The organism is Aeromonas sp. R1-2, assembly GCF_040908505.1.
In the GTDB taxonomy this organism is placed as follows: Bacteria; Pseudomonadota; Gammaproteobacteria; order Enterobacterales; family Aeromonadaceae; genus Aeromonas; species Aeromonas veronii.
The window spans coordinates 113189-159790 of record NZ_JBFODU010000009.1; the positions used below are offsets into that span (position 1 = coordinate 113189).

37 protein-coding genes and 3 pseudogenes are annotated in these 46602 nt (G+C 48.9%); 30 read left to right on the top strand and 10 right to left on the bottom strand.

The genetic code is table 11. From position 1 onward, the window contains the following. Positions 1-84: 84 nt before the first annotated feature. On the top strand, positions 85-1209 hold the full coding sequence (locus AB5Y76_RS02105) for an HD-GYP domain-containing protein (protein WP_021231198.1): 1125 nt from the start codon (positions 85-87) through the stop codon (positions 1207-1209). Between the two features lie 165 nt (positions 1210-1374). Here AB5Y76_RS02105 and AB5Y76_RS02110 read toward each other — a convergent pair whose 3' ends face one another. The 6 genes from AB5Y76_RS02110 to AB5Y76_RS02135 form a co-directional block, all read right to left on the bottom strand. Next, complete coding sequence (locus AB5Y76_RS02110; RefSeq protein ID WP_005338109.1) at positions 1375-1560, bottom strand: hypothetical protein; 186 nt, start codon at positions 1558-1560, stop codon at positions 1375-1377. A gap of 42 nt (positions 1561-1602) precedes the next feature. After that, positions 1603-2184: a NifB/NifX family molybdenum-iron cluster-binding protein gene (locus AB5Y76_RS02115; RefSeq protein ID WP_263718735.1), complete on the bottom strand. Its 582-nt coding sequence runs from the start codon at positions 2182-2184 to the stop codon at positions 1603-1605. Then, positions 2181-2495 carry a DUF134 domain-containing protein gene (locus tag AB5Y76_RS02120; RefSeq protein ID WP_005338107.1) on the bottom strand — a complete coding sequence of 105 codons (315 nt, stop codon included), beginning with the start codon at positions 2493-2495 and terminating at the stop codon, positions 2181-2183. The genes AB5Y76_RS02115 and AB5Y76_RS02120 overlap by 4 nt, the downstream gene beginning before the upstream one ends. Positions 2496-2719: 224 nt before the next feature. Then, positions 2720-3901: a dicarboxylate/amino acid:cation symporter gene (locus tag AB5Y76_RS02125; RefSeq protein ID WP_005359180.1), complete on the bottom strand. Its 1182-nt coding sequence runs from the start codon at positions 3899-3901 to the stop codon at positions 2720-2722. Between the two features lie 192 nt (positions 3902-4093). Beyond that, a complete protein-coding gene (locus tag AB5Y76_RS02130) occupies positions 4094-4645 on the bottom strand; it encodes a hypothetical protein (RefSeq protein ID WP_139733902.1) in 552 nt (183 codons plus the stop codon). Between the two features lie 105 nt (positions 4646-4750). Further along, on the bottom strand, positions 4751-5389 hold the full coding sequence (locus AB5Y76_RS02135) for a TetR family transcriptional regulator (RefSeq protein ID WP_263718743.1): 639 nt from the start codon (positions 5387-5389) through the stop codon (positions 4751-4753). 140 nt (positions 5390-5529) lie between these two features. Here AB5Y76_RS02135 and AB5Y76_RS02140 point away from each other — a divergent pair, with 140 nt between their 5' ends. From AB5Y76_RS02140 to AB5Y76_RS02280, 29 genes and pseudogenes are all read left to right on the top strand, one after another. Continuing rightward, positions 5530-6711 carry an efflux RND transporter periplasmic adaptor subunit gene (locus AB5Y76_RS02140; protein ID WP_263718745.1) on the top strand — a complete coding sequence of 394 codons (1182 nt, stop codon included), beginning with the start codon at positions 5530-5532 and terminating at the stop codon, positions 6709-6711. Between the two features lie 17 nt (positions 6712-6728). Continuing rightward, positions 6729-9878, top strand: a complete 3150-nt coding sequence (locus AB5Y76_RS02145; RefSeq protein ID WP_263718747.1) for an efflux RND transporter permease subunit — start codon at positions 6729-6731, stop codon at positions 9876-9878. A 616-nt stretch (positions 9879-10494) separates the two neighbouring features. Continuing rightward, positions 10495-11601 (top strand): dTDP-glucose 4,6-dehydratase, encoded by a 1107-nt coding sequence (gene rfbB / locus AB5Y76_RS02150; protein ID WP_263718749.1) that lies wholly within the window; start codon positions 10495-10497, stop codon positions 11599-11601. After that, positions 11601-12491: a dTDP-4-dehydrorhamnose reductase gene (rfbD, locus tag AB5Y76_RS02155; protein WP_263718751.1), complete on the top strand. Its 891-nt coding sequence runs from the start codon at positions 11601-11603 to the stop codon at positions 12489-12491. Before rfbB (AB5Y76_RS02150) ends, rfbD begins: the two co-directional genes overlap by 1 nt. A 33-nt stretch (positions 12492-12524) precedes the next feature. Next, a complete protein-coding gene (gene rfbA, locus AB5Y76_RS02160; RefSeq protein WP_263718753.1) occupies positions 12525-13400 on the top strand; it encodes a glucose-1-phosphate thymidylyltransferase RfbA in 876 nt (291 codons plus the stop codon). 17 nt (positions 13401-13417) lie between these two features. Continuing rightward, on the top strand, positions 13418-13966 hold the full coding sequence (rfbC, locus tag AB5Y76_RS02165) for a dTDP-4-dehydrorhamnose 3,5-epimerase (RefSeq protein ID WP_263718754.1): 549 nt from the start codon (positions 13418-13420) through the stop codon (positions 13964-13966). Positions 13967-13982: 16 nt separating this feature from the next. After that, entirely contained in the window at positions 13983-15119 is a 1137-nt protein-coding gene (locus AB5Y76_RS02170; protein ID WP_263718755.1) for a DegT/DnrJ/EryC1/StrS aminotransferase family protein, read from the top strand. Positions 15120-15134: 15 nt separating this feature from the next. Further along, positions 15135-15953 (top strand): NAD(P)-dependent oxidoreductase, encoded by an 819-nt coding sequence (locus tag AB5Y76_RS02175; protein ID WP_263718756.1) that lies wholly within the window; start codon positions 15135-15137, stop codon positions 15951-15953. After that, positions 15950-16933, top strand: a complete 984-nt coding sequence (locus AB5Y76_RS02180) for an ATP-grasp domain-containing protein (RefSeq protein WP_263718758.1) — start codon at positions 15950-15952, stop codon at positions 16931-16933. Before AB5Y76_RS02175 ends, AB5Y76_RS02180 begins: the two co-directional genes overlap by 4 nt. Then, positions 16934-17665 carry a metallophosphoesterase gene (locus tag AB5Y76_RS02185; protein ID WP_263718760.1) on the top strand — a complete coding sequence of 244 codons (732 nt, stop codon included), beginning with the start codon at positions 16934-16936 and terminating at the stop codon, positions 17663-17665. Beyond that, on the top strand, positions 17665-18450 hold the full coding sequence (locus tag AB5Y76_RS02190; protein WP_263718761.1) for an ABC transporter permease: 786 nt from the start codon (positions 17665-17667) through the stop codon (positions 18448-18450). The genes AB5Y76_RS02185 and AB5Y76_RS02190 overlap by 1 nt, the downstream gene beginning before the upstream one ends. A gap of 32 nt (positions 18451-18482) precedes the next feature. Then, positions 18483-19196, top strand: a complete 714-nt coding sequence (locus AB5Y76_RS02195; RefSeq protein ID WP_263718762.1) for an ABC transporter ATP-binding protein — start codon at positions 18483-18485, stop codon at positions 19194-19196. 19 nt (positions 19197-19215) lie between these two features. Beyond that, entirely contained in the window at positions 19216-20931 is a 1716-nt protein-coding gene (locus AB5Y76_RS02200) for a glycosyltransferase (RefSeq protein WP_368177664.1), read from the top strand. A 613-nt stretch (positions 20932-21544) separates the two neighbouring features. Continuing rightward, positions 21545-22581: pseudogene (locus tag AB5Y76_RS02205) on the top strand (IS481 family transposase). 193 nt (positions 22582-22774) lie between these two features. Further along, complete coding sequence (locus AB5Y76_RS02210) at positions 22775-23707, top strand: glycosyltransferase (protein WP_263718792.1); 933 nt, start codon at positions 22775-22777, stop codon at positions 23705-23707. 16 nt (positions 23708-23723) lie between these two features. Further along, positions 23724-24545 (top strand): glycosyltransferase family 2 protein, encoded by an 822-nt coding sequence (locus AB5Y76_RS02215; RefSeq protein WP_263718767.1) that lies wholly within the window; start codon positions 23724-23726, stop codon positions 24543-24545. Continuing rightward, the gene (locus tag AB5Y76_RS02220; protein WP_263718768.1) at positions 24545-25501 is read left to right on the top strand and encodes an NAD-dependent epimerase/dehydratase family protein; all 957 of its coding nucleotides are present in this window, start codon (positions 24545-24547) and stop codon (positions 25499-25501) included. Before AB5Y76_RS02215 ends, AB5Y76_RS02220 begins: the two co-directional genes overlap by 1 nt. After that, on the top strand, positions 25501-26526 hold the full coding sequence (locus tag AB5Y76_RS02225) for a glycosyltransferase family 4 protein (protein ID WP_263718769.1): 1026 nt from the start codon (positions 25501-25503) through the stop codon (positions 26524-26526). The genes AB5Y76_RS02220 and AB5Y76_RS02225 overlap by 1 nt, the downstream gene beginning before the upstream one ends. Continuing rightward, complete coding sequence (locus AB5Y76_RS02230) at positions 26523-28508, top strand: nucleoside-diphosphate sugar epimerase/dehydratase (RefSeq protein ID WP_263718770.1); 1986 nt, start codon at positions 26523-26525, stop codon at positions 28506-28508. The genes AB5Y76_RS02225 and AB5Y76_RS02230 overlap by 4 nt, the downstream gene beginning before the upstream one ends. A 643-nt stretch (positions 28509-29151) precedes the next feature. Continuing rightward, positions 29152-30137: pseudogene (gene rfbB, locus AB5Y76_RS02235) on the top strand (dTDP-glucose 4,6-dehydratase). Between the two features lie 56 nt (positions 30138-30193). Continuing rightward, positions 30194-31099, top strand: a pseudogene (locus AB5Y76_RS02240) (IS5 family transposase). A 247-nt stretch (positions 31100-31346) separates the two neighbouring features. Next, positions 31347-32618, top strand: a complete 1272-nt coding sequence (locus AB5Y76_RS02245) for a hypothetical protein (RefSeq protein ID WP_263718771.1) — start codon at positions 31347-31349, stop codon at positions 32616-32618. Further along, complete coding sequence (locus AB5Y76_RS02250; protein ID WP_368177665.1) at positions 32615-33442, top strand: glycosyltransferase family A protein; 828 nt, start codon at positions 32615-32617, stop codon at positions 33440-33442. Before AB5Y76_RS02245 ends, AB5Y76_RS02250 begins: the two co-directional genes overlap by 4 nt. Position 33443: 1 nt before the next feature. Next, a complete protein-coding gene (locus tag AB5Y76_RS02255; RefSeq protein ID WP_263718773.1) occupies positions 33444-34535 on the top strand; it encodes a glycosyltransferase family 4 protein in 1092 nt (363 codons plus the stop codon). Beyond that, complete coding sequence (locus AB5Y76_RS02260; protein WP_263718774.1) at positions 34528-35625, top strand: glycosyltransferase; 1098 nt, start codon at positions 34528-34530, stop codon at positions 35623-35625. Before AB5Y76_RS02255 ends, AB5Y76_RS02260 begins: the two co-directional genes overlap by 8 nt. Positions 35626-35701: 76 nt before the next feature. Continuing rightward, positions 35702-36838 (top strand): glycosyltransferase family 4 protein, encoded by a 1137-nt coding sequence (locus AB5Y76_RS02265; protein ID WP_263718777.1) that lies wholly within the window; start codon positions 35702-35704, stop codon positions 36836-36838. Positions 36839-36881: 43 nt separating this feature from the next. Continuing rightward, complete coding sequence (locus tag AB5Y76_RS02270; protein ID WP_263718778.1) at positions 36882-38153, top strand: sugar transferase; 1272 nt, start codon at positions 36882-36884, stop codon at positions 38151-38153. 275 nt (positions 38154-38428) lie between these two features. Beyond that, positions 38429-40153: a PglL family O-oligosaccharyltransferase gene (locus AB5Y76_RS02275; RefSeq protein ID WP_263718794.1), complete on the top strand. Its 1725-nt coding sequence runs from the start codon at positions 38429-38431 to the stop codon at positions 40151-40153. 542 nt (positions 40154-40695) lie between these two features. Continuing rightward, positions 40696-41106 carry an H-NS family nucleoid-associated regulatory protein gene (locus AB5Y76_RS02280; RefSeq protein ID WP_104015297.1) on the top strand — a complete coding sequence of 137 codons (411 nt, stop codon included), beginning with the start codon at positions 40696-40698 and terminating at the stop codon, positions 41104-41106. Positions 41107-41499: 393 nt separating this feature from the next. On the opposite strand, the gene AB5Y76_RS02285 is transcribed toward AB5Y76_RS02280, so the two are convergent. The 4 genes from AB5Y76_RS02285 to AB5Y76_RS02300 all read right to left on the bottom strand — a co-directional run. Beyond that, a complete protein-coding gene (locus tag AB5Y76_RS02285; RefSeq protein ID WP_263718782.1) occupies positions 41500-42861 on the bottom strand; it encodes an efflux transporter outer membrane subunit in 1362 nt (453 codons plus the stop codon). Between the two features lies 1 nt (position 42862). Continuing rightward, entirely contained in the window at positions 42863-44806 is a 1944-nt protein-coding gene (locus AB5Y76_RS02290) for a MacB family efflux pump subunit (protein WP_263718784.1), read from the bottom strand. Next, positions 44803-45966 carry an efflux RND transporter periplasmic adaptor subunit gene (locus tag AB5Y76_RS02295; RefSeq protein ID WP_263718786.1) on the bottom strand — a complete coding sequence of 388 codons (1164 nt, stop codon included), beginning with the start codon at positions 45964-45966 and terminating at the stop codon, positions 44803-44805. Before AB5Y76_RS02295 ends, AB5Y76_RS02290 begins: the two co-directional genes overlap by 4 nt. Before the next feature lie 195 nt (positions 45967-46161). Then, a partial coding sequence (locus AB5Y76_RS02300; RefSeq protein ID WP_368177666.1) for a transposase occupies positions 46162-46602 on the bottom strand: 441 nt, incomplete at its 5' end.

The following is a 46602-nucleotide window of genomic DNA, read 5'->3' on the forward strand; positions in this document are numbered from 1 at the left end:
TTTCTGTCAATTTTGACGCTGTGGCGGGGAGAGCGTCAAAGGGAGTCACTATACTTCCATCACGGGGTCCCGTTGGAGAAGGCGATGGAAAGTTCATTTGGCGAAAAAATGCAGAGCGTACATGCCACGCTCAGGCAGCGCTTTGACAAGCTGAGTCGGGTGGCCATCGCGATTTACGATCCCCATACCGATCAGCTCAAGACCTTTGCCCACAGCACCGAGGGGCCCTCGCCACTGGTGCAATATGAGGTGAAGCTGAGCGATGTCCCCTCCCTGAGTTATCTGGCGGAGCACAAGCAGCCCCGGGTGCTCGGCAATCTCGATGCCCTGCGTGGCTCGGCATCGGAGCACAGCCGCAAGGTGCTGGAGGCGGGTTATGCCTCCAGCTATACCGAGCCGCTGCTGTTCAACAGCAAGCTGTTTGGTTTTCTGTTTTGCGATGCCATGGAGCCGGGATACTTCGAGGAGCCGATCCGCAGCGAGCTGTCGGCCTATGCCCAGGCGCTCTCGGCCATCATTGCGGTGGAGTTTTTCTCCATCCAGACCCTCGGCGGTGCGCTGACCACGGCGCGGGAGTTCAGCCGCTATCGGGATGAGGAGACCGCCAACCATCTGCACCGGATGTCGGCCTACTCCCGGCTGATTGCCAAGACGCTGGCCCCGACTTGCGGCCTGAGCGACGAGGAGGTGGAGTTTATCTACCTCTTCTCCGAGCTGCACGACATCGGCAAGATTGCGGTGCCGGACGCCATTTTGCTCAAGCCGGGCAAGCTGACGCCGGAAGAGTTCGAGATCATGAAGATCCACCCCGGCAAGGGGCGGGAGATGATCAGCTTGATGATCAACGAGTTTGGTCTCGATGGTATTCACCACACCGATATGCTGACCAATATCATCGCCAGCCATCACGAACGCTTTGACGGCACCGGCTATCCGCTAGGGCTGGCGGGTGAGGCGATCCCGCTGGCGGCGCGCATCGTGACGGTGGCCGATGTGTTTGATGCCCTGACCAGCGAGCGCCCCTACAAGAAGGCCTGGCCGTTCGAGACGGCGTTTGCCTATCTGGAGGAGCATGCCGGCAGCCAGTTTGATCCCGCCTGTGTCGCCGCGGCCCTGCACAACAAGGCCGAGTTTTATGCCATCTATCAGCAGTATCAGGATCCGGCCTGCTCTGCGAGCGTGGCGGCCAGCGGCGCCGAGCCGGGTTGAGCGCGTGTGATGAGCGTAAGGGGGGAAAGAGGCGGTTCAAGCATGGCGAGGAATAAATAGAGAGGGGGCACCAGCAGGTGCCCCCTCTCTTTTATGCGCCTTTTCTATTTCATGCGCCCTTATTTTGCCGACCTTCTATCTGCGGCTATGGCGTGTGCGGTCAGGTTACTTTTTGGGCGTCGGCTCACTGATCTGGTAGAGGTGATCCGCGCAGGCGCTGGAGCAGCCACAGGGGCGCACCTCTTTATCTTCCCGCTTCTGGGCAAGCTGGTATTGGCGCCACCAGATGATGGTGCCCATGGCCAGGATCAACACGAACGAGGCGAGCAGGCTCAACAACCAGATGGACATGATCTCTTCTCCTTGATGGTGATGACATGCACGGCGATGGCATCAGTGATGATGGCAGCAACCGCCCTGCTGGTTGGCGCCTTCACTGCCGTGGCAACAAGTATGGCCTTGCAGTGGGCTCTCTGCCGGATTGCCACTACTGGCGCAACAGTGATTGGAGCCACTGTTGCAACCACCATGACAATTGGCATGGCTGTGGTCTGCGCCGACGGGCTGGATGGCACGGATAGTCGCCTTGCTCTGATGACGGCGAGACGGACGCCCCTGACTGGACTCGGTTAGAGGTTGCAGATTGGCGGGGGTCAGCAGCGCGGGCAGCGGCAGGCGGGCAGAGCGACACTGCAGCACCCGGATATTGGCCGCCAGCAGGCGCCCCAGCATTCGCTCGCCGATATTGCGCACTACCACCTGACCCACCTGATGATGGGCGAGGGCGTCGAGCAGCGCTTGCTTGCCGTGGCAGCCTTCGGCGACGGCCGGGTTGGTCAGGGTGGCGATGACGTTCCCTTCGGGGTTAAGAATTTGCAGCTGCTCGGCACGGGTAAAGTGGCCAGCCAGCAGCCCCTGACTCAGCATCAGGGCGCTGTTGCTGGGGTTGGTGGTCATGGTTGTGACAGCATTCATGTCGGCTCTTCTCCACTGGTTGGGTGGTCGGGCTCGGCGGGTTGCATCATCAATGCCTTGCCCAGACTCAGACACTCCACCACCTTGTAGCGCCCTTTTTTCAGGATATTGGCCAGGGTCTGGCGGGAGACCCCCATCACCAGGGCGGCCTCCTGCTGCTGCATTCCTTGAAGGTCGACGAGGCGCAGTGCCTCGAACTCATCAGGGGCCAGCGTGACCTGTTCCAGCTGATGCATGGGGCGGCCGTTGGGTTTGAAGCAGCTGTTGGCGGGGCGGCCACAGATCTGGCGGGCAATCTTGGGTCTTGGCATGGTGGCTCCTAATTGGCATAAGCCATTTATACGCTCATATGTGGCATATGCCAATAATTTTGTCGGGTGTAGAGAGCTGCGCCAGTGCTGTTTACGGCAGAGAGGGGTAAAGAGGGGGAGGAGGAATACGTACAAAAGCAGTGAAGGTGGCAGAAACGACGCAGGCCCGAACATGGTTCGGGCCTGCGGTTTTGCAGAGGATGGCGGTTGCCTTCCCGACGCGCTTACGCCTGTTCGGCCTCGGCCACGGGGGCTGCGCTCTCGCTACCGTTGGCGAAGCGATCCGCCCACAGGGCAATCACGCCGTCACCGGTGACGTTGCAGGCGGTGCCGAAGCTGTCCTGCGCCAGATAGAGGGCGATCATCAGGGCGATGGAGGCTTCACCAAAGCCGAGCATGGAGGTGAGCAGACCCAGCGCCGACATCACGCCACCACCCGGCGCGCCTGGAGCGGCGATCATGATCACCCCCAGCATCATGATGAAGGGGAGCATGGTCTCGATGCCAGGAATGGCCAGATGCTCGGAGAGGAACATCACCGCGGTGGCACAGGTGACCAGGGTAATGGTGGAGCCACAGAGGTGAATGGTGGCACACAGCGGCACGGTGAAGTTGGCGATACCGTCGCTCACGCCGTTGTTCTTGCTCGATTGCAGAGCTACCGGAATGGTGGCGGCGCTCGACATGGTCCCCAGCGCGGTAAAGTAGGCGGGCAGCATGTTCTTGATGAGCTGGGCCGGTGAGCGGCCAAGGGCCAGACCGGTACCCACGAACAGTACGGAGAGCCAGATCCAGTGCATCAGGATCGCCATCACCAGCACCACGCCGAAGGTTTTCAGAGTGGCGAATACGGTGCCTTCTACCGTCATCTCGACAAAGACGCCCGCGATATAGAACGGCAGCAGCGGAATGATCACCTTGGCCAGCAGGCGGTCGATGATGTCACGACCCTGATCGGCGACCCGGCGCAGATCGGTGGCCTGGGTGGCGCTGATGCCAATGCCGAACACGAAGGCAGCGGCCAGTGCCGACATCACGCCAAATAGCGGCGGGATCTCCAGATTGACGTAGGAGGCGAGTTTGATGGCCGTGGCCGTGGTGGGCTCGGCAGCGGTGGTGAACTGCGGGATCAGGTGGCTCGCCACGGTAAAGGCGAACAGCCCCGCCAGAATGGTGGAGCAGTAGGAGAGGGCCACGGTTTTGCCCAGCAGCTTGCCGGAGTTTTTCGGCAGGCTGGCGATGCCGCTCATGATAAAGAACAGAATGATGAGCGGAATGGTGAAGGTGATGAGCTGACCTATCACTGTCTTGGCCGTAAACAGCACGCGCGCCACCCACTCAGGGGCGTAGAGACCGAGCAAGAGACCGGCAAGGATGCCAGCAATGAGTTTCAGGACAAGTTTCATAAGGAAATCCGGAGTTGGTTGTATTGTCTGTTTTGTTATTAAATTTTGATATTAATCACACTTTTTAACACGTAAGCCGTGTTATGTCTGCCTTTTCTGCGTTAACGCCGAGTTAAATATTGTCGAAGGCCAAGATCGCCGACTAGCTGTCGGCTTGGCGTTGAACGGGGAAATCCGTGATGAATTAGCCCGTTAGGTGGCCTGATGATCGCCACGCAGCAACATGACGTACTGGGTGGCGTGTTGACTTGAGGAATCTGACGTACTGGCTGATACGGCTTCCATCGGCGCCAGTTGCAGCGCTATCCCGGATGTGGTGACCAGTTGCTGTAGCTGAGCGTGACTTATCTTGCCGCTTGGCGGCAGGGGGAAGCAGATCGGAGCGCCCGCTTTGAGCAGGGTCGCCAGCTGTTGCAACTGGGGAACAAGGGTGGCCGCGTCGCTATCAAGCGGGCGGCTCAGCCAGATCCCATCGTAAGGGAGCACCGAGTGCATCTTCGCCAGCGGGCAGACCCGCACTGCTTGTCCGGATTGCTGCGAGGCAACTCTGGCGTCAGCCAGCACAGCTTCGCAGGCGGTGACCACATACCCTTCTGCACGCAGCCAGCAGAGATCCTCCCCCGTACCGCATTGACCATTGAGCAGGTGAGCGCCGGGTTTGAGGCGTGCCACAAAGGCAGCTCGAACGTGGGCGTGCTGGTCGTTAAATGGCCAGGAAGCGGGGATGGCGTCAGAGTGTGGCACAGGGGTTACCTCAAGCAGGGGGCGCACAGGGTAACAAATCGGGGCCTGACTGCCAAAGCGCGCAGTCAGGCCCCGATTTGGAAGTGTGAGAGTTGCTGGCGCCGGTTAGCGGCCGCAGGCAGGCCCGTGGGGTTGGGCCAGCATGGTGAACATGCTCTCTATCAGGAAGGCGGATTCGCCCTGCAGGTCTATCCGCCCCGGAAAGTGGAGCCAGTTGATGATGTAGCCATCCAGAGTGCAGTGGAGCAGGGTGGCGGCGCGCTGCAGGTTGAGGTTGGCGGGCAGCTGGCCCCGCCGTACCGCGTTGGCCAGGGTGGTCTCCAGGTCCCGAAAGAAGTTGGCGGACTGGCTGCGGATATGCTCGCGCAATGAGATGGCTTCCCCCTCCAGCGATTCGAGATTGAACAGGATGGTGAACATCTGCCGCTGGGCCGGATTGTGAATGAAGCTGTGGAGCACCCCTTCGAAGAAGAGGCGCAGTTGCCCCAGCGGATCTGGCTCATCTGGATTGAGGCAGGCATCGAGCTGATGGGCGAGGGGGCTGCAGAGTTCCTGCCAGAGCGAAATGAAGAGTTCATCCTTGTTCTTGAAGTGCCAATAGATGGCACCGCGGGTCAGGTCTGCCGCTTTGGCTATGTCGGTCAGGCTGGTCTTGGCCAGGCCCTGAGAGCAGAACAGATCCAGCGCCGTGCTCATGATGTGGCAGCGGGTTTGCTGCGCCTCTTCTTTGGTTCGTCTGGCCATCGAAATTTGTGCCTCATGCAAGCAAAAAGTCACTTACATACATTTATGAATGTATGTATATTGCCTCATCTTTCGACTATTTACCAACAGGGCCCATGTGGCCCTGATTGTTCATTGACTGGCAAAGGCTCAGGTGTTTCATGCATAAACATATTCTTGCTCGTTCAGTTGGTCTTGCCTTGCTGGCTACAGGCTTGCTGGCAGGTTGTGGTGACAAGGGGGGCGCACCCCAGGGACAGGGCGGCATGCCCCCCGCGGCGGTCAACGTGGTGACCCTGCAGAGCGGCCCGCTGATGTTGACCACCGAGTTGACCGGTCGCAGCGCCCCGTTGCGGGTGGCCGAAGTGCGTCCGCAGGTGAGCGGCATCATCCTCAAGCGCCTCTTTACCGAGGGAAGCGATGTGAAGGCGGGCGATCTGCTCTATCAGATCGATCCGGCTGTCTATCAAGCGGCAGTTGCCAGTGCCAAGGCCAATCTGGCCAAGGCCGAGGCTAACGAGCAGAGTGCCCGCCTCAAGGCGCAGCGCTATCAGGAGTTGCTCAAGGTCAAATCCATCAGCCGTCAGGACTATGACGACGCCGACGCCAGCTGGAAGCAGGCCAAGGCGGAGATCATGGCGAGCAAGGCGGCCCTGCGCACTGCCGAGATCAATCTCGGTTACACCCGCATCACCGCCCCCATCAGTGGCCGCATCGGTAAATCCGCGGTGACTGAGGGGGCGCTGGTGACCGCCCAGCAGGCTGATAGCCTGACCGCCATCCAGCAGCTCGATCCCATGTATGTGGATGTGCGTCAGTCCACCGCCGATCTGCTGCGCCTCAAGCGACTGGTCGCCGAGGGCAAGCTGACCCAGGACGAGCAGAAGGGGGCCAAGGTGACCTTCCAACTGGAAGATGGCTCCACTTATGGCGAAGAGGGCTCGCTGCAGTTCTCTGACGTTACCGTAGATGAGACCACCGGCATGGTGGCGCTGCGGGTGATCGTCCCCAACCCCACCCATCTGCTGCTGCCCGGCATGTTCATGCGCGCCACCCTGCAAGAGGGCGAGCGGGCCAAAGGGCTGCTGGTGCCGCAAACCGCGGTGACTCGCACCCCCAACGGCGGCGCCACCGTGCTGGTAGTGACCGCTGACAACAAGGTGGATCTGCGCAACGTTCAGCTGGGTCGCATTGTCGACACCAGCTGGGTGGTGGAGTCCGGTCTCAATGCCGGCGAGCGGGTGATCGTGGCCGGGTTGCAGAAAGTGCGTCCGGGTGCCGTGGTCAATCCGGCTGAACAGGCTGCGGCGCCGGCAACAGCCGCCACCCCGGCCAACAAGTAGGATGGAGTAGTCGCTTCATGGCTCGATTTTTCATAGACAGACCCATTTTTGCCTGGGTGATCGCGCTGGTGATCATGCTGGCGGGCAGCCTGGCCATCATCAAGCTGCCGGTCGCCCAGTATCCGAGCATTGCGCCGCCGGCGGTGAGCATCTCCGCCAGCTACCCGGGCGCATCTGCCAAGACGGTAGAGGACTCGGTGACCCAGATCATCGAACAGAACATGACGGGGCTGGATCACCTGCTCTACATGTCCTCCCAGTCCGACTCTGCCGGCCGGGTGTCGGTGACCCTGACCTTCCAGCCGGGGACTGATCCCGATATCGCCCAGGTACAGGTGCAGAACAAGCTGCAGCAGGCGATGTCGCTGCTGCCGCAAGAGGTTCAGCAGCAGGGCATTCGGGTGCAGAAGACCTCCAGCAGCTTCCTGATGGTGGCCGCCTTCATCTCCAGCGATGGCAGCATGAAGAACGACGATCTGGCGGACTATGTGGTCTCCAACATCAAGGAGCCGCTGAGCCGTCTGGACGGGGTAGGGGATATCACCCTGTTCGGCAGCCAGTACTCCATGCGGATCTGGCTCGACCCCAACAAGCTCAACCGGGTGCAGATGACCCCGAGTGATGTGCAGCTGGCGATCAAGGCGCAAAACGCCCAGGTGGCGTTTGGTAAACTGGGGGGAACCCCCTCGGTGGCCGATCAGCAGTTCACCGCCACCATCATGGGCCAGACCCGTCTCTCCACCGTCGAGCAGTTCAACGACATTCTGCTGCGGGTGACTCAGGATGGCGCCAAGGTGCGGCTGAAAGATGTGGCCCGGGTCGAGCTGGCTGGCGAGAGCTACGACGCCGAGGCGCTCTACAACGGTCAGCCTACCGCGGCGGTAGCCATCAAGCTGGCGACCGGTGCCAACGCGCTGGATACTTCCGAGAAGGTGCGCGCCAAGCTCAACGAGCTGTCGGAGTACTTCCCGGCCAACATGAAGATCGTCTACCCCTACGACACCACACCGTTCGTGAAGATCTCCATCGAGGAGGTGGTGCAGACCCTGATCGAGGCGATCTTCCTGGTGTTCTGCGTCATGTATCTGTTCCTGCAGAACTTCCGGGCGACCCTGATCCCGACTATCGCGGTGCCCGTGGTGCTGCTCGGGACTTTCGGGGTGATGGCAGCATTTGGCTTCTCCATCAACACCCTCACCATGTTCGGCATGGTGCTCGCCATCGGCCTCTTGGTGGATGACGCCATCGTGGTGGTGGAGAACGTGGAGCGGCTGATGAGCGAGGAGGATCTCTCCCCGCTGGAAGCGACCCGCAAGTCGATGACCCAGATCACCGGCGCGCTGGTGGGGATTGCTCTGGTGCTCTCCGCCGTATTCGTGCCGATGGCCTTCTTCGGCGGCTCGACCGGCGCCATCTATCGCCAGTTCTCGCTGACCATCGTCTCGGCCATGACCTTGTCGGTGCTGGTGGCGCTGATCCTGACTCCGGCGCTCTGTGCCACTCTGCTCAAGCCGATGAAGCACGGCGAGTTTGGTGCCCAGCGCGGCTTCTTTGGCTGGTTCAACCGCGCCTTTGATGCCGGCACCCAGCGCTACCAGCGCGGTGTGGGCAAGGTGATCAAGCAGGGCGTGCGCTACAGCCTCATCTACGGTGCCATGCTGGCGGTGCTGGCGGTGCTCTTTATGCGGATGCCCACCTCCTTCCTGCCGGAGGAGGATCAGGGGGTCATCATGTCCATGGTGCAACTGCCGGTGGGGGCGACCAAGCAGCGCACCGAGGTGGTGCTGGCGGACATGCGCGACTACTTCCTGAAAAACGAGAAGGATAACGTCGATTCTGTTCTGACGGTGGCGGGCTTCAGCTTCGCCGGTAGCGGTCAGAACAGCGGTATGGCCTTTATCAAACTCAAGGACTGGAGCGAGCGCAAGAGCCCGGATCGCAGCGCCAATGCCATCATCGGTCGCGCCATGGGCTATCTGTTCAGCATCAAGGAGGCGCAGGTCTTCGCCTTTAACCTGCCTCCCATCCCCGAGCTGGGTACGGCGACCGGTTTTGACTTCTTCCTGCAGGATCGCGGCGGTATCGGTCACGAGAAGCTGATGGCGGCGCGCAATCAGCTGCTCGGTATGGCGGCGCAGGATCCCACTCTGGTGCGGGTGCGCCCGAACGGGATGGAAGATACGCCGCAGCTCGATATCAAGATCGACTACGAGAAGGCGCTGGCGCAGGGGCTCTCCATTGCGGAGATCAACAACACGCTGGCAAGCGCCTGGGGTTCTGCCTACGTCAATGATTTCATCGACCGCGGCCGGATCAAGAAGGTCTATATGCAGGCGGATGCCCCCTTCCGGATGAACCCGGAAGACCTGAAACTCTGGTATGTGCGCAACAGCGCCGGTCAGATGGTGCCCTTCTCCGCGTTTGCCAGCACCGAGTGGAGCTTCGGCTCACCGCGTCTTGAGCGTTACAACGGCGTGCCGGCGATGGAGATCGTCGGGGAAGCTGCGCCCGGCAAGAGTACCGGTGATGCCATGGCTGCCATCGAGCAGATGGTGAAGAAGCTGCCGGAAGGGGTGGGCATCGAGTGGACCGGGCTCTCCTTCCAGGAGCGGCAGGCCGGTTCACAGGCACCCGCGCTCTACGCCATCTCCTTGCTGGTCGTGTTCCTCTGCTTGGCGGCCCTCTACGAGAGCTGGAGCATTCCGTTCTCGGTGATGCTGGTAGTGCCGCTCGGGGTGTTGGGGGCCATTTTGGCTGCCACCCTGCGCGGGCTGGAGAACGACGTCTACTTCCAGGTGGGCCTGCTCACCACCATAGGCTTGTCGGCGAAGAACGCGATTTTGATCGTGGAATTTGCCAAAGAGCTCTATGACAAGGGGATGGGACTGGGTGAGGCGGTGGTGGAGGCTGCGCGTCTGCGTCTGCGCCCGATCCTGATGACTTCGCTTGCCTTTATCCTAGGGGTGCTGCCGCTGGTGATCAGCTCCGGTGCCGGCGCCAGCAGCCGCAACGCCATCGGTACCGGCGTGATGGGGGGGATGATCAGTGCCACCGTGCTGGCCATCTTCTTCGTGCCGCTCTTCTTTGTGCTGGTTATGCGCTATTTCACTAACCACCAGAGCAAAGAGGTGCGCATGGCTGCAGCGGTTGAGTCAAAAGGTGACTGAGCAAAAGCGTATCCATCTGTTCTGAGCGACAGATCACAATTTGATAAATTAGTCAGTTAAAGCTGACTATAAAATGGGGCAACACGAGCGGTTGCCCCATTTTTTTCGCCCAAAAAACGGTAACTTGGCTGTGATCTGTTCGATTTTGAAAGGTGATTCGGATGAGTTCATCAAGTGCTTTCGGTTCTCCATCGAATCTTGATTCAAAACCCTTGATGAAGGCACTTTTTGGTGTGCAGGTTTACAGAAAACGAGATAGAATCTGCCCCTTATCGGCTGGTAGACTATGTGTCTTTTGGTTTGGTACCCCTCTTTTGGCTATAAAATGCGAGCGGGTAACACTGTTATCGACCATCAAAACATAAGAATGCTGGAGGACACGATGACCAACAGCAAACAAAATTCGGTTAAAAGCAGCAAACTGGGGGCTGTAACCCAGGGGCGGTAGCCATGGTGTTATCCTGATTTTTTGTTCAACGTATGTGCATAACGGCTGTGTAGTGCAGTCTTGGCAATACACGTTATTTATTGATTTTTAGTGCTAATACAGCTGTTTTCTGTTCCATACCCCCGATACAAAATTCCGTATTCACTCCTCGCAAGAGAACGCATATCTATGAAAATTCTCGTTACCGGTGGCGCAGGCTTTATCGGCTCTGCCGTGGTGCGCCATATCATCCGTGATACCCAAGATGTTGTTATCAATCTCGATAAACTCACCTATGCCGGCAATTTGGAATCCTTGGCCAGTGTATCGACAAGCGATCGTTATGCGTTTGAGCAAGTGGATATCTGCAATCGCGCCGAGCTGGATAGGGTATTTGCCCTGCACCAGCCGGATGCGGTGATGCATCTGGCCGCCGAGAGCCATGTTGACCGCTCCATTACCGGCCCGGCTGACTTTATCGAGACCAATATCGTCGGCACCTATATGTTGCTGGAAGCGGCCCGAGCCTATTGGAACGGTCTGGACGAGGTACGCAAGGCAGCCTTCCGCTTCCACCATATCTCCACCGACGAGGTGTATGGGGATCTGCCCCATCCGGATGAAGTCGCTGCCGGTGAGTCATTGCCGCTCTTTACCGAGACCACCCCCTACGCCCCCAGCAGCCCCTATTCAGCCTCCAAGGCTTCCAGTGACCACCTGGTACGCGCCTGGCGCCGTACCTACGGCCTACCGACCATTGTCACCAACTGCTCCAACAACTACGGCCCTTATCACTTCCCCGAGAAGCTGATCCCGCTGGTGATCCTCAATGCACTGGATGGCAAGCCGCTGCCGGTCTATGGCAAGGGCGACCAGATCCGTGACTGGCTCTATGTAGAAGATCATGCGCGCGCGCTCTACAAGGTGGTGACCACGGGCTTGGTCGGGGAGACCTACAACATCGGCGGCCATAACGAGAAACAGAATCTGGAGGTGGTACACACCATCTGCGATCTGCTGGACGAGATGGTGCCGAAGGCGGGCTCTTACCGCGATCAAATCACCTATGTAGCGGATCGTCCCGGTCACGATCGCCGCTATGCGATCGATGCGACCAAGATGAGCAGTGAGCTTGCTTGGCAACCGCAAGAAACGTTCGAGTCTGGCATTCGCAAAACCGTGCAGTGGTATCTGGATAACCAGCAGTGGGTCAGCAACGTCAAGAGCGGCGCCTACCAATCCTGGATTGAGCAGCACTATTCCGCGATTGAACAGAAAGATGGGGAACGTGCCTGATGCATATTCTGCTGTTTGGCAAAAACGGCCAGGTGGGTTGGGAGCTGCAGCGCGCACTGGCGCCGCTTGGAAAATTGACTGCGCTAAGTCATGATTCTAAAGATTATTGTGGCGATTTTTTGAACCCTAATGGGCTGAGTGAGACGATACAGGCACTAAAACCTAATGTTATTGTCAATGCTGCAGGTTATACCGCTGTAGATCTTGCTGAGATAGAGCAGGATATTGCCATGAGAATTAACGCCGAAAGTGTAGAGGTATTGGCCAAAGAAGCAAATAAGTTAGGCTCTTTACTGGTTCATTACTCAACTGATTATGTTTTTGATGGTACCGGTGTTAAAGCGTGGAATGAACTAGATAACCCTTCCCCTGTAAATTTTTATGGGAAAACAAAGTTGTCTGGTGAGCAAGCTGTGCAAAAATATTGTGATAGACATCTTATATTTCGTACTAGTTGGATTTATTCTACATATGGCGATAACTTTATCAAGACTATTTTAAATCTTGGATTGGAACGAGAAACAATTTCAATTGTTAATGACCAGTTTGGTGCTCCTACAGGTGCAGACTTATTGGCTGATTGTAGCGCTCATGCCATTAAAATAGTTTTAGATGATGAATCTAAGAGTGGCTTGTATCATGTGGCTGCTAGCGGAGTTACAAGTTGGTATAAATATGCACTACATATATTGGATTTTGCTAAAAAACAAAATGAAAAAATCAAAGTGAAGGACGTTATCGAAGTTCCATCAGCATCTTTTTTTCGTGAGGCAATTAGGCCAATGAATTCAAGACTTAGCACTGAAAGGTTCCAGTGTGAATTTAATCTTGTTTTGCCAGAGTGGAGAAGTGGTGTGGAGAGAATGTTGACTGAACTTATGATAAAATAAAACTGAATCTACTAACATATAGGTTATTTCCATATGGAAAAACGTAAAGGTATTATATTGGCTGGTGGTTCAGGCACACGTCTTTATCCTGTAACAATGGCTGTGAGCAAACAATTACTGCCTATTTATGACAAGCCTATGATCTACTACCCGTTGACGACTCTTATGCTGGCTGGTATTCGAGATATCTTGATCATCAGCACACCACAAGATACTCCTCGTTTTGAGCAATTATTGGGTGATGGCAGTCAATGGGGCTTGAACTTGCAATATAAGGTACAGTCAAGTCCGGATGGATTAGCACAAGCATTTATTCTGGGTGAACAATTCATTGGTTCAGATCCCTGTACTTTGGTACTGGGCGATAACATCTTTTATGGCCATGATCTTCAGAAACAGCTGGAGGCTGCTGCAGCTAAAGAGAGTGGTGCTACTGTATTTGCCTATCATGTGCAAGATCCTGAACGTTATGGAGTTGTCGAGTTTGATAATCAAGGAACAGCAATTTCACTGGAAGAAAAACCACTTAATCCCAAGAGTAACTATGCTGTAACTGGGCTCTATTTCTATGACAATAATGTAATTGAGATCGCAAAGAGCCTTAAACCTTCCCCACGTGGTGAGCTTGAAATTACGGATGTGAATAGCATCTACTTAGAGCAAGGAAATCTATCAGTAGCTATGATGGGCCGTGGCTATGCATGGCTTGATACCGGCACTCATGAAAGTCTGATTGAAGCGAGTAACTTTATTCAGACCATTGAGACGCGTCAGGGCTTGAAAGTCGCTTGTCCAGAGGAAATTGCCTATAGAAAGAAGTTTATAGATAAAGAACAAATTTTGAGATTAGCAAAAACACTCTCAAAGAATGGTTATGGTCAGTATTTGTTGCGCATGGTCAGGAGTTAATAACTATAGGATAAGAAATGAAGGCGATTAAAACAGATATCAATGACGTGCTTATCATCGAGCCTAAAGTGTTTGAAGATGAACGTGGATTTTTTTTTGAAAGCTTTAATCATCGAGAGTTTGAGCTTGTTATCGGTAAGAAGGTTAACTTTGTCCAAGATAACCACTCCAAGTCGATACAAGGAACTCTCCGCGGCTTACATTATCAAATTCAACATGCACAAGGAAAACTAGTTCGTTGTGTACATGGTGAAGTTTATGATGTTGCTGTCGATATTCGCAGAGAGTCACCAACATTTGGAAAGTGGGTTGGTGTATTTTTAAGTGCTGAGAATAAGCGACAACTATGGATACCTGAGGGCTTTGCTCATGGTTTTTATGTCATTAGTCAGACAGCTGAGTTTCTATATAAAACAACAGACTATCGTTATGCTGAATACGAGAAAGGATTGAGCTGGAATGATCCTGAACTTGGCATTAATTGGCCTATAACAGGAACCGGTGAAGTTTTGCTTTCACATAAAGATAAAACATTCGGAAATTTAAATCAAATCGAATTATACTAAGTAAGGGAGTTAGCTTATGTCTATTCAATTATTTGTTCCCCAGTTTCGTGTTGACGAGTGTCTGTCACAAATTAAAGAATGTTTAGAAAAAGGTTGGACTGGACTCGGTTTTAAAACGCAACAAATAGAAGAGGAATGGAAAAAATATACAGGTTTACCTCATGCTCATTTTCTGGCGTCTAATACTGTAGGGCTACATTTAGCCTTTCATATGTTTAAGACTGAATTTGGATGGCAAGATGGTGATGAAGTTATAACCACTCCATTGACATTCGTATCGACGAATCATGCAATTTTATATGAAAAATTAAAACCTGTATTTGCTGATGTTGATGAATTTCTTTGCTTAGACCCTAAAGATGTCGAGCGTAAAATAACAAGTAAAACAAGAGCTATAATTTTTGTCGGTATTGGTGGTAATACTGGATGTTATAGTGAAATAGTCAGGATTTGCCGAGAAAATGGAATAATTTTAATACTTGATGCTGCGCATATGTCAGGTACTCGTATGGATGGAAAACATGTTGGTCATGATGCCGATTGTACTATTTTTAGTTTCCAAGCTGTAAAAAATCTTGCAACTGCAGACTCAGGAATGATTTGTTTTAATAATGCTGCTCGTGATGAGCGAGCAAGGAAGCTTTGTTGGTTAGGGATTAACAAAGATACTTATGCACGAACAGTGACCCAAGGCTCATATAAATGGATGTATGATGTAGAAGAGGTTGGATTTAAGTATCATGGTAACTCAATTATGGCTGCTATTGGATTGGTATCCTTGCGTTATCTTGATAGGGATAATGCCTATCGGAGACAGCTCGCAAAATGGTATGAAGCTAATTTAGCTGATGAAAAAGGTATTAGAATTGTTCCTGTAGCAGAAGACTGTGAGTCATCTAGACATCTCTTCCAAATTAGAGTTATGAAACGTGATGAAGTATTAATGGCATTGAATGAACATGATATTCATCCGGGCGTTCATTACAGAGATAACACTGAATATAAAATTTATAGTCATGGTGCTAACACATGCCCAAATGCACACAAAGCAAGTAAAGAAATTTTGTCACTTCCTATGCACCTAAATATCACAAAGAATGATGTAATATTCATATGTGACACCCTAAAGAAAATAATAGCTGCGGGGCGTTAAATGGATCTTAGATGCTTGGCTTCACCCAGTTTAGGTATCGTTATTACTGGTGCTTCTGGTTATATTGGTCGGAACTTGTGTAGTTTCTTTGGTTCAGATGATTTCGAATCTATCGCATTTGAAGATGCAAAGGAAGATTCAATAGTGATACATCTGGCTGCAGATGTATCCTCAAGCAGAGAGGCGTTTCTATCTAATCTAGCTATAGATACCATGGTTGTTGATCATGTTAATGAAAGGCATAAAGGTCTTGTTTATGCATCAACTAATAATGTATACCCATATGCTTTAGATTGCCAAGTAAATGATGTTGTAAGGTCTAATGACTATTATGCTACATCAAAGATATTTGGAGAAAACTTGCTATCCAGATTAGAATCGAAAGCATCTGTTTCGTTAAGAATAGGGGATGTGTTTGGTCCAGGACAACGACATGGCAACTTTTTTAAAGCCATCGAGTTGGCAGTGAAGACATCACAGCCAATAAAATTATATGGTCTTGGGTTGAAAAGAAGAACATATATACATATTGCTGAGCTCTGCTTTATTATTAAGCACATAGTTAGTGGGTTTTCTAAGGATATTTATCATGGGCAAGCAATAAACATCGGCTATGCAGATGCAGCTACTATTCATGAGATCGTAGATGTGATATCAAACTGCTCGGGGCTGCCTATTGAATATGTTTTAGTAGAGAATGATAAGTCATTTTTAGATATACGAACAATGAGGCCATCTCCACTTATTGAGTATAAACCCAAATGGACTTCTTTTAAAGCAGCTTTGACGGAATATGTTGAAAATTTGAAAAATTATAATGGAGTTACGTTGTGAATATATTAATCACAGGTGCTGGCTCAGTAATGGGTCAAAGTATATATAAAGCACTTACTATGCATGATTTTTCTGAAAAAATTGAAGTGCATTTTTCTAATAGTGAACTGATTGGTGCTGGGCGTTATTTTAATCACCCATCGGTTAAAGTGGTATGTGCTCCAATATTTCCTTTGGCTGTAGATTCTGATTATGAGAGTCATTTAGAAGAATATATTCGTATCAATAATATAGATATTGTTTTCTCTGGGACTCAACATGAGCTAGCCAAAATATCAAAATACAGAGATAAATTTGGGAATGCTGCAACGATACCATCTAATATTGCAGAAATTTGCATGGACAAGGTACAAACAGCGGCTATTTTATCTAAGTATGGTGTTCGTGTTCCATTGACATGTACCTTGAAAGACTATGTGAATAATCACCTTAATGACCAGCATTGTGTTGTTGTAAAACCTAATCATAGCTCCTCTTCTAGAAAAATTTTTGTAAATAATAGTAGGGAAGATGTACTTAGACTATTGGATGAGAATACTCTAAATCAAGATGGTTTTTTGGTTCAAGAGCAACTCTATGGTGATGAATATACATGTGGTTGTTATATTGACCGATATACTAAAGATATGAATCATATAATCTTCAAGCGTACATTAACCCCTGATGGTGCTACGTCGTATGGTGAGATTGTAGTAGATGATAGTATAACTGATTACTTAAAAAGTGTATGTAATGCATTGGTAGAAGAGGGCCTAGATTTTGGTCATGTAAATGTTCAGCTAATTTTGACTGATAATGGGCCTGTTCTTTTTGAAATTAATGGTCGCTTAAGCTCAACGGAAGCATCTAAGGCATACTACGGTTTTAATTCTTGCGCTGCATTTATCTATAATATAGTTAAAGAAGAATCTTATACAGGATGGTCTGTTGCATCAAGTGGGCGCTTTCTGAGATATTATGAAGAGTTATACTTTAACTAAATGAAAATAAAAAAATATCATTATTCTATGGCCCATGTAAATGGGCCTATCTACCTAATTGCTGATATACATTCAAATTATCCGGCTCTCCAATCTGTGTTAGCTGAAATCCCAACTGATTCATTAATACTCTGTGCTGGAGACATAACTGGGTATTACGTAAACCCAACAGAGGTGTGTGAGTTACTAAGGGGAAGAAACGTTCACTGTATTTTAGGTAATCATGATAAGTATATTATTGGTTCATTGAATTATCCAACTGGAAGGGAAGGTAAATATCGGGTATTATCATCTAGAACTGCTTTGAGTGCAAAACAGCTGAAATGGCTTTCAACTTTACCTGATATTATCTCTATTGAAATCGATTTTCCCTGTTCAAATAAAAAAAATATAGTCATTGATATTGCACATGGTTCCCCTCGTAATGTTGAAGAGTATTTGTATCCTGATACAGATATATGTTTTTTGGATGACTATCCCGCTGATGTATTAATTTTAGGTCATACACACCATCCCATGGTTAGGGAAGCAAGGAACACGTTAATAGTAAATCCTGGTTCGGTTGGTCAAGCTAGAGATCGTATTCCTGGCGCGTGTTATGCAGTTCTTGATGTGGTGAAGAATATGGTTGAATTTCATCGCGTCAGTTATTCAGTTTCCGAATATCAGGGTTTGTTGGAGTCTTGTGATGTTCATAGTGAAATGATTAATATATTAAGTAGGGAGAAATAATGTTTCCATTTTCAGAAATAAAAGAAGCAAAGGATACTTACCGCATATGGAGTTATTTGTCTGCCTCTGATTTAAAAAGCAGATTTAGACGTTCAAAATTAGGTGTGCTATGGCCAGTATTGCAGCAGTTAGCTTTTTCTTTAGGTGCTGGTGTTATATGGGCCGCTGTCTTTCATTTAGAGCCAGCTGACTTTATTCCCTTCCTGACAATAGGATTCGCAATATGGGGATTTATTTCATCTGTTATGGTTGAAGGGTGTTCTGCATTTGTCGTTGCACATGGATATCTGAAGCAACTCCCCTTATCACAGTCTATATTCATATTTAGGACGCTACTGACACAGTCAATATATCTGTCCATTGGTATGATTACAGCAATTAGTATTCTGATGTTATTTGGTAAGTTAAATTTGATGGGGATCCTGTATTGCTTACCAGGTTTATTTATAGTCATTATCTATGCCTATGGAGCAATAGGTGCATTGGCGTATTTAGGACTGAGATATCGTGACCTTCAGCATGCACTATCTGGGGTTTTCAGTCTATTGTTTGTTATTACACCTGTAATTTATCCATCAGAAGTTTTAATGAAAAAAGGTTTTTCCGTAGTTATATATGGAAATCCATTTTCCTCACTAATTGAAATAGTTAGATACCCTATATTAAATGGTGAGTTCGCTAGTAGTATTCATTATATTATTGCATCGGCATTTTCATTTGTCTTAGTTGCAATTCGTCTTAAACTAGGCTCTTCTTGGAGCCGTTACGTACCCTTTTGGTCATGATCAAATTAAATAATGTATCTATAGATTATCCATTGGAACAAACTGATGGTGGCAGCATTAAAAGTGCATTTATACAATTTTTTTCAAAAAAAAATAATGAGGAGCGTAAAAATAGTCATTATCGTGCTTTAGATGATATCTCTATCACTATTAATAAAGGGGAGCGTGTTGGCATTATTGGGCTAAACGGAGCAGGAAAAAGTACTTTACTCAGAGTTATGTCTGGGATCTATCAACCAACATTTGGTAGTGTTAATATTGAAGGGCGAGTTTCACCTCTACTAGATTTTGCTACGGGTCTAGAACTACATCATACGGGTTTGGAAAACATTAGAATTCGGCTTATGTTTTTAGGCGAGTCACCTGATATGATCTCTAGTAAATTAGATGATATCGCTGAGTTTTCTGAGTTAGGGGAATTTTTGAATATGCCCGCTCGGACTTATTCTACAGGTATGTTTATGCGTTTAGCTTTTGCTGCTTCGACAGCAATTAATCCCCAGATCTTAATTGCAGATGAGGTGGTAGGTGCTGGTGATGCCCAGTTCGCAGAGAAAGCAAGAACTAGAATAGAGGAGTTACTTTCTGGTGAGCGTACAACAATATTAAGTTCACACTCCATGGAATTAATAAAAAAGTTTTGTCATAGGGCTATATGGTTGCATCATGGCAAAATAATTGCTGATGGAAATTGTGATGATATCATAAAAGAATATGAATCTAGAGCGCCTTTTATGAATCGCTAGAAATAAATGGAGTATATTCATGAATGTTCTTGTCATATTACCAGGTTTTATTCCTAGCACAATAATTGGTATTCTACGTCCTCTTGCTGAGCTTGAAAAATTAGGTGAAATTAATTTAAGATTGAGGTTGGGGAATTTTTCACACTGGATAAAATCTGATGCCATATGGTGTGATGTTGCCGTTTTTTGTCGAAATTGTGAATTAAAAGACTTAAATTTTCTTTATGAATTGAAAAAAAATAAAAAAAAAATAGTCTATGAGTTGGATGATAATTTTGAGGAGATTCCACTTACTACCGATATAGGCATATATCATCGTCAATTTTATAGGCTTCATGTTGTTAAGCGCTTTTTCTCATTAAGTGATGTCACAAGAGTATATTCAGAACGACTAAAATCAAGAGCGTTATTATATGGTGCTAAAATACAGATAATAAAAAGCTACTTTGATATCAATATAATAGATAAATTACAGCGAGAGCCAAAAGATATTCCATGTGGTAAAGTTAAAATTGTATATCCAACAGGGAGAATAGATGATAAAGAGCTAGAATATATTCTATTTTCATCAATAAAGTCTGTATTGGTACGTTATGAAAATGAAGTGGAGTTTCATTTGTGGCGAAATAGTATGCCGCAGCAACTTGAGGGGATGAAAAATGTGGTTTTGAATCATCCCCTCCGCAATTACGAGGAGTTTATTAGACAGTTTTATTTGTCAAATTATGATATAGGACTTGCACCTGGTATCGATAATGTATTTTTTCACTCAAAGACAAATAATAAGTATCGAGAGTTCGGTGGGTGTCATATTGCTGGTGTATATAGTAACTTTCCTCCATATTCAAATACGGTGATCCATAATGAAACTGGGTTGCTTTCAGATAACAATATAGATGCTTGGGTGAGCTCAATAGAGCGGTTAATATGTGATAAAAAACTAAGAGAGAGAATTGCGGATCAAGCTTTCTATGACGTGTCAACAAACTACACATTTGATGAAGCTGTACGCAGTTGGCGTGATTGCTTTTTAAGATTAAAAGAACAAAATGAAGAGCTTTTATTTGCTAATGAGAGAGAATGGTATGACAATTTTAATGCTAGCAATAAAAGTCTTTTCTATTTGTTTAATACGGGTAATGTATCCTTAAAAGATAAACGATTTTCATACATCGAGACTTCAGTTAGATGTATTAATTCTTATACTTACACAGTATTGCTGCCTATAGAATATATAGCTGTTAGCGCAAACAGGAAAAATTCAGCTAGCATTTTTATATTAAATAACTCAAAAGATTTCACAATCATCTTATCAGTTGCACGTATTTCAAGAAGTATTATACTTGATGTGTCAAAGTTTAATGCTAACCAGATGGAAGATTTGTATATCTTTTTGAGGGAAGTTATTGGTTTGGTGCCGATTAGCTTACTTGTCAGTAATAAACAGGTCGGATCTATATGCCCTTCGATAATTAATGGATTACATTCATTATCAATAGTTAGTGAATTGGATAGCTCATCCTTAGTTCAATATTTTTCTCTTAACGGTTATCCTGCCGCATATTTGGATTTGTTAGAGAGGCATAGTTGTTTTTCTGATCTTAAGGAAGATGGGAAGTTTGTTTTTTTAACAAAAAAAATAAGCAGGTTTAAAAATATATTTGGTCTGTATAAGTCGAGGATCACAACATTATATACGCTAATTAAGTGGCGCTTTGGCAATCGGCTAGTGTGATTTATTGGAATCAATAGAGTATGTGGAATAGAGTGAAAATGTAAAGATAGATATTTATTTTGTCTTTCTAAATAAAAACTTTTCTTATGGTAAATAATGTAGTGGCTTATTACCTACATGAAGCAGCTATTAAAATATATGATTCTGATTCATAGAGATCATTTCACTATGATGTGATGCTATGAATAGGGAAATTCAGCAAAGATTACTGTGGGTACGCCTCTACTAGGAAACCGGTAACGCAGGTCTTGTATGTCGTCGGTGCGGCATATCTAGAGCGACTCTCAGGAAGTGGTAGCGTTGCTACAAAGAGTATGGTGACGCCGCTCTAGCGAGCCTCAGTAAGCTACCTCAACACTCTCCCAACCGTAAGGTCTGGAGCTCACAAGAGCTGCATATCCTAGAGCTCTTAGGAGCCGGTCTATACAGAGCGAGTTACGCCGGCATTTTGATATTTCCCTCGCTTTGGCAACGATCTATAAGGTTTTAAGCAGGCAGTCCAACATGTATGGAGATGGTATTCACCTGACAGTTGCCCACAAAAGGGAGTGGTCATACGGCTTCAAACCGGATAACAAAACGGTGCCCCTACCGTGTTATCTGGAGTCACTATATGACCACCAACGAGAAAGTAGCATGTCGCAAACTCAGCTGGCTAGAGCTCGCCAAAGAGCATAATAACGTCAGCAAAGCTTGCAAGCTCATCGGCTACAGCCGTCAGCAGTTCTACGAAATTCGCCGTAATTACCAGACCTATGGCACCGAGAGCTTGATCGGCAAATTGCCCGGCTGTAAAGGGGCTTATCCCAATCGGGTGGCCCTCGAGATTTAACAGACCATCCTCGATTACGCCCTCACCAGACCAACCCATGGCCCGCTGCGAGTCGCCCAAGAGCTGGCTTTGCAAGGCATCCATGTCAGTGCCAGTGGGGGCGTGGTGTGTGGCAACGTCACGATTAGCTCTCCAAACACGACCGCTTGCTGCGCCTAGAGAAAACCACAGAAAACAGGTCATTGAGCTCAACGACGAGCAAGTTCGCCTGCTCGAGCGTTTCAGTCCAGAGTTCCGCGAACGCCAGATAGAGGTCCACTACACCGGGGTACTGATGGCGGTCGACACCTTCTTCGTCGGCGCGCTCAAGGGCGTTGGCAATGTGTATCTACAAACCGTGCTGGACTGCTACAGCCGCCACGCCTGGGGGCTGCTCTACACCAGCAAGCTGCCTATCACCTCTGTCCATGTGCTCAATGAAACGGTGCTGCCGTTTTTCGAGGCCCACGAGGCACGGGTCTATACCATCCTGTCGGATAACGGACACGAGTTCTGTGGGCGCCCAGACCATCATCCCTACGAGCTGTTCCTACAACTGGAGGGGGGAGCACTGGACAACCAAGGTGCGCAGGCCGCAGAGCAACGGCTTTATCGAGCGACAGCATCGCACACTGCTGCATGAACACTTCCGTATCAAGGGGAGAACGACTTGGTATGAGTCGGTGGAGCAGATGCAGACACAGCTGGATAGCTACTTGGAGCACTATAACACCCAACGGCCACATCAGGGCAAGATGATGGAGGGTCAAACCCCCTACAGCATGTTCAAGAAGGGGCTGAAATTGATACCGAAGGAAGTGCGCTCTAGAGTAGCGTAAAAAAGACACCGGCTTGAGGTCGGTGTCAGGTGATAACTTGGTCTGTACATACAGATTGAATTTGCAACTTAGTAAATTGAAACGATTTCTATGAATCGCACATATTAAATTGCTGGTTGGCATTTGTTATTATTTTATTTATCTCTTGGTGCAAAAATAAATGGATGTTATAAATCCTAATTATGATGTGCTGATGTGCACATACAATGGTTCATTGTACTTAAAGGAGCAGATTGATAGTATATTTCGGCAATCTATATTGCCATCATTTATTTTGATATCTGATAATAACTCGTCAGACTCTACCGTGAATGAATGTCATAGGCTATTTGAGTTCTATGGTTTTTTGAATTATAAAATAATTTCCTTTGATGGTAAGGGGGCTGCAAATAATTTCATTTATGCACTCTCTCAATATGAAAGTGAAGCGGATTTTCTATTTTTGTCAGATCAAGACGATGTCTGGGTCCAAGATAAAGCTGACATACAAATATCAATAATGCGACAGGCTGATATTGATATGCCTTCTATTGTTTATACTGATTCATTAGTTGTCGGTTCATCATTACAATTAATAAATGCTAGTTTTTTTTCATTTCAAGGTTTAGATGAAAGAGTGTTTTTAGATAATAGCATTTATTTTAGAAATTGTGTTCAAGGTGCGACACTTTCTTTGAATAAGAGAGCTGTCGCCTTAGTTAAGGACTCCATAAAAAAAGTTAACACAACGAATATCTTGATGCATGATTGGTGGATTGCAATATTGATTCATCATTATGGTGTTGCGATGTATTTGAATAAGCCTCTTGTACAATATCGCCAGCATTGTAGCAATACTATCGGTGCTCGAAAGAGACGCACAATATTTAGCTATTTTTTTAATGTAAGCGATTACCTCCGCTCTTGCGATAAATCTATTAGTCAATGTAATGAGTTTTTTTTATACACTAAAGCATGTGATTCTTTTTATAGTGAAAGGAAATCTATAGAAATTAATACTTTTAAATCTGTTTCTGCAATCTTCAATTTTTTTATTCTTGGCATGACAATTCACTATATTCCAATTTTAAAACGCATGCTATTGTTTGTAGTGTGCTTATTCAGGACTTTTTTTAGAAAGACATAGGCATGGATATTGATTTATGCAAAAGAAAATTGTTATAAGTCTTGTTACATACAATCCACTTCAGAACTTGCTAGAAAAAACGCTTTCAGATTTGGTAGATGCAATAAAGGCTCTCAAGGTTCATTTTGGATATAATGCAGTTGTTATAATTGTAGATAACTCACCAACATTAACTTTTTCTTTAGAGAATGTGGTGGGTAGTGTATTGTTAGATATTGATTTCGTTTTTATAAAAAACCCAAAAAATATGGGGTTTGGGGAGGGGCATAATAAAGCAATTGCTTTTTTTAAAGATAGTGATTACCACCTTGTACTTAATCCAGATATAGAATTTAAAAGGGATGCCATTTCAAATGCCATTTGCTTTATGGAAAAAAATAAATGCTGTGGTCTATTAACTCCGTATGCAACGTGGCCTGATGGTTCAATACAACGACTATGTAAAAAAAAACCAACTTTTTTTGATCTTTTTTTGCGTGGTTTTGCACCTGATTTTGTAAAGTATATTTTCCATGCTAGGCTTTCAAAATACGAAATGTCTGAATATCTTACAGCTGAAGATATATTCTGGAATCCACCGATCGTCAGCGGATGCTTTATGCTGTTTAGAACGGAGATTCTGCAAAGATTAGGCGGATTTAATCCTCGCTTTTTCCTCTATTTTGAAGATTTTGACATCAGTTTACGGGCAGGAAAGATCAGCCGGATTGCCTATGTCCCTCAGGTGAAGGTCGTTCATCACGGTGGTCATGCATCCCGCAAAGGCTGGCGCCATATCTGGATGTTTGGGCGTTCCATGGTGACTTTCTTCAATATTCACGGTTGGCGTTGGTGGTAATGGCAGATATCAAAAGTACAGTCTTGGTCACCGGCGCCAACGGATTTGTAGGCAAAGCGGTCTGTGAACACCTGATTAGATGTGGAGCCAATGTGAAAGGTGCGGTGCGATGTTACCCGCTGGCTTCTTACCAGGTTCAGGCTCCCTCTTTGACTGCGGATGCCGACTGGACGGCCCAATTGCAACAAGTGGATGTGGTTGTTCACTGTGCAGCCAGGGTTCATGTGATGTCGGATACCGCGACAGATCCCTTGGCGGCTTTTCGAGCAGTGAATACAGAGGGGACGCTCACGCTTGCTCGCCAAGCGGCTGACGCAGGAGTAAAGCGCTTCATTTTTATCAGTTCGATCAAAGTGAATGGCGAGCACACCGAGCCAGGCAAGCCATTTGATGAGCATGTGCAGAGTCCGCCAGAAGATCCCTATGGACGCTCGAAGTATGATGCGGAACAAGGGCTGATGGCGCTTGCGAAAAAGTGTGGTATGGCTGTTACCATCGTTCGTCCTCCTCTTATCTATGGAGAAGGAGTGAAGGCTAACTTTGCCAGTATGATGACGTGGGTGCGAAAAGGGATCCCGCTCCCTTTTGCCCGTTTGACCAATGCGCGTAGCCTGTTGGCGTTACCTAATCTGTGTGACTTCATTTCCCATGCGATGGTACACCCTGCCGCAGCGAACCAGGTCTTTTTAATCGCAGATCCCGTCGCTGTGTCGACGTCGCAGTTGTTGGCCGTGATTGCTGATGCAGAAGGGGTTACCAGTCGGCTCTTTTATCTCCCGCCAGTAGTAATAAGAGGGCTTGGACGCTGTTTGGGGATTGATGCCAAGCTGCAACGGATTTATGGCTCTCTGGAAATGGATATCAGTAAGGCACAGAGACGATTACAATGGTCGGCACCTTGTTCGCTCTCTCAGACCCTATTTCTGATGGCATCTTCCCATAACGAGTCACCTTGATGTTTGCATTTGTTCTTTTTTTGATGTTGTGCCTGCTTTGTTCAGTTACTGGTACTGGTTTACTCCGGCGTTATGCTCTGAACCACTTGCTTGACCAACCCAATCATCGCAGTTCGCATCAGGTGCCGACTCCAAGGGGCGGTGGTATGGCTATCGTGGCGACCTTTCTGCTGGCTGCACCTTTGTATGTCGCCCTGATCCCGCTGCCCTATGGCATATCTCACGGTAGTTTCGCTTTGATATGGACTGCTGCGTTGGCCATTGCATTGGTTGGTTTTATCGATGATCACATATCTCTCAAGCCCAGAACCCGCCTGATTGTGCAGAGCATGGCGGCAGCCTTGGTGGTATCTGCTGTTGATGGTTTGCCAGAGCTGACCTTCTTTGGCTGGCAGCTGGATCTTGCCTGGTTTGGTTACCTGCTGGCCTGGCTGGGGATGATCTGGTTTATCAATCTCTACAACTTTATGGATGGCATCGATGGTTTGGCGGCAGGTGAAGCCGTAGTCGTCTGTCTGTTCATGGCGTTATTTCACTATCTGGTTGGAGGGGAGGGGGCGTCTGCCAGTTTGATCCTGCTACTGGGGGTTTCGGCGGCAGGCTTCTTGTGCTGGAATTTTCCGCCCGCCAGGATCTTTATGGGGGATGGTGGCAGTGGATTTCTTGGCCTGATGCTGGCTTCCCTGATGCTGCTGGATGCCGCTTTTGCACCTCAATTCCTGTGGGCATGGCTCGTCATGCTCGGAGTCTTTGTGGTTGATGCGACCTGGACGTTGCTGAATCGCTTTCGTCTGAAATGCCGTTTGAGCGAGGCTCATCGTACTCATGGCTATCAATATCTGGCGAGACGCTGGCAAAGTCATCGAAACGTGACCTTGGCTGTGCTTCTTATAAATAGCCTTTGGCTCGCGCCCATAGCTGCGATGATTGTTTTGGAGCAGATCGATGGTTTTCTCGGGCTCTCGATTGCTTATTTGCCGTTAACATATCTTGCGTATCACCTGAATGCAGGAGTGCCGGAATGAAACATGAGTTGTTTCCTATTGGGAGCTGGTTGCTAACTTTCCTTGGTTCCTTGTCCCGTACCAGTAAGCGCGCAGTGTCTGTTACAGTCGATATGATGCTCATCACAATGACATATTGGGGGGCCTACTGGATCAGGCTGGAGCGCAGCTGGCCAATCGATAGCCCTCCTCACTGGGCACTGCTCGGGGCAATCATCATTGTCAGTATCGGCCTATTTGTTCGTCTGGGGTTGTATCGTGCGGTATTGCGATATGTCAGCTTTCGAGTGCTCTGGACAATCTTGTTAGGGGCATTTCTTTCTACCTGTTTCTTCGTTATATCTGCGTTTTACTTCGATATCTTCTTGCCTAGAACGGTATCGGTTATCTATCTCTCCTTTCTGGTGCTGCTGGTCGGTGGTGTGCGCTTGTTCTTTCGGGCCTTGCTTAATACCACCCGTTTGGCTCGCACGCAGGTATTGATCTATGGAGCTGGCTCTTCTGGGCGTCAGCTACAGGTGGCATTGCTGCAAGGTAATGAGTTTTACCCAGTCGCCTTTGTTGATGATGATCCCGCCAAACAGGGCTGCGTTATCCAGGGATGTGCCGTCTATCACAGTGCCCAACTGCCAACTCTGATTGAGCTCCATGGTGTTCAGAAGATCTTGCTGGCTATCCCGAGCAGCACTCGGGCACGTCGTCAGGAGGTCATCAATGCACTTGAGCCCCTCTCTTGTGAAGTGCTCTCTATCCCGGGCATGGCCGATTTGGTTAATGGTTCTGCACGTATCGATCAACTCAATGAGGTATCTATTGACGATCTGTTGGGCAGAGACCCTGTAGAACCTGTAACGAGATTGATGGAAGCCAATATCACAGGTAAGGCTGTCATGGTGACTGGTGCCGGTGGCTCTATTGGTTCTGAGCTCTGTCGCCAAATCTTGCGGTGCCATCCATCCACTCTGGTACTGTTCGAACTATCCGAATACGCCCTCTATGTCCTGCACAAGAACCTGCGGGAGCAGTGTCAGCGTGAAGAAATCGAAACGGATCTGGTGCCGTTACTGGGGTCAGTGCAGCGCCAGCATCGTCTCAAGACGGTGATGCAGAGCTTCAGGATCCAGACTGTTTACCATGCGGCGGCTTACAAACATGTCCCGCTGGTTGAGTTCAACATCATTGAAGGGGTACGTAACAACGTATTCGGCACTCTTTATGCGGCACAGGCGGCCATTGAGGCTGGGGTAGAAACATTCGTGCTGATCTCTACCGATAAAGCCGTGCGGCCAACCAACACCATGGGGGCCAGCAAGCGTATGGCTGAGTTAGTCTTGCAAGCGTTGACCCGTGAAAAGCATCAAACCCGATTTTGCATGGTGCGTTTTGGTAATGTGCTCGGGTCCTCCGGTTCAGTAGTCCCGCTGTTTAGACAACAGATAGACAAAGGTGGGCCCATTACCCTGACTCACCCCGACATCATTCGTTACTTCATGACCATTCCGGAGGCGGCTCAACTGGTGATACAAGCTGGTGCAATGGGTGAGGGCGGTGATGTTTTTGTGCTCGATATGGGACAACCGGTACGGATCATGGAGCTGGCCAAACGGATGATACGTCTTAGTGGCCTGACTCTGCGTGATGAGCTGCGGCCTGATGGTGATATCGCCATCGAGGTAACAGGATTGAGACCGGGTGAAAAGCTCTATGAGGAGTTACTGATAGGTGATGATTCCAGAGGAACAGAACATCCGAGGATCATGGTTGCACAAGAGACTTGGCTCCCTTGGTTGCGACTGCGCCCTTTGTTGGCGTCATTGGATGATGCTTGCCACCATTTTGATCACCAGCAAGTGCGCGACATCCTGATGAATGCCCCGACTGCATTTGAACCAACAGATGGTATTTGTGATCTGGTGTGGCTGGCCAAGCAGCAGTTGCCGCCAAGTGACAATGTCGTCCAACTGCCCTCTCATAACATCGATTTCTTGCTTGCCAATCAATAGCTTTTATTCAATTGACCATCCTTGGGCAGCTTTGTTTGACGCTGGCCCAACTACGCGTTGAGAGTTGCCTTAACAAGTTGAATCTACAGCGATGTACTTGATTTTATCGAGATGTTTTAAAACCAAATCAGGTGCCATGGTTCCAATAATGGGCTGTCGCCTGTAGAGTTTGAAAAGCAGTTCAATGTTCAACAGCAGCATGCCTAGAAAATCTGGTGCGATTCACTCAAGGCTATTAAAGCCTCATTCTCTAAAAGGGCGTTTTAGTTGTGCATTTTGGCTAAGAGCGGGATAGAATTCCATCTCCGAATCGGACTAACTCGGGATGTAACATAAAATCCCTCAGTGATTTTTATCGCGATACAGCCGCTAAAAAAGAGAATAATGCTGGAGGACATGATGAGCAACAGCAAGCACAATTCGGTTAAAAGCAGTAAACTGGGGGCTGTAACCTAGGGGCGGTAGCTATGATGTTTTTTTGATTTATGTGCAGTTTCTAAACAACGCCCATAGTGTGATCCAACTTTGATTATATAAGTAACTTGCTGGTTTTTAATGTGAATTAACTGAACTACGGTCGTTTGCCATTCCATACCCTCAATACCCAATTCCGTATTAACTCCTCGCAAGAGAACGCATATCTATGAAAATCCTCGTGACCGGCGGTGCCAGCTTTATCGGCTCTGCCGTGGTGCGCCATATTATCCGTGATACTCAGGATGCCGTTATCAATCTCGATAGCTGGCACCTGGAATCCCTGGCCGATGTATCGACAAGTGAGCGTTATGCGTTTGAGCAAGTGGATATCTGCAACCGTGCCGAGCTGGATCGGGTATTTGCCCTGCTCCAGCCGGATGCGGTGATGCATCTGGCCGCCGAGAGTCATGTTGAGTGCTCCATCACTGGCCCGGCTGATTTTATGGAGACCAATATCGTCGGCACCTATATGTTGCTGGAAGCGGCACGTGCCTATTGGAATGGTCTGGATGAGGTGCGCAAGGCGGCCTTCCGCTTCCACCATATCTCCACCGATGAGGTGTATGGGGATCTGCCCCATCCAGATGAAGTGGCTGCCGGTGAGCCATTGCCGCTCTTTACCGAAACCACTCCCTACGCCCCCAGCAGTCCCTATTCAGCCTCCAAGGTCTCCAGCGACCATCTGGTGCGCGCCTGGCGCCGTACTCCTACGGCCTGCCAACAATCGTTACCAACTGCTCCAACAACTACGGCCCTTATCATTTCCCCGAGAAGCTGATCCCGCTGGCAATCCTCAACGCGCTGGATGGCAAGCCGTTACCTGTCTATGGCAAGGGCGACCAGATCCGGGACTGGCTCTACGTGGAAGACCACGCGCGCGCACTCTACAAGGTGGTGACCACGAGCTTGGTCGGAGAGACCATTTGCTGGACGAGATGGTGCCAAAAGCGGGCTCTTACCGCGATCAAATCACCTATATAGCGGATCGTCCCGGTTCGTCGCTATGCCATCGATGCGACCAAGATGAGCAGTGAGCTTACTTGGTAGCTTGGGGTGGCATTCGAGTTTGGCATTCGCAAAGCTGTGCGGTGGTATCTAGATAACCAGCAGTGGGTCAACAACGGCGTTGTTTCCCAAATCGATGCAGCTTGAGGAACTAACTTAGGACTCGGTGATCTGATCACCACCATACTCTTCAAATCTGCATCATGGGCTCGTCGCTTCACCCCATCACTAACTGGCCTCAATACAATAAGTCTTTGATTAATCGTGGTTCCCTCACCTTCTGGGTTGATGCAGGCGCCATGGATAACTGGTTCCACCACGACCATCATGGGCGCCGGGGCCGCAGTCAGCTCTACATCGACCAGACCATTGATGCTCAAGGGGATTTTTAACCTCACTCTGCGGGTCACTCAGGGACTACTCGACTCCCTGTTCGAGTTGATGAATGTACCGTTTGCGCACCAGACTATAGCTGTGTCAGCAAGCGAGCACGCTCGGTGACGGTGGCTTATCGACAGCCCCCAAAGGAACGCATTACCGATTTGGTTATCGACTCAACCGGGCTGAAGGTATTTGGTGAAGGCGAGTGGAAGGTCAGAAAACACGGTGCCGAGAAACGGCGAGTCTGGCGCAAGTTGCATCTGGCGGTAGACCCGGCAACCCACGTTATCGTGGCGGCAGAAGTGTCATTGGAAAATGTCCATGATGCCGAGGTGTTGCCGACTCTGCCCAATCCACTACGGCGCAAACTGGGGCGTGTTTATGCGGATGGCGCCTACGACCGCAAAGCCAGCCATCAGCTTATCTCGCGTAAAGGGGCAACAGCCTGTATCCCGCCTCGCAAAAGCGCGGGGCTATGGAAAAAAGGACACGCAAGAAATGACGCGGTGCTGGTGATGCGCAAGGAAGGACTGGCGTACTGGAAGAAGATATCGGGGTATCACCGTCGCTCACTGGCAGAGACGGCGATGTATCGGTTCAAGCAGTTGCTGGCGGGGAAAATCAGTCTGCGTAACTACAACGGCCAAGTGGGAGAAGTCATGGCGTATGTAAGCGCCATAAACAAACTGAACACTCTTGGTATGCCAGTCAGAAAGCCGCGGATGTAGCAGTCACTCGGGGCTGGGGAAGTGATGACTGATGGTTGATTTGGGCAACAACGCCACAGACAGAACTATCTGAAAGCCAGCGATTTATAACACTACGTAAAAATTATAAAACAATCAGCCATCAATAAAGTAACGCACATATACTAAAATTAGTATGCAGCTCAAAAATAATTTTTTGTCAAAATGATCACAATTAAATAGTTGAGTGTTTGATTAGTGATATCTCATTAAAGTATCTAGGTGTGTTATGGCGATAAGGTATAAGGATAAAAAGTTACTTGATATGTATAATAGGCATTTCGATATCATTAAAAATATTGCATTTTTGTTTGTGGAGAAATTGGTTTTTATAGCATTGATATTTTATAGTGAGGCAATCATTAGTAGGGCCCTTGGTGTTCAAGATTATGGCAAATGGCTCTATTCGGTAAATCTAGTAATATTAGTGTCATCACTTGCTTTAGTTGTTGGTTCTGAAGTAACGGTACCTGCTTTGTCTAGACATCACAAATTACAATGGCATGTATTAACAAGTTCGTTTTTAGTTAGATTTGTTTTTTCGTGTTTGGCATTTTTAATTATAAATACATATAATTATTTGTTTGTCGATGATTCAGTGATCTCACAGATGGTGACATCATTATCATTTGTTTTGCTGCTAACAGAACCATTTGGTGTGATAGTTAATTACTATCAGGCAAGGATTGCAATTGGTTATGTTGTGTTATCTAGGGTTTTTGCCTTAGTCGTAAGGGCGCTAACTATAACTTTTGCCTTGTGGTTTAGCTATAAGGGGCTTGTTTATTTTTCAAGAGCGATTGAAGCAATAATGCTTGCCTCTTTGTTAAGTATCTTGATCATAAAAGATGGTGGTAATTGGGTATTTTCGGAAAAAATAACGAAGGCAGTATTATTTCGAGGCTTAAAGTTGTGGCTACCATTGGTATTGATGTACGTTTACATGCGCTCAGATCGTATTTTTGTTGAGCGCTATCTTGGTTTTGATGACCTAGCAATGTATGGCGTAGCGATTCAAATATTTGAGCAGTTAGGTCTGCTTATTGGTATTATAATCCAGTCAATAGGGCCCAAGTTTATTTTTAAAAAAGTAGCGCGGCCAAAATGGAAAATATTTTCATTTATTTTGGTAATTACGGTGTGTGCCCAGACCGTATCTGCCATATTGTTACCGCCGTTTATAGGTTATATCTATGGTGACAATTTTAATAAAGCAGCATCCATGGCTACATATATGTTACCAGCGTTGATATTTTATAGCCTAGATGTAGTGTATATGCAGTATATTTATCGAGACAAGTTATATAAACTACTGTTAGTCAAATGGTTGCTAATGTTAATTTTTGGTTTTTCTTCGTATTATATATGGTTTACTATTTTAGGAGCAACTTCCATAGTTAATATATTTAATTTTAATTATTTTATAATGTTTTTAATTACAATGCTGCTATATCGCTACTACAACAAACAACGAATCAATAATATTATTGAGACTGTATGAATAAAATCCTAAAGTTTACAGTATTTACTCCCAGCTACAATAGAGCGCATACACTGGAGCGTTGTTATAAAAGCATAATTCTGCAAAAAGAGAGTTCTCTTGAGTGGTTGATAATTGACGATGGTTCTACAGATAATACCAAATCTTTAGTTGATAGCTTTATTGATGAAAAAAAAATTACTATAAGATATATTTATCAAGAAAATTCAGGAAAACAGGCTGCATGGAATCGTGCTATTCAAGAGGCACATGGTGAATTTTTTGTAGGGTTGGACTCTGATGATGCTCTTCTGCCTGATTCATTAAATAAAGCGCTGGGGGGAATGCCAAAGCATAGTTTAAGCGAAAAAATACTTGGGGTTAGAGCAATTGCAATTAGTTATAAAAGAAAAGTTGCGGATAGTAAATTCTCCATTGGTGTTGGTGTTGGTGTTGGTGTTGCTTCGTGGTTTGACGAGTTTGCAAGCAGACATTTTGGCGAGAGAATAGATATATTAAGTCTACGTGAGATTAAAAAGTTCCCATATCCTGTAGCCCAAGATACTAAGTTTATACCTGAGATATGGTTCTACAGTATCACAGCATCTGAAGGCTATAAATTCATATATACAAATGAGCCGGTCAGATTATTTTTTGATGATCATAATCATCTTAGACTTAGTAGAAGTTCATTACGAAAGCACGCTAAAGGTCATCTCATTGCTAGAGGTGCCATGTTAAAATATATACCGATGAAGGTGTTTTGGAAAAATAAATTAGCGTTCTTAAAAACAGTAGTGCGTTATTTACAATGTTTTATCATTGTTTCGTTAAGAAGAAAATAATATGAAAGTGTGTTTTTTCATTGGTAATTTGAATCAAAGTGGTGGGACTGAGCGAGTCGCGTCAGTAATAGCCAATGGATTGCAGAAATGTGGGCACTCGGTATTCATGTTGAATTTGCAGTGTGGTGAACAACCATTTTTTGAATTGACTGATGGTATTCACGTAAGTCAACTGTTTAACACTGCGGGGCGTGGTATACTGCGTTTGCCACTGGCAATTGTAAAGTTGCGTCATTATTTACAACAGCATCAAATTGATATTTTAATTGATGTCGAATCAATGTTGGCGCTATATGCTTTACCTGCGGTAATTGGCTTAAATGTACGTCATATCTGTTGGGAGCATTTTTTTTATCACAATGATTTAGGTAAATCGACACGTCGATTAGCTCGTAAATTAGCCGCAAGGTTTGCTGATGATGTGGTGACGTTAACCGAGCGCGATAAACAGTTTTGGCTTAGTAATACTGCTTGCAAGGCAAAAATCAACGCCATTCCCAATCCGGTCACAATAGCGCTTCCTACAACCATAAATCCCCATAAAGAAAAATTGTTTTTGGCTGTTGGTCATTTGACCCATATAAAGGGTTTTGATTTATTGCTGCAAGCTTGGGCGCAGGTTGTCCCGTTACACCCTGATTGGCGCTTGCGTATTGTGGGTGATGGTGAAGATAAAGCCATGCTTGAGCAGTTGCGCCGCGAGTTAAATATTGAAACCAACACAGAGCTTGTGCCAAAAACCAATAATATCTCCGCCCATTACCAACAGGCGGCATTCTTTGTGATGAGTTCACGCTTTGAAGGTTTGCCATTGGTTCTGATTGAAGCGCAAGCCTATGGCTTGCCGATCGTCTCATTTGATTGTGACACCGGGCCTGCGGAAATTATTAAGCATGGTGAAACGGGGTGGCTGTGTGAGGCGGGAGATGTTACAAGCTTGGGTGAGCTAATGGTGCAAGCAATAGTGGCTGGAAAAGATATCAACATTCCAGAATCTCAATGGAATGAATTAAGTGAGGCATCCATTCATAATGCTCAGCGATTTGCGTTAGAGCAAATAATTAAAAGATGGCAGGAATTACTTCGTGGTTAATCCAAAAAAAATCACCCTCATCATTACAGGCCTTGGCATGGGCGGGGCGGAGCGGCAAGTATGTGATTTAGCCGATCAATTTTCCGCTAAAGGCCATGAAGTTTTATTAATCGCCATGACCGGTGAAGCACTTAATCGCCCGCAATCTGCTAAGATTGAGGTTGTAGAGCTTGGCATGGTCAAAACGCCAACAGGCTTTATTAAAGCCTACTGGCAGACGCGGCGGTTAATCAAGCAATTTCAGCCTGATGTAGTGCATAGCCATATGGTCCACGCCAACCTTTTTGCCCGCTTGCTGCGTTTAAGCGCTCCCATGAAAAAACTCATTTGTACCGCGCACAATACCTGTGAAGGCGGGCGTGGTCGTATGCTGGCGTATCGTGTAACTGATGCCTTGTGTGATCTCAGTACCAATGTGAGTCAAGAGGCAGTCGATGCCTTTATTGTCCAAGGTGCCGTGCCAGCAACGCGAATGTTAGCGATGCCAAACGGTATTGATACCGTGCGTTTTACCTTTAATCCGGTGAGTCGTACTAGCTTGCGAGCTCAATTACAGCTGACAGATGATACTCCATTAATTTTGGCTGTTGGCCGATTCAATATTCAAAAAGATTACCCCAACTTATTAACCGCCTTTAGCCTGCTGCCCAGCAATTTGAGCCACACACAATTGGCTATTATTGGCACCGGTGAAGAGCAAGCCAACATAGAAGCGCTCGCTGTACAATTAGGCTTAACCGACCGGATACATTTTTTAGGGCTGCAACGCAATGTGCATGAGTGGATGAATGCCGCTGACGTATATGTAATGTCATCAGCTTGGGAAGGGATGCCGTTAGTGTTGTTAGAAGCCATGGCCAGCGAGCGGGTGGTAGTCGCCACCGATTGCGGCGGGGTGAAAGAAGTGGTTGGTGATTGTGGTATATTGGTTCCCTCTAAAAATAGTAAAGCCTTAGCTGATGGATTGACACAGGCGCTGGTGCTGACACCTGAACAAGCTCAGGTACGTGGGTGTTTAGCCCGGCAGCGGATAGTAGAACGTTATTCTTTAAGTGTTCAAGCTGAGCGTTGGCTGGCGTTTTATCAGTAATTTAGTCACTGTTTTTGGTGTGAGCATAAGGGACTAGATATCAGCAATTTATGGCATATTATTCAGGGTTTCGTTAGTGAAAAATAAAATGATTGCATTAGTGGCAAATACATCCTGGTCGGTGTTTAACTTTAGGGGGGGGGTGATTAAACGTTTGCTTAATAGAGGTTGTTTTTTAACTGTCATCGCACCTGTAGATGAGTTTTCTGAAAAATTACGAGCGATGGGTTGCAATGTGATTGACCTGCCGATGTCGGCAAAGGGAACTAACCCCCTGCAAGATCTTAAGTTAATGTATAATCTGTTCGATTTATACCAACGCCTTGCACCCGACTTTATTATTCATTACACTATCAAGCCAAACATTTATGGTTCCCTAGCAGCAAAGTTAGCTGGAGTTCCTTCGCTAGCTATTACTACTGGTTTGGGGTACACTTTTGTTAATACTAATCTAGTGGCTAAGGTTGCTCGTAGTTTATATAAGTTGGCATTTCGGTATCCTAAAGAAGTTTGGTTTTTAAATGAAGATGATCGTCAAGAATTTTTACAGCATCGGCTAGTACCTGACCATAAAGCAATGCTATTACATGGTGAAGGCGTGGATCTTAAGCATTTTGCGCCGCAATTTATCAGTCGGGTGGAAACAGAAACTAATATAGCGAAACCTATACGGTTCTTACTGATTGCTCGCATGCTGTGGGATAAAGGTGTCGGCGAATATGTGGCTGCAGCCAAGCTGATAAAAAAACGCTATCCACAGACCATATTTCAATTACTTGGTGCCTGTGGTGTTGCTAATCCGAGTATGATAACGCGTGAACAGATTCGGTCATGGGAAGAAGAGGGGCTAGTTACATACTTGGGGACGACTGATGATGTGCGGCCATTTGTTGCGGATGCTGATTGCATAGTGTTGCCATCATACCGTGAAGGCATTCCGAGAACTATGATCGAGTCAGCATCTATGGGTAAGCCTTTAATCGTTACCGATGTCCCTGGTTGTCGTGATGTGGTGATACCTGATCAGACGGGTTTGTTATGCCCGGTAAAGGATGCTGGAGCGTTGGCTCATTGTTGTGAAACAATCATTAATATGGATGCCGAACAGATTACAAAAATGGGGCTAGCTGGGCGAGCATTGATGGCATCAAAATTTGATGAGGAGATAGTTATTACGCAATATATGAAAACGTTGAATAAATATCTTTCTTGACGTTAAATTTGTCATGGTTGTAAATATTTTTCAGAGGTGATTTTTGAACTACCAACGCCGTCATTCACGCTGGTATGAGCGCATCATATTTACTCCTCCTGCATTGTTCATTCTCGGAGCCCTGCTTGCGGTGTGTTTACCAGCTATCGAGCGCTGGGGATGGGGATTTTGGCTGCATATGGATACAGTCAGAATCAATACCCTGAGCGGGGCCTTTGTGACTTTTCTGATGATTGGAATAGTGCTGCATCGAGTCCTACGTTACCCTGGGGCAAGTCCCGTTGCCTATATGATTCCCACCGTGACTACCCTGTATGGTTTTTTGGTCGGTATTCTCTTTTTTCTGCGCTTGCCTTATAGTCGACAGGTGTTACTCGAGTCATATGTGGTTGCATTGATTTGCTGTTGGTTGGTTTATTTTATCGGATGTCGTTATCGGACACCAAAGTATGCCTTGCTGCCTGTTGGTAATTATCAGGTTTTGACCCAACACGCATGTGTGGAATGGCGTCTGCTTGATAAGCCTGATCTTGGTGCCGTACGGTATGATGCGGTGGTGGCGGACCTTCAGGATGAGAAGCTGGCGGGTGAGTGGGAGCGTTTCTTGGCTCGTTGTGCCCTAGCCCATATCCCTGTCTATCATATTAAACAGGTTAGCGAGACTCTTACTGGGCGTGTAAGGATTGACCATCTGAACGAGAACCAGCTGGGTTCCCTCATACCATCACCTGTTTATGCCTTTATCAAACGATGCATGGATATTGTGGCAGCCTTGATTGCGATCCCCCTTTTCTCCCCTCTGATGCTGGTGACGGCTATTCTCATCAAGCTGGAAAGTCCGGGCCCCGTGATGTTTCTGCAAAACCGGGTAGGGAAGGGGAACAAGGATTTTCGTATCTACAAATTTCGCAGCATGAGCAAGGATTCTGAGAAGACCGGCGCCCAGTTTGCTCAGAGCGGCGATATGCGCGTGACCCGTGTGGGCAAGGTGATCCGCAAGTTGCGTATCGATGAATTGCCACAGTTCTTCAACGTACTCAAAGGGGATATGAGCCTTATAGGGCCCAGACCTGAGCAGCGCACCTTTGTCGATCAATTCGAGCGTGAGATCCCCTTTTATATGTATCGCCATATCGTGCGCCCCGGGATCAGCGGTTGGGCACAGGTGGTACACGGTTATGCTGCCGATACCGATGATACCCGTATCAAGATTGAGCACGACTTTTACTACATCAAGCACTTTTCCCTCTGGCTGGATGTATTGATCGTTTTTAAGACGATTAAGACCATTCTCACCGGATTTGGTGCTCGTTAAATGAGTATTGTCTTGATTGGCGCGTGCCCGTGGGTAAGTGTCTTGTTATTTATCGTGGCTCACGGCCAAAACGCCCGCTGATAGTGATTCTGGTGCTCCTGCTTGGTGGCATGCTGAGGGATAGCGTCTTGTTTTATTATGCCTCTCGGAGACTAGAGGAGGCAACAATACAAATTGTTGATGGGGTGAGAGGGCAACTGGATCTTCATCTTGTTGTCCGTATCTTATATGCCCTTTCGGTGTTAAGGAGCTGGTCGGTGACGTTAACACTAATCATGATGATTTTATGTGGGCTCTACTGGTTGCTGGGCATGCACTTTTTTATGCACAACCCCGGAGGCGCCGGGCTGTATTTGCCCTTTAACGCGTGGGGATGGCTCTTTGCGTCTTTGGCTATGGGGCTGGGACTGTGGCAGGTGACTTTACGTCAACGTCTGGTCTTTTCTCCATTACAAGCGGGTTTATGGATAGGAGCTCTCTTGCTACTGCTCCCTATGCTCTATCCAGGGTTTGCACTTAAGGATTTTGCCATTCCCAGATTGTTGGGGCTGTTTGCTGGTTTGCTGTTTTTGTTCGGGCTCTATCAATGGAGCTTTAATCGGCTGCAGCGTGATCGCCTGCTCTACCTGATCCTGATTGCGATCGCAATAGAGGCTGTGATTGGTCTGGTGCAGTTCTATCTGTTGACTCCGGGCAACTGGATTGGCTATGACACCAAGCCCAATCGCCCATATGGGATATTCCAGCAGCCCAATGTGATGGCAACCTTTATGGCAACTGGTGTTGCTCTTGCCATCTGGCTGGAATTACGTAGTGAGGGGAGTCGCTTACTGATGACTCTGCGCTATGGCGTCATTCTATCTGCGACACTGTTACTGGTTGTTTTACAATCCCGGGTGGGCCAATTGGGTGGCCTTTTAGCCCTGCTTTTATTGCTACCGCAACTCCATCGTCACCAATTGCTTTGGCGCGTATTGGCTCTGATTATTTCGGCGGTAGTGATTGGTCTGCTATCACAATACTGGATGGCGGGAGCCAAGCGTGGGTTGGAGGTCTACCAGTCCGGCGGCATGCGTTCCATTTATTGGCCATATGCGATAAAGCTGATTTTGCAGGCCCCTTGGACAGGGTGGGGGTATGGCAGTTTTGAGTCTGTATTCCTGCATCACTACATGGCGGATAAAGCGCTGAATCCTGGCATGGTTCAGATCGAATACAACCTGGATCATCCACATAATGAATTTCTCTACTGGGCTGTTGAAGGTGGCATTGCCCCTATGGTCGGAATGGTGATCATGGGAGGCGCACTATTGTGGCGGCTGAGTAAGACTAGATTGAGTCATGGAATGGCGTTGTTGGCGCTGGTTACCCCCATCTTGTTGCATACCCAGACAGAATATCCTCTCTATCATGCTATCGCATTGTGGTGGCTGCTTCTGACGCTTATTTACGTCATTGATGCTGAGGTTGCAGAAGCCGCCCTTACCAATGATGGGCGTACCACATGGTGGGAATTTGAGTATCACCCTTGGTTGTTATTGCGTTTTATGGCAATTGCGATCCCTTTGGTCGTGGTTCCTTTTATGCTGACTGCGATCCATACCGCCTGGGTAGTTACCAAATATGAGCGAGGTGGCTATAAGGAACCGACCTTGTTGCTGGATATAGTTAATCCAATGGCATGGTTGACCAGAGTCGAGTTCGATGTGAACTCGGTTCGTCTTATGGTTGGTTTGCAGACCCATAACAAAGCTGAACTTGAAGCTTATCTTGATTGGGGTAAAGAGTTTGTTCGCCATACGCCAAGAGCCAATATATACGCCAATATGGTCATAGCTCTTAATGCACTGGGGCGGATTGAGGAGGCCAATGCACTGCGTCGTGAGGCGTTGGTGCTATACCCAACCGAGCCTTTATTGACAGGCTCTGTAGCCACCTCAGTGATCAATAGCGTTGATCAGCGAGCCAATAGTGCAGCAAAGGAAGCCAAGGGACAGTAATCTCACGGGAAAGCCAGTTCTTAAGGTGCTGCCTTTCCTATTGGTTACTACCTTTGCCGCTGTAGCAATCACAAGAGCCAGCTATCAGGATCATCATAACATGATGATTTATATGGATAAGATAATTATTTGATAGCAATTTCTTCGAGGGCTTAATTGGGGAAGGGGTATATCATTAACCACTGAGTTTGCAGACCTACTCTCCTGATTTGATATAGTGGGTTGTGTTGCGCTGTGCTTTTTACTGAGATATCTCTCATGACTATCAAACATAGACCTAGCAGATTCGGAGTGGGTTCATTGGCGCCATGTGGTAATTATGAGTCTATCTTTGTCGTTTATTTGGCCTTGTTTTTTCAGAACGGCAGCCTGGTATCAGCATGTTTCATCTATTATCTGTGTTCTCTTTTGCGAACACAGACAACCACCGCTGACTTAACTGCGAATAAAAAGCTTGAAGTAAATAAAAACTGTATGTTGTCGTGAATTGTCCATGCTATTCTAAAACCGTTATCTCTGTGACCGATTTTTGTGAGGAAATAATGAACGAGTTTCTGAAGGTTCTGCTGAACATTCGTAGTCTGCGAGCGGCTATTCGTGAGCTGCCGTTTGAGCAATTGCTGGAAGCGAAAGAGAAGTTTGATCTGGTTTATCAAGAGCGCGCTGATTCTGTTGAGCAGGAGCGTGCCGAGCAGGAAGAGCGTCAGCGCAAGCTGAGCGAATTCACCGAAATGCTGCAGCAGGCTGGTATTGATCCTCGTGAGCTGCTGGCTAGTGCCGCTGCTCCGGCTGCTGCGACTGGTGCTGCCAAGAGCAAGCGTGCTCCGCGTCCGGCTAAATACAAGTACGAAGAAGATGGTCAGGAAAAAACCTGGACCGGTCAAGGCCGTATGCCGAAAGCCATTGCTGCTCAGGTAGCGTTGGGCAAAGACCTGAACGATTTTCTGATCTGATTGCGTCAGTTTGGATATTCGATAATGCCGCCTCTGTGCGGCATTATTTTTGCCTGCTGCATATTCTCACTGGATTATTCAATCCGCTCACCACTATTTTTCTTCCCTCTTTGTGAGCTAAACACCTTATCTCTAGCATTTTATGAACTGCGGTAAATGCAGGTAGTGCGTGACTCGATCCCGACAAGGGGTGTGTACCGAATATGTCTTTGCATCGAAAATGCTGGGAAGGGATATGGATATGACAACAGAAACAAAACTGCACCAAGCGTTATCTCTCATCCTGCATATTTCTAGACAAGGGAGAGCCTTGGAGTGGGGAAGTAAAAAGAGAGAAGAAGATGGGGGAAATCTACAAGGCCCCACCCGCTTTCACGAGGTGGGGCATGCTGATTATTGGGTAAGGTTATCGCTGCCGCCGATGGCACGATAGATTTTCGCTGTAGTGTTGAGCTGTTCCTTCTGCTGAGCCAGCAGGCTTTGCTCGGCATCCCACAGGCGGTTCTGCTCGTCGAGCCAGGCCTGAACTCCGGTAGCCCCAGCTTCAAAGCGCGTCTTGGCCAATCGCTCAGACTCTTTGGCATACCCGAGTTGTTCCTGCAGGTAGCTGAGCCGCTGTTGGCCGTAGCTTCGTGCTGCCAGATTGTCTTCCACCTCGACCAGCGCGGTATAGAGCTGCTTGCGAAACTCGGTTTCGGCAATCTGGTAATCCACTTGCGAACTCGCAATGGCAAGGCGGGTATGGTTGTACTCAAGGAAGGGGAGGGCAAGGGTTGCCCCCAGAGAGCCGACCGGATTTTGCAGCACCTGCGCCAATTTATCCGATGCCGTGCTGGCACTGCCGGTCAGGGTGATGCCCGGATAAAAACCGGTGCGGATCTCATCCCCTCTGGCCAGGGTTTTGCGCAGCCGCAGCTCCGCCGCTTTCACATCGGGGCGACGGGCCAGCAGATCGGCGGGAATGCCGACAGCCAATTCAGGAATGTGCTGGGTTGTCAGCGAAGTCGGTGCATACTCCAGCTGTCCGTGGCTGCGGCCAAGCAGCAGGCGCAAGGCATTACGGGCCTGCTCCTGCTGTGCCTTGAGAGAGGCGAGCTCAGCCTGTTTGCCCGCTTGCTGCTGGCTGGCCTGTGCCAGATCGAGTCGGGTGATGGCTCCGGCCTTGTATTTGGCCTGGGTCAGCTGCTCGGTGCGGGCCAGGTTGGCCAGCTGTTGCTCGCTCAAGGTAATGGCCGAGGCGAGATAGCCAAGCTGCCAATATTGCTCAAGGCTATTGCCGATAAGCAGCAGACGGGTGCTGGCCAGATCCTGCTCGCTGGCGGCCGCTTCCCAGCTTGCCTGCTCCCGTGCCGATGCCAGCTTGCCCCACAGATCCACTTCATAGCTCAGGCCAAGTGATGGCCCCATACTGCTGGTTGATTTACCGCTCTTCAGATCCTTGTTGCTACTCGCGCCCAGGCTGCCATTGACCGAGGGGGTGAGATTGGTATCGGCCTGATCAGCTCCCAGCCGGGCGCTCTTGAGCTTGAGGGCGGCAATGCGCATGTCCGGGTTGGCAGCCAACACCGCTTCGACCAGCTGGTTGAGCTGCGGGTCGTGAAAGGCTTGCCACCAGGGGCCAGCCTGGGTGGCAAGCTGTTCGCTGTTCGCCTGCTGCCAGACGGGAGCGATGGCGAGATCTTGCCGGTGATAGGTGCTCTGCTGGCTGCAGCCACCAAGGGCGATAAAGAGGGCCAGCCAAGATAATTTGTACATGTTATTCCCTCGCCAGTGCGACCACGGGGTCGAGTCTTGCCGCGTTGCGCGCAGGCAGATAACCAAACAGGATCCCGATGAGTGACGAGCAGCCAAAGGCCATCAGGATAGAGAAGAGCGAGAACTGCATCTTGATGCTGTCGACCAGCAGGGAGAAGAGCATGCCGATCCCGAGGGAGAGGCCAACCCCGCAGATCCCGCCGAGCAGACTTACCATCACCGCTTCTATCAGGAATTGCTGCAATATGTCGGACTGACGGGCACCGACCGCCATGCGGATGCCGATCTCGCGGGTTCGCTCCACCACCGACACCAGCATGATGTTCATTACCCCGACGCCGCCGACGATCAGCGAGATCAGCGCGATGGCCGAGACCATCAGGGTCATGGTGGCGGTCGTTTTCTCCACTGACTTGATGATGCTGTCGCTGCTGAAGGTGAAGAAGTCCTTCACGCCGTGGCGTTTGGTCAACAGCTCGATCACCGCCTGCTCCGCCAGTGCCGGCTGTATGCCATCCTTGACCCGGATGGTGAGCTGGCTGAAGTGATGCTGCGAAATCAGGCGGCTCATCACCGCACTGTAGGGGAGCCAGACATTGACCGACTGGCTGGAGGGGCCAAAACCAGTCTCCTGCGAGACAACCCCGATGATGCGCACCGGCAGCGTGCCGACCATCACCACCTTGCCAACGGGATCATCCTTGCCTAGCAGGCTGCCAATACTCTTCTTGTCCACCACGGCGACGGCGGCACGCTGCTGGATGTCTTGCCATTCGAGCAGGCGTCCGCTCACCAGCGTCATTCCTTTCACCTTGAAGTAGTCGTTGCTCACTCCGGTCACGCTACCACTGCTGGTCTTGTTGCGGTAACGCAGCTGGCCCGGGCTGGCAATCTCGGGACTGGCGCCGGCCAGATAGGGCTGCCCCAGCAAGGCATCGAGATCCCCCTTGTTGAGGGTCTGGATGCTTGCCATCTTCTCATCACCCCACCCCTTGCCCGGGAATATCTCGATGGTGTTGGTGCCCATCGCATTGATCTGGTCGATCACCTTGGTTCTCGCCCCTTGTCCCAGCGCGACCACGCTCACCACGGCGGCGATACCGATGATGATGCCGAGCATGGTGAGGAAGGTGCGCATCCGGTGAGCCAACATGGCGTGAACCGCCATACGCCCCGCCTCCCGATAGCGATCCCAGTCGTAGCTGGCCCCTTCGCCAGCGGCTGGTGGTACGTTGAGCACCGCTTGATTGCCGGCGACCTTGCGTCCGCTATCTTCCTGCACCCGACCATCCTTGAGGGTGATGATCCGGTCGGCGTGGCTGGCCACCTCCATATCGTGGGTCACCAGAATGATGGTGTGCCCCTGCTGATGGAGCTCTTTGAGGATCGCCATCACCTCCTTGCCACTCTGGCTGTCCAGCGCGCCGGTTGGTTCATCTGCCAGGATCACCTCGCCACCATTGGCCAGCGCCCGGGCAATACTGACCCGTTGCTGCTGGCCGCCGGAGAGTTGTCCCGGCGTATGGTGACTGCGCTCGGCGAGCCCGAGGCGACCGAGCAGCTGACGGGCCCGTGCTTGCCGGTCATGGCGACCGGTACCGGCATAGATGGCCGGGATCTCGACGTTGGCGGCCGCATCGAGATGGGGCAGCAGGTGATAACGCTGGAAGATAAAGCCGAAGTGGTGGCAGCGCAGGCGGGCGAGTGCCAGCGCATCGAGCGTCGCGGTATCCTCTCCCCGGAACAGATACTGGCCACCGCTGGGGCGATCGAGGCAGCCCAGCAGGTTCATCAGGGTCGATTTGCCGGAGCCGGAGGCGCCAACGATGGCGATCATCTCCCCGGCTTCGATAACCAGATCGAGGGGATGGAGGACGGTCACCTCCTGCTCGCCGCTCTGATAGCGCCGCTCGATCCCTTTTAGCTGGATCAGGGGCTCACTCATAGCATGACCGCCACATCATCCTGAGCGGCTGGTGCGTCGTGATTGAGCTGCACCTGCTCTTTTTCGTCCAGACCGCTCACGACTTCGATCCGGATTTCATCTTTCATGCCGGTCTTGATATGACGGGTTTCAGTCGTCTCATCGTCCTTGATCACGGTGACTTCATACTCGTTGTCTCCCAGCGACTTGCCGAGGGCGGTTTGCGGCACAGTGAGCACCTGCTTGCGCTCACCGAGCACTATGGTCACCTGGGTGGTCATTGCCACCCGCAGGGTGTGGTCGGGGTTGGGCACATCGAACAGGGCGTAGTAGTAGACGGCCGCATTGCTGGTGGTGGTACCGGTTGCAGCCTGATCGTTGATGTTGGTGGGCGCTAACTCCACGGCGCGCAATTTCCCCTGATAGCGGGTGTCCGGATCGCCAATTAGGGTGAAATAGACCGGCATCCCCGCCTTCACCTTGGTGACATCCGCTTCGGAGATTTGTGCCTTGACCGTCATGGTATCGAGGTCGGCCAGCTTGAGCACGGTTGGTACCGTCTGGCTCGCTGCCAGTGTCTGGCCCTGGCGGGTGACAATGGTAATCACGGTGCCATCCATCGGCGCTAGGATCTTGGTGTAGCCGAGCTCGGTTTTGGCCCGCTCCACCTTGATGATCGCGTTGTCGATGTTGGCCTGGCTGCTTTGCAGATCAGCTCGGGTGACGGCCAGCTGCGCTTCGGCGCTCTCCAGATCGGCGTGCGAACTCGCCTCCTGCTTGAACATCTGTGACTGGCGCTGCCATGCCAGCTGATACTGCTTGAGCTGAGCCTGCTTGATCTTGAGCTGGGCGCGGTTGCTTGCCAGCTCGGCCTCGGCGGTTTTCAGGTTGTTCTGGGCGATGAGCGGATCAATCTCCGCCAGCAAATCCCCCTTCTTGACCCGATCGCCTGCCTCGACCGCCAGCTTGGTGACCTGGCCGGAAACCTGAGCGCCGACATCAACCTGTTCAACGGCTTGCAGTACGCCGCTGGCCAGCACGGTCTGGGCAATATCTTCCCGGGTAACCGGCGCTTTGAGGATCGCTTTGGGAGGGTCGCTTGGCCATACCAGCCAGCCGATCAGTGCCAGCCCGAGCAGAGTGAAGATCGCTCGGGTTCTCAGCTTGGAGCTTATTTTCATTGAACACCTGAATGAAATCAGAACACAAAAGGGTTATAGGGCGACAATCGTGCAGCAAAGCCATGGCAAATAACAGCCGAAAATATGTAAGCAAAGTTATGGTGTTACCTGTCAATTAGGTGGCAAGTTGCGACTCGAGCGGTGGTTGTCTAGTCCTGAAATAGGTTTACACATTTTCAACTAGCATTTCTCTACTCAGAACCCCCTATGTACCGCATCGGGGGTTCTGTATTTCAACGCATGATGCGGCCGCTCCGCGTTGTAAATATCTACTGCTTCACGCACCATCTCCCGCGCTTGCGCCAAATCCTGCGGGCTTTGCAACAATAACTCTCCTTTCAAAATCCCGTTCACCCGCTCCGCCAACGCATTCTGATAACAGTCATACCCATCCGTCATCGAGCATTTCACCCCGTACCGTTCATGTAATGACTGATACAGTCCCGAGCAATACTGCACGCCACGGTCTGAGTGATGGATTAGCTCCCCGCTGCCACACCGTTGCTTCAGCGCTTTCTTGAACGCCATCGCCACCGACTCCGCGTGCATCCCTTCGTGCACGTGATGGCCCACTATCTTGCGTGAGTAGGCATCCGTCACCAGGCTCAGGTACAGCGGCCCGCTCCTGGCTGGCAG

What these genes read in the sequence shown, in the direction of transcription:
- AB5Y76_RS02105 (WP_021231198.1), top strand. Translation starts at nt 85, where the DNA reads ATGGAAAGTTCATTTGGCGAAAAAATGCAGAGCGTACATGCCACGCTC.
- AB5Y76_RS02110 (WP_005338109.1), bottom strand. Translation starts at nt 1,560, where the DNA reads ATGTCCATCTGGTTGTTGAGCCTGCTCGCCTCGTTCGTGTTGATCCTG.
- AB5Y76_RS02115 (WP_263718735.1), bottom strand. Translation starts at nt 2,184, where the DNA reads ATGAATGCTGTCACAACCATGACCACCAACCCCAGCAACAGCGCCCTG.
- AB5Y76_RS02120 (WP_005338107.1), bottom strand. Translation starts at nt 2,495, where the DNA reads ATGCCAAGACCCAAGATTGCCCGCCAGATCTGTGGCCGCCCCGCCAAC.
- AB5Y76_RS02125 (WP_005359180.1), bottom strand. Translation starts at nt 3,901, where the DNA reads ATGAAACTTGTCCTGAAACTCATTGCTGGCATCCTTGCCGGTCTCTTG.
- AB5Y76_RS02135 (WP_263718743.1), bottom strand. Translation starts at nt 5,389, where the DNA reads ATGGCCAGACGAACCAAAGAAGAGGCGCAGCAAACCCGCTGCCACATC.
- AB5Y76_RS02140 (WP_263718745.1), top strand. Translation starts at nt 5,530, where the DNA reads ATGCATAAACATATTCTTGCTCGTTCAGTTGGTCTTGCCTTGCTGGCT.
- AB5Y76_RS02145 (WP_263718747.1), top strand. Translation starts at nt 6,729, where the DNA reads ATGGCTCGATTTTTCATAGACAGACCCATTTTTGCCTGGGTGATCGCG.
- rfbB (WP_263718749.1), top strand. Translation starts at nt 10,495, where the DNA reads ATGAAAATTCTCGTTACCGGTGGCGCAGGCTTTATCGGCTCTGCCGTG.
- rfbD (WP_263718751.1), top strand. Translation starts at nt 11,601, where the DNA reads ATGCATATTCTGCTGTTTGGCAAAAACGGCCAGGTGGGTTGGGAGCTG.
- rfbA (WP_263718753.1), top strand. Translation starts at nt 12,525, where the DNA reads ATGGAAAAACGTAAAGGTATTATATTGGCTGGTGGTTCAGGCACACGT.
- rfbC (WP_263718754.1), top strand. Translation starts at nt 13,418, where the DNA reads ATGAAGGCGATTAAAACAGATATCAATGACGTGCTTATCATCGAGCCT.
- AB5Y76_RS02170 (WP_263718755.1), top strand. Translation starts at nt 13,983, where the DNA reads ATGTCTATTCAATTATTTGTTCCCCAGTTTCGTGTTGACGAGTGTCTG.
- AB5Y76_RS02185 (WP_263718760.1), top strand. Translation starts at nt 16,934, where the DNA reads ATGAAAATAAAAAAATATCATTATTCTATGGCCCATGTAAATGGGCCT.
- AB5Y76_RS02190 (WP_263718761.1), top strand. Translation starts at nt 17,665, where the DNA reads ATGTTTCCATTTTCAGAAATAAAAGAAGCAAAGGATACTTACCGCATA.
- AB5Y76_RS02200 (WP_368177664.1), top strand. Translation starts at nt 19,216, where the DNA reads ATGAATGTTCTTGTCATATTACCAGGTTTTATTCCTAGCACAATAATT.
- AB5Y76_RS02210 (WP_263718792.1), top strand. Translation starts at nt 22,775, where the DNA reads ATGTGCACATACAATGGTTCATTGTACTTAAAGGAGCAGATTGATAGT.
- AB5Y76_RS02215 (WP_263718767.1), top strand. Translation starts at nt 23,724, where the DNA reads ATGCAAAAGAAAATTGTTATAAGTCTTGTTACATACAATCCACTTCAG.
- AB5Y76_RS02220 (WP_263718768.1), top strand. Translation starts at nt 24,545, where the DNA reads ATGGCAGATATCAAAAGTACAGTCTTGGTCACCGGCGCCAACGGATTT.
- AB5Y76_RS02225 (WP_263718769.1), top strand. Translation starts at nt 25,501, where the DNA reads ATGTTTGCATTTGTTCTTTTTTTGATGTTGTGCCTGCTTTGTTCAGTT.
- AB5Y76_RS02230 (WP_263718770.1), top strand. Translation starts at nt 26,523, where the DNA reads ATGAAACATGAGTTGTTTCCTATTGGGAGCTGGTTGCTAACTTTCCTT.
- AB5Y76_RS02245 (WP_263718771.1), top strand. Translation starts at nt 31,347, where the DNA reads ATGGCGATAAGGTATAAGGATAAAAAGTTACTTGATATGTATAATAGG.
- AB5Y76_RS02250 (WP_368177665.1), top strand. Translation starts at nt 32,615, where the DNA reads ATGAATAAAATCCTAAAGTTTACAGTATTTACTCCCAGCTACAATAGA.
- AB5Y76_RS02255 (WP_263718773.1), top strand. Translation starts at nt 33,444, where the DNA reads ATGAAAGTGTGTTTTTTCATTGGTAATTTGAATCAAAGTGGTGGGACT.
- AB5Y76_RS02275 (WP_263718794.1), top strand. Translation starts at nt 38,429, where the DNA reads ATGATGATTTTATGTGGGCTCTACTGGTTGCTGGGCATGCACTTTTTT.
- AB5Y76_RS02280 (WP_104015297.1), top strand. Translation starts at nt 40,696, where the DNA reads ATGAACGAGTTTCTGAAGGTTCTGCTGAACATTCGTAGTCTGCGAGCG.
- AB5Y76_RS02285 (WP_263718782.1), bottom strand. Translation starts at nt 42,861, where the DNA reads ATGTACAAATTATCTTGGCTGGCCCTCTTTATCGCCCTTGGTGGCTGC.
- AB5Y76_RS02290 (WP_263718784.1), bottom strand. Translation starts at nt 44,806, where the DNA reads ATGAGTGAGCCCCTGATCCAGCTAAAAGGGATCGAGCGGCGCTATCAG.
- AB5Y76_RS02295 (WP_263718786.1), bottom strand. Translation starts at nt 45,966, where the DNA reads ATGAAAATAAGCTCCAAGCTGAGAACCCGAGCGATCTTCACTCTGCTC.